Source organism: uncultured Plantibacter sp. (assembly GCF_963518075.1).
Lineage (GTDB): Bacteria > Actinomycetota > Actinomycetes > Actinomycetales > Microbacteriaceae > Plantibacter > Plantibacter flavus_A.
This window is the reverse complement of sequence record NZ_CAUQHZ010000013.1, coordinates 56,877-104,352: the sequence shown is the minus strand read 5'-3', so window position 1 is coordinate 104,352 and position 47,476 is coordinate 56,877. Positions and strand designations below refer to the sequence as shown.

The window sequence follows — 47,476 nt, the reverse complement described above, 5'->3', positions numbered from 1 at the left end:
TCCCCGGTCCCTGAGCAACCCTCCCCGGTCCCTGAGCAACCCTCCCCGGTCCCTGAGCTTGTCGAAGGGCACACGGGAGAACCCCACGAATCCGGCGCCCTTCCTCCGCTCCCTGAGCCTGTCGAGGGGCCCACGAGGACACTTCCACAACCGGTGCGACTCGGCATCTGGAATGTCAGTGGTCCATGATGGACTGGTTCCATGACCGAGACCAGCACCACCGCGATCCGCGCGAGCGACGAATACGCCGCGCGCCTCGCGGAGTTCTCGGACCAGTACGCGGACATCCAGCGGCGTCGCGCCAAGCTGGACGCCGAGGAGGCCCGACTGCTCGCCCGCTCTGCCGCTTACGCGGACGCCTTCGCAGACGTCGCGGTTCCGGCGATCTTCCCGCCGGCTGAACGTCAGGCCCTCTCCCGCCGGTCGACCTGTGCGGCGCTCGCGATGGCGACACGGACGCCGGAACGGACGGTTCAGCGTGCGACCAACGATGCCGAACTGCTCGTCAACGAAGCGCCGACTGTGCTTGCCTCACTTGAGGCCGGTCGTATCTCCGCCCGTCATGCGCAGACCATCACGGACCAGCTCGGCGACGTGCCGACCGCAGGGCGAACGGTGTTCCTCGCTGAGGTCCTGCCGGTTGCGGAAGAGTCGACCAACGCGAACCTCCGCAGACGCGCCCGCATCCTGCGCGAGCGACTGCACCCCGAGTCGATCACCGCCCGCGCCCGGCGGTCCGAGGCGGACCGTCGGGTGGAGTTCGAGCCCGCAGCGGACGGCATGGCCTGGGTGCATCTGTTCACCACGGCGCCCATCGCCCAGGGCATCATCGAGCGCGTCGAGGCCGCCGCAGCGGAGTCACGCTCAGCCGGCGACACCCGCACGTGCGCACAACTGCAGGCCGACGCCCTCGCGGCGCTCGCGCTCACCGGAGTCACGCCCGACGACGTCATGACGAGCCCGGTCCTGCCGCACCCGGTCGAAGTGCAGGAGCACATCAAGCCGACCGTGCAGGTCACGGTGCCGGCGCTCACGATGGCCGGCGTGAGCGATGCCCCGGCGACGCTCGACGGCTACGGGCCCATCGACCCTGAGACCGCAGCACGTATCGCCGTGAACGCCCCCAGCTTCACCCGGATCCTCGTCCAACCGGAAACCGGCGCAGTCCTTTCCGTCGGGCGGGGCCAGTACCGCGTTCCGGCCGATCTGCAACGGGCGGTGCGCCTCCGGGACGGCACTTGTCGGGCACCGGGCTGCGGCAGACGGGCCAGAGCGTGTGACCTCGATCATTCGGTCGCGTGGGAAGACGGCGGGACGACAGATGTCGGCAATCTCGCGTGCCTGTGTCGACATCACCACCGGATGAAACACCTTCCCGGGTGGAATCTCGACCATGGGCCCGGCGGGGTGCTCGAGTGGACGACACCCGACGGCAGACACCACCGGACCGAACCCGATCCCGCGCCGTTCTGACCCCGCCGACGAAGGGGTTCCTCGTGGGCACGTCGACAGGCTCAGTGACCGGGAGAGGTATGGCCGTAACGATTCGGTCCTCGTCGGCGTTTCGACAGGCAGCCGGGCGTCCACCACCGGGCGCTTGCCCGGGCCGACGTCCACGGTTACGATTGGTCCAACCAATCCACCGGAGGACGCCATGGCATCGACGCCACTGCCCGCACACACCATCACCTTCGTCGGCATCGGCGCGATCGGCCTGCCGATGGCCACCCAGCTCGCCGCGGCCGGCCACCGGGTCACGGGCGTCGATCCCTTCCCCGCCGCACGGGAACGCGCGGCCGCCGCCGGGATCAGCGCGGTCGAATCCATCACCGAGGCACCGCAGGCCGACACCGTCGTGGTCATGGTCGCGACGCCCGACCAGCTCGCCGAACTCGTCACCCTCGCCATCGCCGACACCCACCCCGCCGGCCAGACCTGGATCATCATGAGCACCGTCGGCCCCGCCTCCGTGGTCGAGCAGGCCGACCGTCTCGAAGCCGCGGGCGCAGCGGTCGTCGACGCCCCGGTCACCGGCGGCGTGGCACGCGCAAGCACCGGCGAGCTCACCATGTTCGTTTCCGGATCCCCGAGCGCGACCGCCGCCGCATCCGAACCACTCGCCGCCCTCGGCACCGCCAGGATCGTCGGCGAAGCCATCGGGGACGGCCAGTCGATCAAGGTCGTCAACCAGCACCTCTGCGCCGTGCACATCGCCGCAGCCGCCGAGGCCCTCGCCCTCGCGTCCTCACTCGGACTCGACCCGGCGGCGGTCCTCCCCCTCGTCGAGTCCGGTGCAGCCGCGTCCTGGATGCTGTCGGACCGCGGACCCCGCATGCTGCAGGACACCGACGCCCCGGTGATGAGCCGTGTCGACATCTTCGTGAAGGACACGGGCCTCGTCGCCGATGCGGCGAGCGCCGCCGGAGCCGCGACCCCAGTCCTGGACGCAGCGCGCGAACGCTTCCTCGCCGCTGCAGCGTCGGGCCTCGGCGCACGCGACGACTCCCGCGTGATCGAGACCTACCAGGAGACCCACGCATGAAGACCCTCATCCTCGACGACGACACGTCGCATGGCCCAGGAACGCCGCGCAGGGCGCCCGGGATCGTCCGAGCTGACCGCGAACCCCGCCAGGAGACCCCCGCATGAAGACGATCATCCTCGACGACGACCCCACCGGCACGCAGTCGGCGTCCGGCGTCGACGTCCTCCTCGAATGGGACGCCGATCTCATCGAGCAGGCTCTCGACGGAGCCGACGCGGTCTACCTGCTCACGAACACCCGCGCCGTCCCCGAGGGGGAGGCAGTGGCGCTCCTCGAACGCACTCGAGCCGAGGCGGAGGAGGCGGGACGCCGTCTCGGCGAACGGGTGCACGTCGTCCTCCGAGGCGACTCGACCCTGCGCGGGCACGTGTTCCCCGAGACCGCCGTCTTCACCGCGGACCGCAGCGTCATCGTCTTCGTCCCGGCCTTCCCGGAGGGCGGGCGCACGACGATCGACGGCACCCACTACGTCCGCATCGGCGACGAGACGCTGCCGGCCCACGAGACGGAGTACGCCCAGGACCCCGTGTTCCCGTTCCGCTCGGGACACCTGCCGGACTACGTGCGCGAGCAGTCCGGTCGGGAGGCCGCCCGCTTCGGCCTGGCGGGTCTCCGCGACGGCGCCGCCGAGTTCCGTGCAGCTCTCCGTGATGCCGTTCCCGGAACGGTGCTCCTTCCGGACGCGGAGACCGGAGACGACGTGCGGATCATCGCGCAGGCCATCACGGCGGCGTGGGCCGACGGAGCCGACGTGGTCGTCCGGTCCGCGTCACCCCTCGCTGCAGCCATCGCGGGCGTCGAGAGCGACGGCCTCCTGCCCTCGCCGCTCGTCGCGGAGCCGGTCGCCGCGCTCCTCGTCTGCGGCTCCCATACCATCGGTGCGACGCGACAGCTCGCGCCCGTCGAGGCGGCGTTCGGTCCCGCCGAGATCGTCCCCACGAGCGACGCCCTCCAGGATGCCGTCGCCACCGGGCGGGCCGTGGCCGAGGCCGCTCGAGCGAGACTCACCGCGACGGGGTTCGCCGCGATCTCGTCCGAGCGGGAACGGGACGCCTCGCACAACACGCTCGACCACGGTGAGCGGGTGATGATCGCACTGACGTCGGCGACCGCTGCGCTCCGACGATCGGTTGAGGTCGTCGTGTCGAAGGGCGGCATCACCTCCGCCGAGGTCGCCCGGGTCGGACTCGGTGCACGGCGCGCTCGCGTCCTCGGACAGGTGCTGCCCGGGGTCTCGGTGTGGAGTGTGGTGACACCCGAGCACGAGGAGAAGCTCTACGTGGTCGTCCCGGGCAACGTCGGCGACCCGTCGACACTCGTCGACGTCCTCACCGCGCTCGGCCGGACCGCCTAGCGCCCGAGGATCTCCGACGCGTTGTGGTCGATCCACGCCATCAAGGGCATCAGGTGCTCGTTGAGGTCGCGACCGCGGTCACTCAGGCTGTACTCGACACGGGGCGGGATCTCGGGGTGCGCGACGCGGACGACGAGGCCGTCCTCCTCGAGCGTCCGGAGCGTCTGGGCCAGCATCTTCTCGCTGATGCCCTGGACCACCCGTCGCAGCTCACCCCAGCGATGGGTGCCGTCGGACAGCGCCAGGAGGACGAGGACGCCCCACTTGCTGGTCACGTGGTCGAGCACCGTGCGAGAGGGGCAGGCGGCCGGCAGGATGCCGTCGGTGAATCCGGGGCGTCTTCCCAGCTGCGCGTCCACGCTCGTCATGACTCATTCCTTACTCGTCGGACAGTAGCTTACCTCAAAGTGGGTACTGCAGATCGGGAAGTAATGTGATCGGAAGCGGGTTCCTCCTCAGCGAACCCCATCGAAAGGACCCTCACATGTCTCTCGTCGTCACCGGAGCCACCGGCCACCTCGGCCACCTCGTCGTCGAGCACCTGCTCGCCCGCGGCACCGACCCCGCCACCATCGTCGCCACCGGCCGCCGGACCGAGGCACTGGCCGATCTCGCCGCACAGGGCGTCCGTACCGCGAAGGTCGACTTCACCGACCCGGCCACCCTCGACGCCGCGCTCGAGGCCGGCGACACCCTGCTGCTCGTCTCCGGGAGCGAGGTCGGCCAGCGCGTCGCCCAGCACGCCGCCGTCATCGACGCCGCCAAGCGTGCCGGCGTCGCCCGCTTCGTCTACACGAGCGCGCTCCGGGCCGACACCTCCCCGCTGATCCTCGCCCCCGAGCACAAGGCGACCGAGGAGCTCATCCACGCGTCCGGCCTCCCCTTCACCATCCTCCGCAACGGCTGGTACACCGAGAACTACGGCCAGTCCGTCGACCAGGCCAAGGCGACCGGATCGTTCGTCGGGAGCGTCGGCGACGGGCTCGTGTCGAGCGCGTCTCGCACCGACTACGCGGAGGCGGCCGCCGTCGTCCTCACCACCGACGGCCACGAGGGCAAGGCCTACGAGCTCGCCGGCGACGTCGCGTGGTCGCACCCCGAGCTGGCGCAGGCGATCGGCGAGGTCGTCGGCCGAGAGGTCGTCTACCAGGACCTCTCGCCCGAGGACCACATGAAGGCCTTGCTGGCGGCCGGTCTCGACGAGGGCACCGCGGGCTTCGTCGTCGCGCTCGACGGCAACACCCGCGACGGCCTCCTCGCCGAGACGAGCGGCGACCTCGGTCGGTTGATCGGCCACCCCACGACGCCGCTGGTCGAGGGCTTGCGCACGCTCGTCGCCTGAGCCGCGTCGACATCTCCTGCAATCAGCCGGGCCCGGAGCGCACGCTCCGGGCCCGTTCGCGTGCGCTGACACTCCGGCTGAAGGATTCCGTTGCAGAAACGCGATCCGACGCACGAATCCGTCACCTCGATCCGGGTTATGCTCTCGATACCGCTAGCGCGCCGAGGGTGACGCGCCGGCCAGACGGCACCACCGACGCTTCGAGCAGGTGATATGACGAGCAACGCGGACACGGTCTTCACCGGAGGCACCGTCTTCCGGAACGCCCTGCTCACGCCGCAGAACGGTGCCGTCGCCATCTCCGACGGCCGGATCGTCGCCCTCGACGCTGACGCACACGCGGCGATCGGTCCCGACACCGAGATCGTGGACCTCCGAGGCGGTCTCCTGCTCCCCGGCTTCGTGGACGCGCACGTCCACCCGATCGAGGCCGGACTCGAACAGCTCGCGTGCGATCTGTCGGGCGAGCGCACCCCCGAGGGATACCTCGCCACGATCGCCGCTTACGCCGAGGCCCACCCCGAGCGCCCGTGGATCGTCGGCGGCGGCTGGCAACAGGCCGCCTTCCCCGGCGGCACCCCGCTCGCCGCGGAGCTCGACCGAGTGGTGCCGGACCGGCCCGTCTTCCTCCAGAATCGCGATCACCACGGAGCCTGGGTGAACACCGAGGCGCTCCGCCTCGCCGGCGTCGACCACACCACACCGGACCCCGCCGACGGCCGGATCGAACGGGACGCGGACGGCACCCCGAACGGCATGCTCCACGAGGGTGCCCGCTCGCTCGTGTCCCGGTTCGTCCCCGTCGACACCGACGAGGACGTCGCGGCCGCCCTCGTCGCAGCCCAGCAGACCCTCCACGGCTTCGGCGTCACCGGCTGGCAGGACGCGATCGTCGGCGACTACGGCAGCCACACCGATACGAGCGACGCCTACCTGCAGGCGATGGCGGACGGGTTGCTCATGAGCGACGTCGTGGGGGCGCTCTGGTGGGACCGGGATCGTGGACTCGAGCAGATCGACGAACTCATCGCTCGCCGCGACGCGATCGCACGCCGCGCCGCGGCCCTCGGGACGACGACCGGGCGCTTCACCGCGGGCACCGTCAAGATCATGCAGGACGGCATCCCCGAGAACCGGACCGCCGCGATGATCGACCCCTACCTGCGCACCTGTCACTGCGGAGACACCGCGCCCGAACGCGGCATCTCCTTCCTGGAGCCCGCGATCCTCGTCGAGGCGGTCACGAGGCTGGACGCCGCGGGGTTCCAGGTCCACTTCCACGCGATCGGCGACCGGGCGGTCCGCGAGTGCCTCGACGCCCTCGAGGCCGCGCGGGAGCGCAACGGCGAGAGCGACAACCGGCACCACATCGCGCACGCGCAGATCGTCCATCCCGACGACCTGCCGCGGTTCGCCCGACTCGGCGTCACGATGAACATGCAGGCGCTCTGGGCCACGTGGGAGCCCCAGATGGTCGAGCTGAACCTGCCGCTACTCGGCGACGAACGCGCCTCCTGGCAGTATCCGTTCGGCGATGCGGCACGACTCGGCACCCTGCTCTGTGCCGGATCGGACTGGCCCGTCACGACCCCCGACCCGTGGCAGGCCCTGCATGTGGCGGTCAACCGCACGCTGCCGGCCGACGATCCCGACCACCACCCCGAACCGCTCAACCCAGGACAGTCGCTGACGCTCGGAGCGGCGATCGCCGCGTACACGCACGGGTCCAACCGGATCGACCACCGCGACGACACCGGCGTGATCGAGGTCGGCGCCGTCGCAGACCTCGTCCTCGTCGACCGTGACCCGTTCGCCGGCCCCACCACCGAGATCGCGCACACCAGGACCGTCGGGACCTGGATCGCCGGACGCCGCGTCTTCACCTCCACCACCACATCAACCGAGCAAGGAACCTGACATGAAGAACCGATACCTGCTCCCGGCCGCACTCACGGCCGCCGCCGCGCTGCTGCTCACCGGCTGCGTCAACAACGAGGTCGCCACGCCCGACGCCACCGGCTCCACCGCCGCGGTGACCGTCGACAAGGCCGCCGAGGCGCTCCTCCCCGACGACATCCGTCAGGCCGGCAAGCTCATCCTCGGCACCGACGCGACCTACGCGCCCAATGAGTTCAAGGACGCGAACGGCGACCCGATCGGTTGGGAGATCGAGCTCGCCGACGCGATGGCCGGCAAGCTCGGCCTCACCACCGACTACCAGGTGGCGAAGTTCGACAACATCATCCCGAGCATCACCGGTGGCAAGTACGACGTCGGGCTGTCGTCGTTCTTCGACACCAAGGAGCGTCAGCAGCAGGTCGACATGATCGACTACTTCACGGCCGGGATCCAGTGGGCGACCCTGGCGGGCAAGTCCGTCGACCCCGACAACGCCTGCGGGCTGAAGGTCGCCGTCCAGAACGGCACGACGGAGGCCCTCGACGACGTCCCCGCCAAGTCGCAGGCCTGCACCGACGCCGGTAAGCCGGCGATCGAGGCCCTCGGCTACGACACGCAGGACGAGGCCACGGCTGCAGTCACACTCGGCCGCGCCGACGCGATGACCGCCGACTCCCCGGTCGTGCAGTACGCCGTCCAGCAGAGCGACGGCAAGCTCGAACTCTCCGGTGACGTCTACTCCACGTTCCTCTACGGCATGCCGATCGCGAAGGACCGTGGCGACCTCGGCAAGGCCCTCCAGGCCGCCCTGCAGTCCCTCATGGACGACGGCACCTACGGCTCGATCCTGAGCAAGTGGGGCGTCGAGTCCGGCGCCCTCGACAAGATCGACATCAACGGCGCGACGAGCTGACCGTGAGCGACTCCAGAATCACCGGGACGGCGTCCGCGCCCCCGGTGCCGTTGAAGGTCGTCAAGCTCCGCCATCCCTGGCGGAACGTGTTCGCCGTCATCATCGTGCTGTTGCTCGTCGCGTTCGTGGTCGACGCGGCGACGCGGCCGGCGTACGACTGGCCGGCCGTCGGCAAGTACGTCTTCGACCGGCGGATCACCATGGCAGCGCTCATCACGCTGCAGCTGACGGTGTACTCGATGATCGGCGCCATCGTCCTCGGCGTCGTGCTCGCGATCATGCGGCTGTCGCCGAACCCGGTGCTCAAGGCCATCGCGTGGGGCTTCGTCTGGCTGTTCCGCGGGACGCCGGTCTACGTGCAGCTGGTCTTCTGGGGCCTGCTCGCGACGATCTATCCGACGCTCAACATCGGACTGCCCTTCCTCCCGCCGATCGCGCAGCTGCCGACCGATGCCGCGCTGAACACGTTCTGGATCGCCGTCATCGGGCTGGCACTCAACGAGGCCGCCTACATGTCGGAGATCGTGCGCGCCGGTCTGCTGTCGGTGGACCGCGGACAGGAGGAGGCGTCGACGGCGCTCGGGATGAGCTGGGCGCAGACGATGCGGCGGGTCATCCTGCCGCAGTCGATGCGGATCATCATCCCGCCGACCGGCAACGAGGTGATCTCGATGCTCAAGACCACGTCGCTCGTGACGGCCGTCCCGTTCACGCAGGAGCTCTACACGAGATCGCGGGACATCTCGTCCGAGACGTTCAACCCGATCCCGTTGCTCATCGTCGCGTCGCTCTGGTACCTGCTGTTCACCTCGATCCTGATGGTGGGGCAGTACTTCCTGGAGAAGCGGTTCGCGCGCGGCCTCACCCGGATCGACGCGGGGGCACCCGTCACGACCGAGGCCATCCAGGTCCAGGAGGCGGAGGCGCGCGCCAAGCAGAGCCCAACCGACGGCGAGAGCGGAGAACGACGATGACGATCACGGACACGATCGACATGGTCCGCGCGGAGGGCGTGGTGAAGTCCTTCGGCTCGAACACGGTCCTCAAGGACATCTCCCTGACGGTACGACGCGGCGAGGTCATGTGCCTGGTCGGGCCGTCGGGCTCCGGCAAGTCGACCTTCCTGCGCTGCATCAACCACCTGGAGCGGGTCGACGGCGGACGGTTGCTCGTCGAGGGGGACCTCATCGGCTACCGCGAGCGAGGCGACACGCTCTACGAGTTGAAGCCCAAGGAGGCGGCGAAGCAGCGGCGCGACATCGGTATGGTGTTCCAGCGGTTCAACCTGTTCCCGCATATGACGGCGCTCGAGAACATCATCGAGGCGCCCATGCAGGTGAAGGGTCAACGGCGAGCGGTCGCCGAGCAGCGCGGCCGGGAACTCCTGGACCGGGTCGGTCTGAGCGACAAGGCGGCTGCATACCCCGGTCACCTGTCGGGCGGTCAGCAGCAGCGGGTCGCGATCGCGCGGGCCCTCGCGATGGATCCGAAGCTCATGCTGTTCGACGAGCCGACCTCGGCACTCGATCCGGAGCTGGTCGGCGAGGTCCTCGACGTCATGAAGGGGCTCGCGAAGGACGGCATGACGATGATCGTCGTGACGCACGAGATGGGGTTCGCCCGAGAGGTGGCCGACTCGCTCGTGTTCATGGACGGCGGCGTGGTCGTGGAGACGGGAGCGCCCCGCGAGGTGCTCGCCAATCCGCAGCACGCCAGGACACGCGCGTTCCTGTCGAAAGTGTTGTGAGCACGAACGCCGCCCGCTCTCCCAGACTGGGGCGAGCGGGCGGCGTTCTGCCCGAGGACGGACGGGCGAAGGGGCTCAGTGGAGCTTCTTCTGGACTTCCTTCTGGGCCTTCGCCGTGGCCTTCTTCGAGTTCTTCACGGCCTTCTTGCGCGCCTTCTCGACGCGAGGGTCGTTCCAGAACTCTTCTGCGGCGTGCTTGATCTCGCGGTACCGGGTGCGTCCGGCCTTCGCGCCGAGCGTGTAGGCACCGAAGGCGATGAGGCCGACGATGATGAGGAGGATCTTCTTACCCATGATGTTGCTCCCTCTCCCACGGATCGCCGTGGGGCGTTGATGTGTCCCGATGGTTCATCCCGCGACACTGGCATTCTGCGACGCGCGGCTGCGGATCAGCCGATTCGGACGGGGGCTTGCAATTGCACCGGCATGTCCGGATCAGTGACGGTCACTGGAGGACGCGCTTCGGCTTGGCGGCGCGGAAGCCGCCACCGACCTCGACGAGGACGGGGAGTTCGACGCCGAGCAGGCGGTCGAGCGACTCCACCGCCGTGCTGACGGTCTCCACCGCCGTGCGGGGTGAGACGCCACGCCGGCAGGTGACGGCGACCTTGAGCGCCTGCGCCCGGTTCACGTCCCAGGCGGAGACGCGGACGGACGAGAACGCCTCGGTGTCGTCGAGGGCATCGCCGAGCGCGTTGGCCGCGACGTCCGTCTCGAGCACGATGTCGCCGTGCTCGACGGTCGCGCGATGCACGACGCCGGAACGGCCACGACCCTGACGCAGGACGAACGAGATGAGCAGGGCGGCGACGACCACGAGCAGCACGATCCCGGCGATCGGGACGAGGACCGGGGCCGTCTGACCGGCGTCCGCGCTGGACACCGCTGCGAACGGGTTCCAGGCGAACCAGCCGTCGACCGTGTCGAGCACGGCGGCCCGATTGTCGCGCCACCAGTCGGCGACGACGGGCACGGTGACGACGGCGAGCGCCGCCGCCCCGATCACGACGAACACGAGTCCGATGAGGAGGATGAGCAGACGGTTCAGTCCGCGGTTGGTGGAGTTCACTGTCCGACCTTCCCGTTCGACGAGATGGAGGTGGTCGCCCGGAGCGGCGGCTGCAGGCCGAACGCGTCGAGGTCTGCGGCGACGGCGCGGTCGACTTCGGACCGGTCGACGCGCATGCCGCTGGCCGGGGTGATCCGGATCGCTGCGGTCCGCCGCCCGACGGCCACGGAGGTGCCGTCGGGATGCGTGGCCGCCGTCGTCGAAGCGCGCTGCGCGAGGGCCGACGCGATGACCTCGTCATCGACGACCGCGAGTACGCGCCCGGTCGACAACAGGTGGCGGTGACGACGTCCCGGTCCGAGCGCGATCCCGATGAGGACCGCTCCGAGCAGGAGCACGAGTGCCCCCGCGACACCGAGGATGACCGGTTGTGTCGACGGCAGGCTCGCCGCGGCTCCCGGGATCTCACCCGGGGCGACGAGGAGCGGGCGGACGCCGATGAGGGCGAGCACCGTCTCCACGGCGGTCCAGAGCGCGACGAGCACGAGCAGGACCGCGAGGAGGATCGCGGCGGTCGAGCGCGGCGAGTGCAGTTCGCGGCGAGCCAGGCGCCGGAGCACCCTCGTCGGGCCGGCGGCCGGGGTCGTGGCTGCGGTGGCGGTCATGAGACGCGTCCTTCCTGGTCGATCTCGAGTCCGCTCACGCGGATGGAGACGCGCGAGACGCTCGAACCGGACAGCTGCTCGACGCGAGCGGCGATGGCACCGGTGGCGGCCGAGACGCGCTCGACGATGGAGCCCCCTGAGCGCTGGAGCGCGTCGGGGGTGGCCGAGACGCGCGACAGTGGGATCGCACGCATCGGCGAGGTGACGATGAGCGCGAGCGCGCCCTGGTCGTCGGCGAGCTCGACCTTCACACGTCCCGCCGGGACCCCGAGCGACTCGGCCGCGATGTTCACGGCGACGTGCTCGAGGGCCTTCGCGGTGATCCGCGTCCGGCCCGGCCCGCCGTGCGGGTGCACGACGGGCGCTTCGGCGACCGAGGGGACTCCCCGGTCGAGGACGGCGGTGGTCATGACGAGACGCGCTTCCCGCGGACGGCGTCGACGATCGCGTTCAGGTCGGTCTGGCCGGTGACGATGCGGGCCACGAGGGCGCCGATCCCCATCGCGACCGCGACGAACACGAACGCCCAGAACCCGAAGGCGACCCAGCTGAGTGCGAGGACGGCTCCGATCAGGATGCCGGTGTTGGTGGCGGTCACTGGACTCGCGCCTCGGCGTTCTGGTCCTCGTCGTCGGACGGGATGAAGACGTCGCTGACGGTCACGTTGACCTCGGTGACCTCCATGCCGACGAACTGCTCGATCGCGCGGATGATCGAGGCGCGGACCTCGCTCGCGACGGCCTGCAGGTCCACCGGGTAGTCGGCGACGATCACGACGTCGACGGCGACCTGGGTCTCGCCGACCTCGACGCGGATGCCCTGCGACAGGTCGGAGGAGCCGATGGCGTCGCGGATGGCACCGAAGGCACGGGCTGCGCCACCACCGAGGGCGTGCACGCCGCGGACCTCGCGGGCTGCGATGCCGGCGATCTTCGCTACCACGCCGTTGTCGATGACCGTCTTGCCGTGGGTGTTCGTCTGCGTGGCGGCGTTGTTCTCGCCGACGACACCCTTCGTGACGGTGGGCTTCGGGGAGTTGGTGGTGTTCGACATGGTGTTGCCCTTCCTGGTTCGTCTCGAGCGAGCGGTTGATCGCTTCGTTGGTGATAGGACGCAACCATCGCACCGATCGTCACGGTCGATCTCGAAGCTCGTGAAGAGACCTCGAATCCTGCACCGCACCGTGACGAATCGGCGTCGACCTCCGACGCCCATCCGAGGATCTGTTCGTCGCTGCACGCCGCTAAGATTGGTGGGTCCGGCATCCCACCACTTCCTTTGGAGTCCTGCCCTCGTGACGACCACCACCCCCACCAGCTCCGCCGTCGCCGACACCGTCGAGAACGCCGTCGCGACACCGGACCGCGAGCAGCCCTACGGCGCCCTCGGCTTGAAGGCCGACGAGTACGCGAAGATCCGCGAGATCCTCGGCCGTCGTCCCACGAGCGGCGAGCTCGCCATGTACTCGGTCATGTGGAGCGAGCACTGCTCCTACAAGTCCAGCAAGATCTACCTGCGCCAGTTCGGCCAGAAGGTCACCGACGAGATGAAGAAGAACCTCATGGTCGGCATGGGCGAGAACGCCGGCGTCATCGACGTCGGTGAGGGCTGGGCCGTGACCTTCAAGGTCGAGAGCCACAACCACCCCTCCTACATCGAGCCCTTCCAGGGTGCGGCCACGGGCGTCGGCGGCATCGTCCGCGACATCATCTCGATGGGTGCCCGACCGGTCGCCGTCATGGACCAGCTCCGTTTCGGCGACATCGACCACCCCGACACCGCACGCGTCGTGCACGGCGTCACCGCCGGCATCTCCTCCTACGGCAACTGCCTGGGCCTGCCGAACATCGGTGGCGAGACCTACTTCGACAAGGTGTACCAGGGCAACCCGCTGGTCAACGCCCTGTCGGTCGGCGTCCTGCGTCACGAGGACCTCCGCCTCGCCAACGCCTCGGGTGTCGGCAACAAGATCGTCCTCTTCGGTGCCCGCACCGGTGGCGACGGCATCGGCGGCGCCTCCATCCTCGCGTCCGACTCCTTCGACGCGAACGGCCCGACGAAGCGTCCGGCCGTCCAGGTCGGCGACCCGTTCGCCGAGAAGGTGCTCATCGAGTGCTGCCTCGAGCTCTACCGCGACAGCCTCGTCGAGGGCATCCAGGACCTCGGTGCCGCCGGCATCTCCTGCGCCACGAGCGAGCTCGCGGCCAACGGCGACGGCGGCATGTTCGTCGAGCTGTCGCACGTGCTGCTGCGCGACCCCTCGCTGACGCCTGAGGAGATCCTCATGTCGGAGTCGCAGGAGCGCATGATGGCCGTCGTCGAGCCGGGCAAGCTCGACGCGTTCCTCGCCGTCACCGACAAGTGGGACGTCGAGACCTCGGTGCTCGGTGAGGTCACCGACACCGGCCGCCTCGTCATCAACTGGCACGGCGAGGAGATCGTCAACGTCGACCCCTCGACCGTCGCGGTCGACGGCCCGGTCTACGAGCGCCCGGTCGCCTACCCCACCTGGATCGACGCACTGCAGGCCGACTCCGCCTCGGCCCTCCCCCGCACCGACGCCCCTGCCGAGCTGGAGCAGCAGTTCCGCTCCCTCCTCGGATCGGCGAACCTCGCGGACAAGAGCTGGATCACCAACCAGTACGACTACTACGTGATGGGCAACACCGCGCTGTCCTTCCCCGACGACGGCGGCATGATCCGCGTCGACGAGGAGTCCGGCCTCGGCTTCGCCATCGCGACCGACGCGAACGGCCGCTACTGCCAGCTCGACCCGCGCCAGGGTGCACAGCTCGCGCTCGCGGAGGCCTACCGCAACGTCGCCGTCACCGGTGCCGTCCCGGCCGCCGTCACCGACTGCCTGAACTTCGGCTCGCCGGAGAACCCCGAGGTCATGTGGCAGTTCTCCGAGGCCGTCGCCGGCCTGTCGGACGCCTGCCTCGAGCTCGGCGTGCCCGTCACCGGCGGCAACGTGTCGTTCTACAACCAGACGGGCGACGTCCCGATCTTCCCGACGCCCGTCGTCGGCGTCCTCGGCGTGATCGACGACGTCGCGCGCCGCATCCCGAGCGGCTGGCAGGACGAGGGCGACAACCTCTACCTCCTCGGCACCACGTCACTCGAGCTCGACGGCTCCGCCTGGGCCGGGACGATCCACGACCACCTGGGTGGTCTGCCACCGAAGGTCGACCTCGCCGGCGAGAAGACGCTGGCCGAGCTGCTGCACGCCGCGGCCAAGGAGGGCCTCGTGTCCTCCGCCCACGACCTCTCCGACGGCGGTCTCGCTCAGGCGCTCGCGGAGAGCGTCATGCGCTTCGGTGTCGGTGCCCGGGTCTTCCTCGGTGAGCTGCTCGCGCGCGACGGCGTCGACCTCACGACGGCGCTCTTCTCCGAGTCCACCGGACGCGTCATCGTCTCGGTGCCGCGCGAGGACGACGTCAAGTTCCAGGGCCTGTGCGAGGGCCGCGGCTACCCGGTGCTCCGCATCGGCGTGACCGACGCCTCGGCCGTCGGCGACGCGACCGAGCCCGCCCTCGAGATCCAGGACGTCCTGACCATCCCGGTCTCCGAACTGCGTCGGGTCTCGAAGAGCGTGCTCCCCGAGCGGTTCGGCCCGGTCATCGGCTGAGCGACCCGACTCCACACAGCCCCTGCGCCCGACGGCGTGGGGGCTGTGTCGTTCTCGGGGCTGCGTCGTCGCTGGATGGACCTCGAGACGCCGGGTGGGCGGATACCCGAAACCCACCCACCCGACTCACCACCGGGCGCTCGAGCCAGGAACCCGAATGTCCTGACCGGCGTCTCCGGCAGTGGTGTCGCAAGCGACACCTTCAGCATATCAGCATTTGGAATGCTTCACGGAAGCGTGGCGGCCATGCCCCACAGTCGCTCGACGGCCAGCTCCGCGGCGATCGCGTCCCCCTCCGCGACCGCGTCCCGGAGGATCGGGAAGTCCACCGCCAGCGACGGCCAATCGAGCCAGTCGGTGTCGGCGGTGACCTCCAGTTGCGGCGACAGGAGCGCGAGTGCGTCGCGAGCGGTCGTGACCAGGATGCGATTCGGACAGAGGGCGACGAGATGGTCCATGAGCGGCCATGAGAGCTCGGCGTAGGCGACCGGGTCCTGCAGGCCGATCACTCGCGACACCTCGTCCAGCTCGGCGACGAGCGCCGCTCGGTCGGTGTCCTCGAGGACGGGCACGGTCACGCGCGTCACGCCACCCAGCAGCGCCCCGAGCGTCTGGAACAGATGGATCCGCCGATGGCGGGGTCTGCTGGCCGCCGAATCCGCCGACATGCGTCCCACCTTCCTGCCGTTCCAGGTCAACCCGTGCGCGTCAGGATAGCAAGGCTCAGCGCGCCCGACGACACCTGTGCATCCGGCATGTTCTACAACACATGAGGCACAAAACTATCCAACACACCTTGGATATCGGTATTCTGAAGTGGTCATATCCCAGCTCGACGATCGGAGTCCCATGCCTGTTCCCAAAACCGTCGAGACGAGCCCTCGGAAGCTCCTGCGCGACATCGTCTTCGAGCAGCTCCTGACCGCCATCGAGGACGGCACCCTCGAGCCCGGGGAACGCCTCAATGACGAGGAGCTCGAGAAGTGGCTCGGTGTCTCGAGGACCCCGATCCGCGAAGCGATCAGCAAGCTCGCCGACATCGGACTGGTCGAGACCGCCCCGCAGCGGTACACCCGCGTCGCGAAGCCCACCGCCGAGCAGTACGCGGAAGCACTGCGCCTCCTGAACGGATTCCACGAGCTCAGCGCGCGGTGGAGCATCCCGCAGTTCACCGACGAGGACGTCGCGGCGTTCCGCGAGCTCGGCGACGCGGTGCTCGCGGACATCGAAGCGCGTGACAAGCACGTCCTCCGGTCGTCCTCCGCCTTCGCCGACTTCATGGTCGAGCGCTCGGGCAACTCGCTGCTGCAGCAGGTCGCCCGTCAGATGAACACCCGGGTGACCTACACCTCACTGCCGACGATCGACTTCTTCCAGTGGGACATCTTCGCCGCGTACGTCACCGGACTGGTCGCGGCCGCCGAGGCACGCAGCGCCGAGGACGCCGAGCGCGTCATGCGCAAGCAGGCCGAGGCCACCGACGCCTTCCTCGAGCAGGTCATCGCCGCCGGTGGAGCATTGCCCGCCGAGAGCTAGCCGGCGAACGCTGTCGAACAGCGGACCGTCACAGAGCCGCCTCCCGATCGGGAGGCGGCTCTGCACGTTGTACGGTGGACCGTCGGTCGCGTGACCGCGCATCATCTGGCCACGGACCCGATCGGAGCACTGCAGTGGGGATCCTCCTCTGGCTCTTCGACGCGACGTTCAGGGTCGGCGACCAGGTGGTCCTCTGGCGGGAGGTCGTCGGCAACCTGTTCGGCCTGGCGAGCGCCCTCGGTGGCATGCGTCGCCGCGCCTGGGCCTGGCCCGTCGGCATCATCGGGAACGCGCTCCTCCTGACCGTCTTCCTCGGCGCGGTCTTCCACACGCCGAACCCGACCAACCTCCTGGGACAGGCGGGCCGCCAGCTCATGTTCATCGTCGTGTCGATCTACGGCTGGGTGCAGTGGCGACGGGTCGAACGGGTCGAGGCGACGACCGGTCCGGTCGCCGTGATCCGGCCCCGCTGGGCAGGCTGGCGGGTGCGGCTCGTCCTCGTCGGCCTCCTGCTCGGCGGCACGCTGCTCCTGATCCCCGTGTTCCGGGCACTCGGTTCCTACGAGCCGGTCTGGGCCGACGCCTGGATCTTCATGGGATCCCTCCTCGCCACCTGGGGGATGGCGAAACGTTGGGTGGAGTTCTGGCTCATCTGGGTCGCGGTCGACCTGGTCGGCGTGCCGCTCCTGTTCGGCGCCGGGTACTGGGTCTCGGCGTCGATGTACCTGTTCTACGGGGCGTTCACCCTCGCCGGCTTCTTCGTGTGGGCCCGCGGCGAGCGCGTCGTCACGGCGCGCTGAGCTGACGCCGCCGCATCCATGTCCGGGCGGTGCGGCGGGAACGTGACCGTCACCACCAGCCCTCCCTCCGACCGCGCGGTGAGCTCGAGCGCAGCCCCGTGCACCTCGGCGATGCTCTCCACGATGGCGAGTCCGAGCCCGCGTGACCGCTCCGGACCGCGCGCGACCCGGCCGCCGGCGCGGTAGAACGGCTCGGTGAGCCTCGCGACCACGTCCGCCGGGATCGACTCGCCGGAGTTCTCGACCCGGAGGACGACCGCGCCGCCCGCCGGCCCGCCCGACCGGCGCACCGAGACCCGCACGAAACCACCGTCGACGTTGTGCCGGACGGCGTTCTGCAGGAGGTTCCCGCACAGCTGATGCAGCATGGCCTCGTCGCCCCAGACCGCGAGATCCTGTACCTCGGCCGTGCAGTCGATCCCGCGCGCTCGAGCCGCTGAGGCCGCGGCGACGCAGGCGTCGGAGGCCAGCTCTCCGAGTGCCACGGTCTCACCCCGCAGCTCCGAGTGCTCGAGGTCGGCGAGGTCGAGGACGGCCTCGACGGTCTGGATGCTGCGCGTGTTCGTCTCACGGAGTCGGGCGATGAGTCCCCTGACGGTCTGTTCGTCCAGGTCGTCGCTGGTCGCCGCGACGTCGAGCATCGCCTGGGTCGTCGCGAGCGGGGTCCGCAGCTCATGCGAGGCGTTCGCCGCGAACCGTTGGTGGGCGCGGAACGACCGGTCGAGCCGTTCGAGCATGTGGTCGAAGGTGTCGGAGAGGTCGGTGATCTCGTCCCGCGGGCCCGCGAGGGCGACCCGATGGTCGAAGGATCCGGTCGCCGCCCGCTGCGCGGCCACGTTGATCTCGTGCAACGGACGCAGCAGCCGGCCCGACAGGATCCATCCGCCCCACGCGCTCGCCGCCGCGAGGACGACGAGCACGATGAGCGACCAGACGAGCAGCGTGTTCAGGATGTCGCTCTGGTCCGAGACGACGAGTGCCGCTGCACCGTTCGCCGAGGTCAGCCCCTCCACCGGCTGATAGGTGGCCGCCCCGGCGGCCTCGGTCGGCACGGTCGCCTGCAGCCAGGTCGCGCCGTCCATGGCCGCATCGGCCCGCACCGCGGTGATCGCGTACGTCGGGACGTACCGCATGAAGGCGTAGATGAGCGCGAGCATGATCGAGCCGGCGACCGTGAACAGCAACGCGTACGTCAGCGTCAAACGCGTGCGCACCGTCAAGCGGTTCGGGCGGCTGAGCAACCCCGCGGCGTCGGAACGGGGCATCAGTCGCCCTCGATCCGGTAGCCCGCGCCCGGGACGGTCGTGATCACCCACGGCGAGCCGAGGCGTCGGCGGAGGTTCGAGATGGTCACGCGGATGGTGTTCGTGAACGGGTCGACGTTCTCGTCCCAGGCCTTCTCGAGGAGGGTCTCGGCGCTCACGACCCCGCCGTCGGCGAGCAGCAGCTGCTCGAGGACCGCGAACTCCTTCCGTGACAGCTTCACGTACACGCCGTCGCGGGAGACCTCCCGCCGGAACGGGTCGAGTCGCACTCCCGCGCGCTCGAGGACCGGAGGGCGCGACTCCGCCGTGCGCCGGGCGAGCGCGCGGAGCCTGGCCACGAGCTCCGGGAACTCGAACGGCTTCACCAGGTAGTCGTCGGCGCCGAGGCCGAGGCCGGACACGGTGTCGTCGAGTCGACGTGCCGCCGTCAGCATCATGACGCGCACACCGGGATGCTCGGCGACCACCGTTCGGCACACGTCATCGCCGTGGGTGCCCGGCAGGTCCCGATCGAGGAGCAGGACGTCGTAGTCGTTGATCGTGAGCGCCTCGAGCGCTGCGTCGCCGTCGTGGACGACGTCCGCGGCGATCGCCTCCTGCCGGAGGCCGGCTCGGACCGCCTCGGCCAGGTAGACCTCGTCCTCGGCAACCAGGACGCGCATGATGTTCCTCTCGATTGGGTGTGGTGACTCCGGGATCGTACGGACGCCGATCGAGCAACCCCCGAGTGTCGGTTATCTATCGTGCCGTTCGGGACGTTCAGAGAACGTCAACGTTTTCCTTGACGCCCGGACAACGCGCCGCCGAGTGGACTGGTAGTCACCAGTCAGCCCCACCCACTGAGGAGTGCAGATGTCCGACATCACCATCACCCGTTCCGTCCGCCGTCCGGCCGGCAGACTCGCCGCCCTCATCGCGATCCCGTTGCTCATCGGATCGTTGGCCGCGTGCGCATCGGGCTCACCCGGATCCGAGCCGGGCTCGAAGACGCCGTCCACGGTTCAGAGCTTCGAGGACTGGCAGCTCGCCTTCGCCTCCTGCATGCGCGACGAGGGCGTGGACATGCCCGACCCCGGCAAGGACGGCTCCGGCGCCGCGATCAGTCTCGGCGATGCGGACGCGGAAGCCTTCACCGCTGCTTCCAAGACGTGCACCGACAAGCTCGGAGCCCCGCCCGCACCGGCGGGCGGCGACGTGCCCGTCTCGGACCGGTTCGAAGAACAGCTCCAGATGGCCGAGTGCTTCCGCGAGAACGGCATCGACGTCCCCGACCCGGTGAAGGGTGAGGCGATGAACATTCCGAGCGACGTGCCTGAAGACGTGCTCGACGCCTGCGGCCTCGACATGAGCAACGGCAGCTCACTCGGCTCGACGGACCGATGACCGACCGCCGCCGGATCATCGCAGCCCTCTGCGTCGGCGCCGTCCTGATCTCGGGCGGCGCCGTCGCGAGCATCGCCGTGCTCTCCTCGGCCGGGGCGACCAGTCAGGAAGAGCCCTCGAACACCGTCCGAACGGGCACCGCGCCGATCACCGCCGGCGACCTCGCCGGCACGACCCAGGCGACGGGCACGCTCGACTACGCCGACCAGCGGACCATCGGCGGCGGGGCCGGCATCGTCACGGCGGTGCCGGCCCCCGGCAGCACGGTGTCGCTCGGCGGAACCCTGTACGCCGTCGACAACGTCCCGGTCTCGCTTCTGCACGGACCGTTGCCCGCCTGGCGGTCGTTCGAGTCCGGGATGAGCGACGGACCGGACGTGCGGCAACTCGAGACCAGCCTCGCCGCCCTCGGGTACTTCGACCGCGAGCCGGACGACGAGTTCGCGTCCTCGACCGCGCGCGCCATCGAACGGTGGCAGGAGGCGCTCGGGCTCGAGGAGACCGGACGCCTGGAACTCGGATCGGTGGTCTTCATGCCCGGCGACGTCCGGATCGCCTCGATCGACGCCGCGGTCGGCACCGCCGCGTCCGACAAGATCGTCACCGTATCGTCCCTGAACAAGCGCATCGACGTCCCGCTGAAGCTCGCGGATCAGCGTCTCGGTGTCGTCGGGACCAAGGTCGACGTCAACCTTCCCGGCGGGCAGACCACCACCGGCACGGTGACCGATGTCGGCGTCCCCACCGAGTCGGATGCCGACGGACAGAAGAAGGTCACGATCCCGGTCGGCATCACGCTCGACGATCCGGCGGCCGCGGCCGATCTGCAACGCGCGACCGTGACGGTCGGCTTCCCGACGGAACGACGCGAGAACGTCCTCTCCGTCCCGGTGGAGGCGCTCATCGCGATCGACGACAAGACGTTCGGCGTCGAGGTCGTCGAGGGGAAGGGGAAGCACCGTCAGGTCCCGGTCACGACCGGTCTGTTCGCCGATGGTCGGGTCGAGGTCTCGGGTGACGGGATCCGTGAGGGTCTCGACGTCGTGGTGCCGGTGTCATGACCGACACCATGACGGCCTCGTCCGCCGCAGCCGAGCGGCCGGCCGGCCCACCGATCATCCACCTCGAGGGCGTCACCCGCGAATACGGTGAGCCGCCCACGCTCGCGCTCGCGGGTGTCGACCTGACGATCGAGGAGGGCGAGTTCGTCGCCATCGTCGGACCGAGCGGCTCCGGGAAGTCGACGATGCTCAACCTCATCGGGACGCTCGACCGACCGACCAGTGGGACCGCCCGCATCGCGGGTTCGGACGTCGGACACCTCGCCGACGCGAAGCTGTCGGCCCTGCGCGCCTACCGCATCGGCTTCGTCTTCCAGCAGTTCCACCTCGCCGACGGCTCGACCACGGTCGACAACGTCGCCGACGGCCTCATCTACACCGGGGTCCCCCGGGCCGAGCGCCGTCGTCGCGCGGTCGTCGCCCTGGAACGCGTCGGCCTCGGCCATCGTCTCGGCCACCGCCCGACGCAGCTCTCCGGCGGTGAGCGCCAGCGGGTCGCGATCGCACGCGCCGTGGTCGGCGACCCGCCGTTGCTCCTCGCCGACGAACCCACCGGCAACCTGGACTCCGTGTCCGGCGCGAGCATCGTCGAACTGCTGCACGAACTCCACGAGGCCGGCACGACCATCGTCGTGATCACGCACGACGCCGAACTCGCTGCGCGACTCCCCCGCCAGGTGGCGATCCGCGACGGCAGGATCGTGAGCGATTCGGGGCGGGCGGCATGAAGGAGCAGGGTATGCACCCCGACCACGACCGACGGTCACGGCTCCTCGGCCGCGACATCCTCCGGCTCGGGACGACCGGTCTCCGGGCTCGGCCGACGCGTGCGGTCCTCTCCGCGCTGGGGATCGCGATCGGCATCGCGGCGATGATCGCCGTCGTCGGTATCTCCTCGTCCAGTCAGGCGAAACTGCAGGCGCAGCTCTCGGCCCTCGGGACGAACCTCCTCACCGTCCAGCCGGGCCAGAACCTGTTCGGCGAGGCGGCCACTCTCCCCGAGAACACCGTCGGCAAGGTCGGGCTGATCGACGGCGTCGAACAGGCCGGCTCAGCAGCGTCGTTGCAGGACGTACTCGTCTACCGCAACAGCCTGATCGACCGCGCGTCGAGCGGCGGGCTCGGCGCGGTGGCGGTCACGGAGAGCCTGCTCGACGTCGTCGGTGGGAGGCTCGCCTCCGGCGAGTGGCTGAACCGGGCGACGGGAAGCTATCCAGCCGTCGTCCTGGGGTCGAAAGCCGCCGAACGTCTCGGCATCACGACGGTCGGCACGAAGATCCAGCTCGGCGAGCAGTACTTCACCGTGGTGGGCGTCCTGGATCCCCTGGAACTCGCCCCGGAACTCGACACCACCGCGATGATCGGCGAGACGGCTGCCGCCGAGCTGTTCGGGTACGACGGCAAACCGACCACGGTGTACGAGCGGTCCGCCGATGATCGCGTTGAGGCGGTCCGCGAGCTCCTCCCCCGCACCGTGAACCCCGCGGCACCCGAGGAGGTGGAGGTGTCCAGGCCGTCCGACGCCCTTGCCGCGAAGCAGGCCGCAGATCAAGCCTTCACCGGGCTCCTCCTCGGACTCGGTTCCGTCGCCCTGCTCGTCGGGGGCATCGGCGTCGCGAACACGATGGTCATCTCGGTCCTGGAGCGCCGGCGCGAGATCGGCCTCCGTCGCGCCCTCGGGGCCACGCGGGGCCACATCCGGTCCCAGTTCCTCACCGAGGCCCTCCTGCTCTCCGCCCTCGGCGGGGTCGCCGGCGCCGCGCTCGGCACCGGCGTCACGAGTGTCGTCGCCGCGGTGAACGACTGGCCGACGGCGGTGCCGCCGGAGGTGCTGCTCGCGGGCGTCGGCGCGACCCTGGCGATCGGTGCGATCGCCGGCCTCTACCCGGCGATCCGCGCGGCCAGGACGCCACCGACCTCGGCCCTCAGCGGCTGAGTCGGGCCGGCGGACGAACCGCTCCGACGCGGGCCCGTTCCAGGAGACCCTGGATCGGGCCCGCGCGGCCGGGTAGCGTGCAGCCCATGGACATCAGACTCGAGAACGTCGGGATCGCGGTCCGCGACCTCGAGGCGACGATCGCATTCTTCACGGACCTCGGCCTCACCGTGGTCGGCCGGGACACGGTGAGCGGCGAGTGGGCCGACACGGCCGTGGGCCTCGACGGCAACCACGCCAGGATCGCCATGCTCCAGACCCCGGACGGTCACGGTCGCCTCGAACTCTTCGAGTACCTCCACCCGGACGCGATCGAGACCGAGCCGACCCTGCCGAACGAGATCGGCATGCACCGCGTCGCATTCGCCGTCGACGACATCGACGAGGCGCTCGCCATCGCCGCGAAACACGGCTGCCACCCGCTCCGCGGCGTGGCGGACTATCAGGGCGTCTACAAGCTCAGCTATGTGCGCGGGCCGAGCGGCATCATCGTCATGCTGGCCCAGGCGCTGCAGCCGGATCGGCCCGGCGAGTCGGCCTGAGGTCAGTCGGCGGTGGACTCGGTGAGGGCGCGGACGATGGCCGGGAGCGTGCGCATCGCGAGCTCGCGCGGTGAGCCCTCGTCGCCGTCCGGGTCCATGAGCACGGCCGTCTGGATGGCCGACTCGTAGAGGGCGACGACGATGTTCGCGATGTCGGGCGTCGGGATCGTGAACCGGACGTGCGCGAGTCCGGCCGCCTGGTCGAGCCACGCGGCGAGCTGCCGGCCCGCGCTCTCCTGGTGCTGGAGGTAGCGGGCGGCGACGTCGGCGTCGCGCATCGCCAGCATCCGGAACTCCGACTGGACGAGGCACCAGCGGCGGTCATCGGGCTGGAGCTCGAGGAAGGCACGGATCAGGGCCTCGAGCGAGCCCTCGGTGTAGCGGCCCGCTGCGTCGAGGAGCGACGGGCTGACCGCCTGCAGTCCAGCCTCCAGGCGGTCGAGTCGGAGCTGGTTCTCGCGTGACTCGAGGGCGAAGAACAGCTCCTCCTTCGAGTCGAAGTTGGAGTAGAAGGCGCCGCGGGTGAAGCCTGCGCGCTCGCTGATCTGCTCGACGGAGGCGGCGTGCACGCCGAACTCGGCGAAGACCTCGTAGGCGGCGTCGACGAGCCGCTCGCGCGTCCGCTGCCGACGCGCGGACTCGACCGGCGCTTCGTCGCCCGGGGATTCGACCGCTTCGTGCACGCGCATCCTGACACCTTACTGACAGCTCGACCGACTTCTTGCCGATACACCACTGTATCCAATACAGTCGTGTATCGGATACACCGCTGTATCGATCCTGTCCGAACCTCTCCGTCGGCTCGCCTGCAAGCAGCGCCGACCTCCCTAGGAGCGACGCGTGTCCTCACTGCTCTACACCCTCGGCCGCTGGGCGTTCGGCGCCCGCAGGCTCGTGCTGATCCTCTGGATCGCCGTGCTCGCCCTCGCGGGTGGCGGCGCGCTGCTCTTCAACCAGGGAACCGACAACGCCTTCTCCATCCCCGGCACGGAGTCTCAGGAGGCGCTCGATTCGCTCGACCACACCTTCCCGCAGGTGGCCGGTGCCTCGGCGCAGATCATCGTCGTCGCACCGGAGGGCGACACCGTCGAGGACGCCGGGGTCCGATCGACGATCGACGACGCCGTCACCGCCCTGGGCGATATCGGGCAGGTGGAGCAGGCGGTCTCCCCCTTCGACGAGAACGTGACGGGGGCGGTCTCGGAGGATCAGCGGGCGGCGCTCATCTCGATCCAGTTCGACGGGGCGCAGACCGACATCACCGCCGCCACCATCAGCGACGTCGAGGACGCGGAGGCGAGCCTCGCGAAAGCGCTCCCGGCCGGAGCGGAGGCCTCCCTCGGCGGGCAGCTGTTCAGCAACAGCCTCCCGACGTTGAGTGTCATCGAGCTCGTCGGCGTGGTCGTCGCGCTCGTCGTCCTCATCCTCACCTTCGGATCCTTCCTCGCCGCGGGCATGCCGCTCATCACCGCCCTGCTCGGGGTCGGCATCTCGATGGCGCTCATCTTCGTGGCGACGGTCTTCGGGCCGATCTCCTCCACGACGCCGATGCTCGCGCTCATGCTCGGCCTGGCCGTCGGTATCGACTACGCGCTGTTCATCATCTCAAGACACCAGGACGGCCTGCGCAGCGGGCTCGACCCGGCCGAGTCGGCCGCCCGCGCGACCGCGACGGCCGGTTCCGCCGTCATCTTCGCGGGCCTCACGGTCATCATCGCCCTCCTCGGGCTCGCGGTCGCGAACATCCCGTTCCTCACGACGATGGGTGTCGCCGCGGCGGTCGGCGTCGCGATCGCGGTCGTCATCTCGCTCAGCCTCATCCCGGCCATGCTCGGCTTCGCCGGCGAGCGCCTCCGGCCGAAGGCCAGGCGGGCCGGCAAGCGCGCGGCGGCCCGGGGCGCCGCCGAGGCGGCCGACGGCCCACAGACCGCGGTCCCTGAGCCCCACAACGCAGTCCCTGAGCACCACAACGCGGTCCCTGAGCCTGTCGAAGGGCACCCCAACCGCTTCTTCCTCGGCTGGGTGCGAGGCGTCACGCGACTCCCCATCGTCACGATCGTCGCCGTCGTCGCCGTCCTGGGCGCCCTCGCCATCCCCGCCCTGTCGCTCCGACTCGCGCTCCCCGACGCCGGTTCGCTGCCGGAGGGCGACGGAGCCCGCACGACGTACGACCTCGTCTCCGAGCACTTCGGTGAGGGCTTCAACGGGCCGCTCATCGTCACCGGCGGCATCGTCGGCAGTACTGACCCGCTCGAACTCATGGCCGACCTCAAGCAGGAGATCGAGGGACTCGACGGCGTCGCCGCCGTCCCGCTCGCCACCCCGAACGCGACGGCCGACACCGGCATCATCCAGGTCATCCCGAGCGGCAGTCCCGACTCCCAGGCGACGAAGGACCTCGTCGCCGAGATCCGGGGACTGCACCAGTACTTCCAGGACGAGTACGGCGTCGACCTCCAGGTCACCGGGTTCACGGCCATCGGCATCGACATCTCCGACCGCCTCGGCGGCGCCCTCCTCCCCTTCGGCCTCATCGTCGTGGGCCTCTCGCTCGTGCTCCTGACGATGGTCTTCCGCTCCATCTGGGTCCCGATCAAGGCGACCCTCGGCTACCTGCTGTCGGTCGCCGCGTCGTTCGGCGTCGTGGCCCTCGTCTTCGAGCACGGCGTGTTCGCCGAGGCCCTCCACGTCGCGAGGACCGGTCCGGTGATCAGCTTCATGCCGATCATCCTCATGGGTGTCCTGTTCGGGCTCGCGATGGACTACGAGGTCTTCCTCGTCTCCCGGATGCGCGAGGACTTCGTCCATTCAGGACTCGCGAAGCGATCCGTCGAGACCGGCTTCCTCGGCTCGGCGAAGGTCGTCACCGCCGCGGCCGTCATCATGTTCGCGGTCTTCGCCGCCTTCGTGCCCGAGGGCGACACGAACATCAAGCCCATCGCCCTCGGGCTCGCGGTCGGCGTCTTCGTCGACGCGTTCATCGTGCGCATGACCCTCGTGCCGGCGGTGCTCGCGCTCCTCGGCGACCACGCCTGGTACCTGCCGAAGTGGCTCGACCGCATCCTGCCGTCCTTCGACGTCGAGGGCGAGGGGCTGCAGCGCGAACTCGAGCTGCGCGAGTGGCGCAACGGTGACGAGGTCGCCATCGCCGCCGCGGGAGTCACCCTGGCCGGTGCGGACGGACCGCTGTACGAGGACGTCGACACGACCGTCGCCGTCGGCGGCGTGCTCGCGGTGCAGGGCACGCGCCCGGTCTCGGTCACCGCCCTCCTGCTGACACTGGCCGGTCGCCTCGAACCCGACCACGGCCGCCTCAAGGTCGCCGGTCTGGTCCTGCCGGTCCGCGCCGGGGCGGTGCGGTCCCGCGTCGCGTACGTCCGTCTCGACCACGGCGAACCCGTCGGGACACTCGCCACGGCGCTGGCCGAACGCCCCGCCGTCATCGTCCTCGACGGGGTCGACACCGTGCCGGACGACGACACGAGACGCGGACTGTACGAGCGCCTCCTGACGGCGACCAGGGCCGCGGAGCGCACGCGCCGGCCGCTCACGATCGTCGTCGGCACCGCTGACGCGTCCTCGCTCGCCGACGTCCTGCCGACCACGACGGCCGAGGTGCTCGACCTCGACCGCACCGCCTCCACCACCACGTCCACTCCCACCGCCATCGCTGAATCGAAGGTCGACGCATGAGCACCATCCTGAACCGCCTCGAACGGGCCCGCTCCGGCAAGGGCATCACGGTCGTCTCGATCATCGGCCTCATCCTCGTGCCGCTCGTCATCGCGGGTGGACTCGTCTGGGCCCTGTGGAACCCGACGGAACGACTCGGTCAGGTGACCGCCGCCATCGTGAACGACGACAAGCCGGTCACCGTCGACGGCCAGACCGTGCCGCTCGGACGCCAGCTCTCCGCGGGCCTCGTCGACGGCGACCAGAAGACCAACTACACCTGGGTCATCACCGACGCGTCCGACGCGAAGGCCGGCCTCGCCGACGGTTCGTACACGGCGGTCGTGACGATCCCGGAGAACTTCTCGAAGGCCGCGACCTCGTTCTCCGGCGACGCCGCCGACGCCGAGCGCGCCCGCCTCGACGTCACGACGAGCGACCGCAGCAAGCTCGTCGACGACGCCATCTCCCAGACGATCACGCAGACCGCGGCTTCGCTCCTCGGTCGGCAGCTCACCACCACCTACCTCGAGAACGTCTACGTCGGGTTCAACACCCTCCACGACCAGCTCGGTGAGGCCGCCGACGGTGCGAAGCAACTCTCGACGGGCGGACTCTCGCTCGCGCAGGGTGCGCAGCAACTCGCGAACGGCACCACGCAGCTGGCCACGGGCGCGACGCAGTTGTCGTCGGGTGCGACGCAGCTGAGCGACGGGGTGGATGCGCTGGCCGACGGCGCCACGCAGCTCTCGTCCGGTGCGTCGCAACTGAGCGGCGGCGCGAGCCAGCTCGCCAGCGGAGCGGCGACGCTGTACGCCGGGACGCAGGGTGACGGGAGCGCGGACAACCCGGGGCTGGTCGGTGGGGCCAATGGGCTCGCCGAGGCGGCGACCGGAACCTCCCGCGTCGCCGACGCGACGAAGGCTGCGGCGACGTCCGTGGCGGCTCGCTGCCTGGACCCGGTGAAGGCGGCAGCGCTGACGGCGATCGACCCGACGCTGTGCAAGGACATCCTCACGACCGTCGGCACCGCCACCGCCCTCACCGACGGCGACGTCTCGACCGGGTATCCCGGCACCACATCGCTGGCGACGACGACCAAGCAGTTCTCCTCCGGCATGCCCGCACTCGTCGACGGCATCGCCAAGATCAACACCGCGGCGGCGCAGATCGCGGCCGGAGCGGCAGGCCTCGCCGATGGTGCGTCCAAAGCCGCCTCCGGGACGACGCAACTGCAGACGGGGGCGTCCGCACTCGCCGACGGCGCGGCGCAGTCGGCGACCGGTACGACCCAGCTCGCCGACGCGTCGAACCAGCTCGCTTCGGGCGCCGGCACCCTGTCCGGCGGAATCACCTCGCTCGCGTCCGGTCTGCAGAGCGCGGTCGACAGCCTGCCGACCTACACGAGCTCCGACCGACAGACGCTCGCGGACGTCGTCGCCGACCCGGTCTCGGCCGGCGATTCGGCGACGGTGTCCTTTGGCACGAACAGCGCTCCCTTCTACGCCGTCCTCGCCCTCTGGCTGGGTGCGCTCGCGAGCTTCCTCGTGCTGCGGCCGGTGCCCGTGCGGGCGTTCGGATCCACCCGCTCATCGCTGCGGCTCGCGCTCGGGGCCTTCGTCCCGGCCGGAGCGATCGGGATGCTGCAGGGCCTGCTCGTCGCCGTCATCACCGCACCGCTGCTGGACCTCGACGCGGGCGGCTGGCTCGGCTTCGCCGGGGTCGCCGTCCTCGCAGGGCTCGTCTTCGCCGCCGCCAACCAGGCACTGAACGCCCTGTTCGGTGGTGCAGGTCGGTTCATCTCGATGATCGTCGCGCTCGTCGGTCTGGCGACCGGGATCATCGCGACCGCTCCGCAGGTGCTGAACCAGATCCTCGCGTTCCTGCCGATCGCACCGGCTCTCGGTGGTCTGCAGGCGATCGCGATCGGTGACGCGGGAGCAGCGGCCGGCGTCGTCGGCCTCGTCCTCTGGCTCCTCGGATCGCTCGCCGCCACGACGTTCGCGATCGCCCGGGCGAGGACCACGTCGGTGAAGGCCCTCGTCCCGGCCGTCGCCTGATGCCCGGTGAGCACCCCGCCGGTAGGCTGGGGTGATGAGCAGCAGCGAAGACCGGGAACTGGCCGAATGGGGCGAGCAGCGCAAGCGTCGTCAGCGGCTCATCGCCTGGGTCCTCGTCGTCGCGCTCGTCCTCGGTGGAGGCGGCGCGACCGTCCTCGGCTTCATCTTCACCTAGCCGACCGCCCTTCCTTTCCGGTCGCCAGCGCGGTGCGCTGACGCGAGCGCGCCCCACACGCGCGAGCGCGGGTCTCCGGAGGGTCGCGCTCATGCGCGAGACCCGCGCCCAGGCCGGAACCGTGCATCTCGGTTCAGCGCACCGCGCTGGCGCCGGAACCCGACGTCTCGGGCCAGCGCACCGCGCTGACCGTCGTCAGGGCCTGGCGTCGTGCAGGTCTCGCTGTTTGACGATGCGCTCCGGGTTCGCCGGACGCATGCCGACGATGATCTTGCCCCGCGCGTGCAACCGCTCGAGATCCTCGAACGCGTCGATGATCAGGTCGAACGGGTAGAACGCCGAGACGACGACCTTCAACGCGTGGTCGGCGGCGTAGTCCGCGAGGCGTTGCAGCTGCTTCGTGGCGTGCGCCGAGAACTCCTCGTCCGGCTCGAGTGCGGCGAGCTCGATGGCCTTCCGATCCTCGCTCGACCGGTACTTCTCCGGCGGGACACCGAGTTCGAACGCGAGCTCCTGACCGTCCTGACCGAAGTTGTCGATGAACGCCGTCACGCCCTCTGGCGCGAGCGTGCGGATCCGATCAGCCATGCCCTCGCCGTAGACGACCGGTTTGACGCCCTGTTCACGGAGGAAGTCGTGATTGCGCTCACCGCAGGTGCCGATGACCCGCACGCCCGCGAACTTCGCCAGTTGCGCCTCGATGTTCCCGACGCCACCGGCCGCAGCCGAGATGACGAGCGTGTCGCCCTGCTTGAGGTGCAGCCCGTCGAGCGTGTCGAGCGCCGTCAGTCCGGCGAGGTAGAGCCCGCCGGCCTCCTCCCAGCTCACGCGCTTCGGCTTGCGGACCAGGGATGACGCCGGGACGACGACCTGGGTGGCGTGCGCGCCACGGACGGCGTGACCGATCACCTCGTCGCCCCGCTTCCAGCCCTCGACCCCGGTTCCGACCTCGCGGACCAAACCGGCGAAGTCGCTCCCCTGCCCCGTCGGCAGCTCGATCGGCACCGTCTCGGCGAGGTGCCCCTCGCGGACGAACGCCTCGATGTGGTTGATGCCGCTCGCGAGGACGTCGACCACGACCTCGCCCCATCTGGGATGCGGCATCTCGGACTCGATGAACTCGAGTACGTCGGGCCCGCCGTAGCGGGCGTAGCGGAGTGACCTCGTCGTCTGCTTCGAACCGAACATGGTTCATCTTCCACCTGCAGGTCGCTAGAGCGTCAAACTATCAGCGGGCTTCCAGATTCACCGAGGGCCGCCCGTGACGACGCCCGCTCGCCCAGGAATGGGTGAACGGGCGTCGGTTCGCCCACCTTCGGGCGGATGAGCGGGGTCAGCCCTTCACCGCTCCCGCGGTCAGGCCCTGCACGATGTACCGGCTCGCGAACGCGAACAGCACCATCGTCGGGATGATCGTCAGCACGGCGGCCGCCGACATGGAGCCCCAGTCGATGTTGTAGCTCGTGATGAAGCCGTTGAGCGCCGTCGGGATCGTCTTGTTCGCATCGCTGTTGATGAGCGTCACCGAGAGGAACAGCTCGTTCCAACAGTTCACGAAGTTGAAGATGAACGCCGCGACGATCCCGGGTTTCAGCACCGGGACGAGCACCCGGAAGAGCGCACCGAACCGCGAGCAGCCGTCGATCATGGCCGCCTCCTCGAGGGCGTCGGGGATGTTCTCGAAGAACCCTCGGAGCATCACGGTGCAGAACGGGATGCACACCGCGATGTAGATGAGGATGAGCCCGAACCGGTTGTCGACGAGCTTGAGCTGCGTCATCAGCAGGTAGAGCGGGCCGAGTGCGATGAACGACGGGATCATCTGCGTGGCGAGGAACGCCAGCAGGATCGCCCCCTTGCTCCGGAACTCGAACCGCGCCAACACGTACGCCGACAGCATGGAGATGAAGGTCGCCACGAGGGCAGCGATCGTCGCCACGATGAGGCTGTTGACGACGTAGGTGCCGAACTGCGCCTTGCTGAACAGACCGAGATAGTTCTCGATCGAGAACACCTCCGGCCAGTACGTCAGCGGGTAGGAGAAGATCGCGCCCGGCTTCTTGAACGAGGTGACGACGATCCAGTACAGCGGGAACACCGTGATGACGAGCCAGAGCCCGAGGAAGAGGAATTTGACGACCTTCGCCGTCCGGGTCTCCTGGTCGATCATGCCTTCACCTTCTTCTCACGCATGGACAGCAGGTAGAACGCGGTGAACACCAGCAGGATCGCGACGACGATGAGTCCGATCGCGGAGGCCCGGCCGTAGTCGCCGCGCTGGGTGGTCGCGATCATCCAGGTGGTGAGGATGTGGGTCTGATTCGCCGGACCACCGCCCGTCATGCCGTAGATGATGTCGGGGAAGTTGAAGATCCAGATGACCCGGAGCAGCACCGTGAGGGCGAGCGTCGTACGGATGTACGGGATCGTGATCTGGAAGAGCATGCGCGCCTTGCCCGCGCCGTCGAGCGCTGCGGCCTCGAAGAGGTCCTCCGGCACCGACTGCAGCGCGGCGAGGATCATGATCGCGAAGAACGTGACGCCGTACCAGACGTTCGCGACGATGACGGCGAACATCGCGGTGTTCGGGTCGGCCAACCACGGGATCGGGGTGTCGATCAACCCGACCTTCTGGAGCAGGTCGTTGATCACGCCGAACTCGCTGTTGAACATCCAGCGGAACAGGATGCCGATGAGGAAGCCCGAGATGGCCCACGGGAAGAAGATCATCGCCTGGTAGAGGCCGCGGAAACGGAACTTCCGTCGCAGCCACAGGGCGATGCCGAAGCCGATGACGAACTGCGGGACGATCGAGGCCACCACCCAGAGCACGGTGTTCGCCACGACCTTGCCGAAGGCGGGATCGGCGAAGACGGCCAGGAAGTTGGCGAAGCCCACCCACGAGGTGTCGGTGAGGTTGGCGAGGTTCCAGTTGCGGAACGCCATCTGGGAGCCGGCGATCATCGGGTAGTAGATGAAGATCGCCACGAAGATGAACGCGGGGGCGAGGAAGGCGAGGAGGCCGAAGCCGCGGCGCACCGTGAAGGTGCGCCGCCGACGCCCACCGGCGGTCCGCGAGGGACCGGCCGGGGGTGTCGGGGTCGCACGCTGCTGCGTGCGACCCGCTTCGTCAGTGGTGGTCGTCATGGACGGTTACTCGCTCTTCCACTTCTCGGTCCAGTACTCGTCCCAGCCCGCGAGGAGCTTCTCCGGCGTCAGCTGGCCGATGAGGACCTGCTGGATCTCCGAGTCGGACTTCTGGATCCACTCGGTCCACCAGGAGGAGCCGCGCGGCTGCGTGACGCTCAGGTAGGTGTCCGGGTTCTCGTTCATCGTGACGTAGCTGGCCCACGGGCCGGTCTTGTAGAAGTCGCTGTCCGCCGCGCTCTTGACGATCGGGACGAGGCTGTTCTCCTGGGCGAAGGTGGTGGCCTGCTTGTCCTCGGAGAGGAACTCGATGAGCTTCGCGGCCTCGGCCTTGTGCTCGCTCGACGCCGCCGTGCCCCAGCCCGCGGTCGCCATGGGCTGCGCGGCCTTGCCGGTCGGACCGGTCAACAGCGGAGCGGTGCTCCACTGATCGGCCGTGATCGCCTCGGACTGCTCGACGGTCGCGATGACCTCGGGGTCCTGCAGGAGGAACGCGGTCGAACCGTTCGAGAAGCCTTCGACCATCTCGGGGTAGCCCCACGCGACGGACGACGGCGGCGAGGCCTCCTTGAAGAGGTCGAAGTAGGTGTTGACGGCGTCGAGCGCCTCCGGTGCGGAGAAGATCGTGTCGCCGTTGGTCAGCTTGAACGCGTTCTCGGTGTCGAGGTCGTCGGCGACGTAGGCCTCGATGGCCGCGACGACGTTGCTGTTCGCATTGGTGCCGCCACGGAAGGCGTAGCCGAACTGGTTCTTCGAGGGGTCCTGGATCGCCGAGGCCTGCTCGAGGAGGTCGTCCCAGCTCGTCGGGGGTCCGTCGAAGCCGGCCTCCTTGATGAGGTCGGTGCGGTAGAACAGGCTCAGACCGTAGAAGCCGTAGGGCACGTAGTAGACCTTGCCGTCCTCGCCCTTCGCGTACTTCGTCGCGTTGTCGGTGAGGTCGTCCCAGCCCTTCCAGTCCTCGAGCTCGCCGCTCATGTCGTCGAGCCAGCCGTTGGTGGAAAACGGGCCGACGGTGATGTCGCGGACCTCGAGCACGTCGACGCCGGAGCCGGACTGCAGCATCTGGGTGATCTTCTGGTCGGCCTGGTCGGTCGGCGGCGAGATGAGCTCGACCTTGATCTTCGGGTTGTCGGCCTCGAAGTCCGCGATGAGCGACTTCAGGACCTCGGTCCGGGCGGGGTTGGTCAGGCTCTCGACCATCTGCAGGGTGACGGTGCCGTCGCTCGCGCCGCCGGCACAGGCCGACAGGGCGAGGCCGGTGACGACGGACAGGCCGATGGCGGCCGTTGCGCGTGACTTCCTCATGCTCGCTTCTCCTTTGAGTGGTGCTGGTGGGGGTGCTGCGGGGGGGGTGGATGCTGTGGTGCCGGTGCGGTGGTGCGGGTGTGGTGATGTCGGGTCGGGCGGGTCCGCGCTCAGCTCGTGGCAGCGCGTTCCTCCTCGGCCCATCGCGCGAGCACCGGGACGGCGTGCTCGGCGAAGTGTTCGAAGTCCTCGGGGGTGTTGTAGACGTGGGTGGAGAGTCGGACGTAGCCGATCCCGTCGAGGCTCGTGAACGCGCCCTCGACACCGAGCTCGGCGGAGACGCGGTCGCGGAGCCCGTCCGCGGTCGCGTGGGTCGTCGCGAGGCCGGTCGGGAGCTTGACGAGCCGGAGGGCGTTGACGGGCATGCCCACGTCGACGTGGCTGTCCTCGCCGGTGATGGCGGTCACGGCGTCGGCGACCACCTCGACCGCGTAGTCGGCGAGCTCGGTCATGTAGTCCCTGGCGGCCGACCAGCCCCAGAGGTCCTCGATGAACCCGAGCGAGGTCGCCGCGGCGAGGTAGCTCGTGACGTCGACCGTGCCCTGGGTGTCGAAGCGCTGCGGGAACGGGTACGGGGAGCCCCAGGAGTCGATGAGCGGGTAAAGCTCCTGCGCGAGCGGGCTGCGGGCGACGAGGACGGCGGCACCGCGCGGGGCGCACCCGAACTTATGCAGGTTGCCGACCCAGAAGTCGCAGTCGAGGTCGCGCATGGGATCGGCGTAGAGGCCGGGGACGTGGGCGGCGTCGACGAGCGTGGGGATGCCGGCGGCACGGGCGGTGGCGGCGATCTGCTGGACCGGCAGGAGTCGGGCGGTCGGCGAGGTGATCTGGTCCATCACGATGAGGGCCGTGCGGTCGCTGAACTCGGCGACGACGGCGTCGTGGGCGGTCTGCGCGTCGGCGTCGAGCGGGATACGGGCGGTCCGGACGGTGCCGCCCCAGCGTCGCGCGAGGCGCTCCGCTCCCATCGTGACGGCGCCGTAGCCGTGGTCGGTGACGATGATCTCGAGGCCGCGCTGCACGGGGAGGCTGGAGAACACGACGCTCGCCCCGGCGCTCGCGTTCGGAACCATGGCGAGCTGGTCGACCGACGCCCCGAGGAAGTCGGCGACCCCGACACGGGCGGCGCCGACCTTGGCGGGGAGGGCCGGGAACCAGGTGAGGGGTGCGGCCTCCATCTCGCGGCGGAGGGCCTGCTGGTGCTCCTGCGCGACGATCGGCACCGCCCCGAAGGATCCGTGGTTGATGTGGCGCTTGGTCGGATCCAGCGTCCACCCGGCCGTTGCCGGTCGGCCGTCGCCGAGCGTGAGCGGCGCTGGCCGTGCGATGGTGCGAGTGTCCACAGTGACGTTCCTCCGAGTCGATTATGCAGTGGATTGTCCGATAACCATAGGGGCAACGTTTGATGACTTGGGTTTCTGTCGTGTTACAAGTGATCGCTCAGGTCGTTTCCGGATCGACTCATCGGATGACTTGGTCTTCGAAGGTGGAGTCATCGGATGTCTCATGGTCCGCGGCGGCTCGCGGATCACCGGTGACGGGCCGCTACGATGGCGGGACGACCCCTGAGGAGGAGCCGCATGTCCGCAGTCGACACCGCGTTCCACGGCCTGCGACACATGATCGCGTCGGGACGACTCGTGGCGGGGCAGCGGTTCCCGGCCGAGAACGAGCTCTGCGACGAACTCGGCGTGTCACGCGGGTCCCTCCGTGAGGCCGTCCGCATGCTGGCCGCCCTCGGGATCATCGAGTCGCGGCACGGCTCGGGCACCTACGTGTCGATGCTCCGGCCCGAGGAGATCATCGGCAGCCTGTCGCTCACGGTCGATCTCCTCCCCCTCGACGGTCTCCTGCAGATGTACGAGCTGCGGCGGGTACTCGAGACCCATGCCACCTCGCAGGCCGCTGCCCGCGCGAGCGACGAGGTGCGCGCCGAACTCGCCGAGCTCGTGGAGGCGATGGAACGCACGACCGATCCCGCCGAGTCGAGCGAGCTTGACCACCGGTTCCACGAACTCATCGCACGGACGGCCGGGAACGCCACGCTGACAGCTCTGCTCCAGGTCTTCCGGTCGCGATCACGTGCCTACGACGTCTTCAGCCTGCCCGCCGGCGACGAGCTGCGTCGGGTCAGCAACCGCGGTCACCGGGCGATGACCGAGGCGATCATCTCGCGCGACCCCGTCGGGGCCGCCGGGGCGGCATCAGCGCATGTCGCCCAGACCGAGGAGTGGTTGCGCGTCCTCCAACCGCCGGCCACCCCCGCCGACTGAGCTCTGGTTGCGCCAGCGCGGTGCGCTGACGTCAGCGCGGGTCTGTGGCGCGAGCGCGGGTCTCCGGAGGGGTGCGCTCGGCGCCATGGCCCGCAGTCACGCCGGTTGAGGCGCCGTCACGCGAGCGCACCGCGCTGGGGCCGATTCCCCCGCGCTCGTGCCGGCGCGGTGCGCTGACGGCGGCGGTTACGAGGTCGGGAGGATGGGCGTGCCGATGAGCCGCTCGAGGTCGGTCCAGAGCGCCGACGCGACGTCTCGATCGGTCGTGATCGCTGCCGGCGTCTGTCGGACGGCGTCGCCCTTCGTCAACCACCGGGGACCGTAGAACCAACCACCGTCGGCCGCCTCATCGGTGACCGCTCGGAGCGTCGGCTCGGCACCCCGCTGCTTGCTCTGCGCATAGACGGACTGCAGGGTGTCGGAGAAGCGGCGCTTACGGGTCGGCTCGTTGACGCCGGGGACGCGACGGTCGAGTCCGTTGACCGAGTAGCCGGGGTGTGCGACGAGGGCCCGGACGGTGCTGTGCGACGCCTCGAGCCGACGGTCGAGCTCGAAGCCGAGCGACGAGAGGGCGATCTTGGACTGGGCGTACGCCTGCCAGCCGCTGTACCCGTCGCGGAGCTGCAGGTCGTCGCCATGGAACCGGACGAGCAGGGTGGAGAGGCTTCCGAGGAGCACGACGCGCGGCGCGGAATCGTGGGCGTCCGCCGTGCGCTGCAACACCGGCAGGGCTTCGGCGAGCAGGGCGGCGTGGCCGACGACGTTCGTCGCGAAGACCAGCTCGATGCCGTCGGCCGTCTCCTGCCGCTCCTTCGGCATGTGCACCATCCCGGCGTTCGCGACGAGGGCGTCGAGACGGTCGAGGTCCGCGAGTCGCTCGCCCGCCGCGCGCGCCGAGGCGAGCGAGGAGGTGTCGAAGGGGAGGTGGCTGAGCCGGGCGTCGGGCACCTTCACCCGGATCGCGCGCATCGCCGTCTGGGTCTTGGTCGCACTCCGCGACGCGAGCACGACCTCCGCGCCCGCTCGTGCGAGCCCGAGACTCGTCCAGAAGCCGAGGCCGGCGTTCGCTCCGGTGACGAGGACGACGCGTCCGGTCTGATCGGGCAGGGAGTCGGCGTTCCAGGTCATGGACTCATGATGGCGCAGGACGCTGGACACCGCCCGAAGAAGCGTCACCCCTTGCCCTGGCTCACCCGAGGTGCCAGCGCGGTGCGCCGACGCGACCGCGAGCGAATCGGGCCGAGTGTGGGCGGACGGGCCTGATCGCACGCGAACGGGCTTCACCGCGGGCCACGCGCGTGGGCGCGACCCTCCGGAGACCCGCGCTCACGCCACAGACCCGCGCTCGCGTCAGCGCACCGCGCTGGCCGAAGGGAACACGCGGGATCAGTGCTGGTTGGCGAGACGCTCGTGGTGGTGGATGACCTCGGCGACGACGAAGTTGAACCACTTCTCGGCGAAGGCCGGGTCGAGGTGCGACTCTTCGGCGAGCGCCCGGAGACGGGTGATCTGCCGCTGTTCGCGCGCCGGATCGCTCGCGGGCATGTCGTGCTCGGCCTTCAGACGACCGACCTCCTGGGTGCACTTGAACCGCTCGGCCAGCAGGTGGACGAGCGCCGCGTCGATGTTGTCGATGCTGCTCCGCAGGCGACCCAATCGCTCGGTGGCCGCCTGGTCGTCCGCCGCAGCGGCGCCGGTCGTGGGTTCGGGTTGCTGCTCGGCCTGGCTCATGCGAAAACTCTAGCAACGCGCCCGGGGCGGTAGACGGGTCGCCGGGCGATCCCCAGCCGGTTCACCGCGGAGCCTCGACGAGACAGCCGGCCTCGAGATGCAGCCGCGCGTCGGCCTCGGCGACCGCGACCGGATCGTGGCTCACCTCCACCACCGTCGCGCCACGGTCGGCCTCCGCCCGGAGCACCTCGCGGATCGCCAGCCCAGCCGCACGATCGAGACCGACGGTCGGTTCGTCGAGCAGCAGGAGGTCGGCCTCACGCGCGAGCGCCTGCGCGACGAGGACCCGCTGGCGCTGTCCACCCGACAGCTCACCGAAGGAGCGTCCGGCGAGGTGCAGGACGTCGAGGCGGGCGAGGCTCTCGTCGACGATGCGGCGGTCCCTCGCCCCGAGTCGACCCCACCAGCGACGCAGCGTCGGCCAGCGTCCCATCGATGCGACATCGCGCACCGTGACCGGGAAGCGCTCGGGCACGGCACTGCGTTGCGGGACGTAGGCGGCGGACCGACCGTCGAGGCCGTCGACGCCGCCCGAGCTCGGTCGGTGCAGGCCCGCGATCACCGCGAGCAGCGTCGACTTCCCCGCCCCGTTCGCCCCGGTGACGACGGTGATGGCGGCCACGCCGACCTCGACCGAGATCCCGTGCAGGACGCGCGCGCCGTCGTACTCGGCCGTCACGTCGCGGAGTCGGATGCCGGACACGACGGGTCGACCTGCCGTCGGAGGGCGAGGGGTGCTCGTCGTGGATCGCATGCCACGACCCTATCAATATTGAGAATCGTTTTCATGTAGAGTGCTCGACCATGACCTGGATCACCGAGCCGTTCACCGCGGCCTTCCTCCTGCGCGCCCTCGTCGGCGGTCTGCTGGTGGCGGCCGTCTGCGGTGTCGTGGGCACCTGGGTCGTCCTCCGCGGCCTCGCGTTCCTCGGGGAGGCGATGGCCCACGGCATGCTGCCCGGCGTCGCCACCGCCGCGCTCCTCGGCCTGCCGCCGGTCGCCGGCGCGGCCGTCAGCGCAGTCGTCATGACCGCCGGCGTCAGCCTCGTCTCGCGGCGCGGCAGGCTGTCCCACGACACCTCGATCGGTCTCCTCTTCGTCGGCATGCTGGCCCTCGGGGTCATCATCGTGTCGTCGAGCAGATCGTTCGCCACGGACCTCACGGCGATCCTCTTCGGCGACATCCTCGCCATCCGGCCCGCGGACCTGGCGGGCCTCGCCATCGCCCTTCTCGTCACCGTGGGCGTCGCGGTCGCCTTCCACCGCCCGTTCGTCGCGCTCGCCTTCGACCGCCGGGTCGCGCAGACCATGGGCCTCCGGCCGAGACTCGCCCACGCGATGCTCGTCGGCCTCGTGACCCTCGCGGTCGTCGCCTCCTACAGTGCCGTCGGCACGCTGCTCGTCGTGGCCCTCCTCCTCGGGCCGGCCGTCGCCGCGGCCCATTGGGCGCGTCGCATCCCGCTCATCATGCTGCTCGCCTCGGGCTTCGGCGGCCTCGCCGTGCTGCTCGGACTGCTCCTCTCCTGGTACGGCGACACCGCGGCCGGAGCGTCCATCGCCGCCTGCTCGATCCTGCTCGCCACGGTGTCCTGGGGCGCGCGGGCGCTCGTCGGACGGCTCCGGCGGCCCACCGACCGACACCTCGACCACCCCGACGACCACCTCTCCGAACCGACCCACCTGGAAAGCGCACCGTGCACCGACTCCTCCGACCGACCATCCGACCAGGCGGCTCCCGCCCGACCAACGACCGGCTCCCCCGCGTCACACGCACCGCGCTCACTCTCGGCGCCCTCGCACTGACCCTCACCGCCTGCGCGCCGCAGGGGTCGGCATCACCCACCGCGTCGGCCTCGGACGAACCGCGCGGACACGGCTACGTCGAGGGCGCGAGTGAGCTCCCCGAGCCGCAACTGCACCTCGCGACCGCCGACGTCGACGGCACCGTCGAGCTGACCGACCTGCTCGGCGAGGAGCGCACGACGCTCGCCGAGCTCGGCCCGATCTCGGCGCTCACGGGCGACGGTCGGTTCGTCGCCGCGCAGTCCGAGCCCGCCGGCACCGTGACGATCATCGACACCGGTGTGTGGACGGTCGATCATGAGGACCACCAGCACTACTACCGCGCCGAGGCGCGGGTCGTCGGCGAGATCGAGGGCGACGGACCAGCGACGATCACCGCGGGTTCGACGACCACCGCCGTGCGGTTCGCCGGTTCGGGCGAGACACTCCTGCTCGACACCGCCGCACTCGGCAGGGGCGACATCACGCAGTCCGGTCGGATCCGGACCTCGCCCGGTACTCCCGGGCTCACCGTGCCGATCGGCGAGACCGTCGTCGCGACCGACGGGAGCGGGAGGCTGCATCTCCATGGCGTCGACGGCGACCTCCTCGACCCTTCGTCGGCGTCCGTGACCGCTGCCGACGCGGTGCTCGCCGGGTGCACCGATCCGGCCGGCAGCATCACGACGAACGTCGGCGTCGTCATCGGCTGCGCGGAGGGCGCGCTCCTCGCCGTCGTCGACCGCAGCTCGAGCGAGGCCGACCCGGTCCCCACGTTCGAGGCGATCCCCTATCCTCAGGCTGTCGCCGCCGACGACCGCGCGATGTCCTTCCATTCGCGCCCCGGTCGTCCGACGGTCGCCGCCGTCGCCGGCACCTCCGGCGCCTGGCTGCTCGACACCCGCGAACGTAGCTGGGCCCTGCTGCCGACCTTCACGCCGCTCCAGCTCGTCACCGCCGTCGACGACCGCGACCAGCACGTCGTGGGCCTCACGACGACCGGCGACCTCCTCGTCCTCGACGGTGCCACCGGCGCCGTGACGGGGACCGCGGCCGCACTCGTCGGTGGAGCCGACCTCGCCACGGGCGTCCAACTGGAGGTCGACCAGAACCGCGCCTACCTGAACACCCCGGGCACGCGCACCGTCTCCGAGATCGACTACGGCGACGCCGCGCGGATCGCCCGCACCTTCACCTTCGACACGGCACCGGCGTTCCTCGCCGAGACGGGACGCTGACCATGCGAGCGACCATCCCCCGGACGACCGCCCTCCTGCGCACGACCGCCGTCCTCGCGGCCGGCCTCGTGCTCGGAACCGGCCTGACGAGCTGTGCGGCGAGCGCCGATGACCGCCCACTCGTCGTCGTGACCACGAACATCCTCGGCGACGTCGTCGGTGAACTCGTCGGTGACCAGGCCGAGGTCATGACCCTCATGCCGCCCGACGCCGATCCGCACTCCTTCGAGATCTCCGCACGGCAGGCGGCACGCATCACCGGTGCGCAGCTGCTCGTGTCGAACGGCCTGGGACTCGAGGAGGGACTCACCCGGCACCTGGAGACCGCGGCCGACGAGGGGGTGCCGATCGTCGAGGCCGGCTCGCTCGTCGACGTCCTCGAGACCGAGTCGGGCGCGACCGATCCGCACTTCTGGACCGACCCGACGCAGATGACGTCGGTCGTGGACGGGGTCACCGAGGCGTTGCTCGAGGATATCCCCACGCTCGACGCGGCCGAGCTGCAGGCGAACGCCGCCACGTACACGGCCGGGCTCGAGGCGCTCGACGCCGAGATGGCCGAGGCGTTCGCCGCCATCCCGGCCGAGCAGCGGAAGCTCGTCACCAACCATCACGTGTTCGGGTATCTCGCCGCCCGCTACGACTTCCAGGTCATCGGCGCCGTGATCCCGAGCGGCACCACGCTCGCGGCCCCCAGCGCCTCGGACCTCGACGAACTGTCGACCGCGATCGAGGAGGCCGGCGTCCGGACGATCTTCGCCGACTCCTCGCAACCCGACCGGCTCGTGCAGGTGCTCGCCGACGAGGCGGACGTCGACGTCGACGTCGTCCCGTTGTTCACCGAGTCGTTGACCGCCGAGTCGGGCGACGCCCCCACCTACCTCACCATGATGCGCGCGAACACCGAGCGCATCGCCACCGGACTCTCGCCCTGAGCGGGCGTCCACGAACCGATAGGAAACCATGCAGCAGCAGCACCGCAGTCCCCGGGCATCGCGCCTGAAGCGCGGCCGGGTCCCGTTCCTCGCCGTCGGCACCGCCGCGGCCCTCCTCCTCACCGGTTGCTCGACCGCGAGCGGCTCCGCGCCCGACCCGAGTGCGTCGACCTCCGCCGACCCGCAGCGTCGGATCACCCTCACCTACGACGGCGGCCTCCTCGTCCTCGACGCCGCATCCCTCGAGGTGGTCGGCGACCTCCCCCTCGACGGGTTCAACCGGGTGAACGCCGCCGGCGACGGGCGGCACGTGCTCGTCACCACGACGAAGGGCTTCCAGGTCCTCGACACCGGGACGTGGACGGACGAGGACGGCACCTCGAAGCAGGCCGACCCGGTCCTGACCGACCTCGTCTTCCCCGCCGACACCGCAGGCCACGTCGTCCGTCACGCCGACAAGACCATCCTGTTCGCCGACGGCTCCGGCGACACGACGATCTTCGACAGCGCCGACCTCCTCGAGGCCACCGACGAGCTGCCTGAGACCGAGACCATCCCGTCGGAGGCCGCGCACCACGGTGTGGCCATCGAGCTCGAGGACGGCACCGTGCTGTCCACGATCGGCACCCCGGACGCCCGGACCGGTGTCCGCGTGCTCGACGACTCGCGCACCGAGATCGCCCGCAACGAGCAGTGCCCGTCGGTGCACGGTGAAGGCACCGTCAAGGACGAGGTCGTCGTGTTCGGCTGCAGCGACGGCGTGCTCGTCTACGACAGCGGCGTCTTCACGAAGATCCAGGCGCCGGACGCCTACGGGCGCACGGGCAACCAGTACGTCAGCGAGACGTCCTCCATCGCGGTCGGCGACTACAACAGCGACCCGGACGCCGAGGGCTACGACCTCCGCCAGCTCGCGTTCACCGACACGGTCGCGAAGACGACGAAGATCGTCGACCTGCCGGAGGGCGTCGGCTACACCTGGCGCGACGTCGCCCGAGGGCCGAACGACGAGGTCATCGTGCTCGGCAACGACGGTTCGCTGCACATCCTCGACGAGCAGACGGGTGCCGTCACCGACACCATCGAGGTCATCGACGCCTGGGAGCCGCCGGCCGAGTGGCAGGACGCCCACCCGGCGCTCGTCGTTCAGGACGGTGTCGCCTACGTGACCGACCCGGCGACGAAGTCGATCCACGCCGTGGACCTCGCGTCCGGCGACATCACGACGGGTGAGCTGCCCGGCGTCCCGAACGAGATCGCGGTCGTCACGGGCTGACCCGACCTCACCGCGAGCGCCCGTTCCGTCCTCCCCGCGTCATGCAGGGGACGGAACGGGCGCTCTCGTCGTGCGGGCCGGGCGGTCAGACGCGCTCGGGAGCTCGGAGCACCCCGGAGACGACCGGACGGGTCGCGCGAAGGGCAGCCCACACGAGCCCGATGCCACCGGCGAAGCACCCGACGATGACGAGGACCGACAGCGGGGCGAGGATGACACTGATGCTGGCCATCGGCAGGACGAGCAGGACGCCCAGTCCGGCCGAGCCCAGCGCGACCACCCGCAGGGGCAGCATGACCGCGCGACCGCGAGCCCGTTCCATCACGTCCCGCGGCACCCCCAGGCGGTCGAGGCTGACGTAGAGGTCGCGGCGGTCGAGGACCGCCGAGGCCTGGTTCACCCCGACGGAGCACGCGACCATGAGGAACGACGCGACGAGCGTGATGATCACGCCGGTGCGGATGTCGTCGATGAGGATGGCGCTCTCGCGGTCGAGGTCGGAACCGCCGGCGGCATCCATGAGCGCCACACCGGTCCCCGCGACGACGGCGACGAAACTCGTCATCGCCACGCCGCTGACCTGACGCCACGCCGCCTTCGGCGACTCCAGGATCGTGCGTGCAGCGAGGAGCCGCTCAGGTGTCTTGGCACGCTTGGCCGACCCACGGCCGATCATCCCGACCACCCAGGGGCCGATCAATCCGAGCACGCCCACACCGGCTGCGAACCCGACGCCCAGCACGGCGATGATGGCGGCTACCTCCTGCAACCCCGTCACGACGGAGAGCATGCCGTAGGCGACGATCACGACGACGCCCCCGACGACGATGCGCAGCCAGTGCACGGTCGGCGCCTGCTGCTTCGTGCGGACGCCGAGCGGACTCACGTTCACGGCGCGGAGACCGATGGCGGCGCTCGCTGCTGCGAGCAGCACGACCCCGAGGACCACCGCGGCGATGATCGGGACACCGACCCAGACGCCCTCGACCCCGATCGGGGAACCACCGAACGGAATGAGCCCGACGAGCGGCAGCATGCCGAGGTACAGCAGGATCCCGGCGAACGCACCGAGCAGGGCGACCCCGGCCGACTCGAGGACGGTCATCGCTGTGACCGTGCCGGGTGTCGCGCCGAGGAGTCGGAGGGTGGCGAGTCGGTCGTCGCGGCGCCGTGCGGAGAGCCGCGCGGCGGCCCCGCCGAGCGAGCCGAGCGGGACGAGCAGCAGGGCCAGCGCAAGCACGCTGAGCACCTGGTAGACGAAGGCCGTCTCACCGGTCCACCGCCAGAACATCATCGCGCCGCCGAGCACCGTGAGGACGAGTGCGGTGGTCACGGCGAACGCGACCGCCGGGAGCACGATCGTCGCAGGGCTCTGCGCGCCGGGGCGAGCGAGCATCCAGGTGAGACGGACGACGGGACTCCGACCGCTGCCGGCGGGGACCGGGATCCGGGTCGGTGCGACCCCGAGTGCGGCGGTCACGGTCGGGCTCCGTTCGGGACGACACCGGTCGCCTGACCCGGGTAGGTCTGCGGCGGGTACGGCTGCGCAGCGGGCTGAGGGTACGGCTGCGCAGCGGGCTGGGGGTATGGCTGCTGCGGGAACGGCTGCCCGGCGGGCTGCTGCTGGTACGGGGGCTGCTGCGGCGGGTACGGCTGCTGCTCCTGCTGCGCCACGGGTGCCTGCCCGCTCGCGAACCGCTGCGCCGGGGTCGGTGCGCCGACCCCGCCCGGCTGCCCGACGATCCGACCGTCGGCGAGGCGGATGATCCGAGAGCACCGCGCGGCGACCGTCTCGTCGTGCGTCACGAGGACGAGCGTGCGTCCCTGCCCGGTGGTCGCGTGGAGCAGCGCCCCCATGACGTCGGCGGAGGTCCGGGAGTCGAGCGCGCCGGTCGGCTCGTCGGCGAAGACGATCGGCGCACCGGTCACCTGAGCGCGGGCGATCGCGACGCGCTGCGCCTGACCACCGCTCAGTTCGCCGATCCGGCGGGTCTCCATGCCGGCCAGTCCCAGAGCGGCGAGCCACGCGGCCGCACTCGACTCGGCGGCGATCCGCGGTGTCCCGCCGAGCATCAGGGCGATCGCGACGTTCTCGACGGCGGTCAGCTCGGGGATGAGCAGGCCCTGCTGGAAGACGAAGCCGAAGGACTCGCGCCGCAGCTGCGAGCGGTGGCGTTCGTCGAGCTGGTCGACGCGGACGACGCCCGTCGGGGTGCTGAAGGCGATCGAGCCGGTGTCGGGGGTGACGATCCCGGCGAGCGCATGCATGAGCGTCGTCTTGCCGGAGCCGGAGGCACCCATGATGGCGACCGACTCACCGGGGAGGATGTCGAGGTCGACGCCGGCGAGGGCGACGGTCGGCCCGTACTGTTTCGTGAGTCCGCGAGCGGAGAGGATCGAAGTGTTCATGCTCCCATCGTCGGCGGCGGGTGTCCCGCAGCGCGTCGGCCGGGCGATGCAAGCTCCGCCGCCCGGGTCATCCGCGAGGTGGACCCGGCGTGGACCTCGCGGTCAGTTGCCGCGGCGGCGGTACTGGGCGAAGACCGCCGCGTCGGCTGCCCAGCCTGCGCCGAGGAAGCGGAGACCTGTTCCGGCGTCGGTCCCGCCGGCTGCGGCCGCGGGCGTCTGGGTCGGCTCGACCGAGGTGGTGAGGTCGACCCCGGCAGCGCCCGCGGCGACGTGCGCAGTAGCGCTGACGCGCTCGGCGACCACTCCCTGCTCCGCGGCCTCGTCGCGCAGGCCCGGCATCGGCTCCGTCAGCGGGACCGCCCGCAGCGGTGCGGTGACCCGGGTGTGGACGGCGTGCGAGCGGGTGATCGATGACATGTCCCCATCGTCCTGAACCCGAGCACCCGGCACATCCCGCAGTCGGGTGATCCTGCGTGCCCCGGTCTCATCCTCCGGTACCACGACAGCTGTCGGGCAAACGGGCGGTGGGCAATACGCTTGCGGCATGACGAGTGCACCCCATCGCCACCAACCGCTGCGTCCGGCGGCGCGTCAGCAGCGGGTCCGGTTCCGCGCCCACCGCCCGGCCGAGGTGACGACCACCGTCAGGACGACGCTCCAGCGCCCCTTCGCGATCGGCTTCGTCGGAGCACTCGGTGCCCTCGCGGCCATCCTGCTTATCCTCACCCTCGGCTCACTGTCGACCATCCTCGTCTCCATCGCGGTCGGACTCTTCATCGCCCTCGGCCTCGACCCGGTCGTCGTCCGACTCGAGGCACGAGGCATCAAGCGCCCGTTCGCCATCGCGATCGTCTTCGCCGCCTTCGCCGTCCTGCTCGCGCTCCTCCTGGCCCTCGTCATCCCCGTCGTCACCCGGCAGGCCGTCGAGCTGGTGAGCAACGCCCCCGCCTTCCTCACCGGCATCCAGGACCAGGAGTGGTTCCGGTCCCTGAGCGACTACCTCGGTCCGGGCGTCGATCTCCAGGGCGCGCTCGATTGGCTCTACGGGGTGGCCGCCGACCCGAAGACGTGGGTGGTCCTGGCCGGCGGCGCGCTCAACCTCGGCGTCGGCATCGCGAACGGCTTCTTCGGCGGCTTCATCGCCCTCGTCCTCGCGCTCTACTTCCTCGCGTCCATGCAGGCGATGAAGAACGCGTTCTATTCGCTCGTGCCCCGTCGCTCCCGGCCGCGCGTCGTGTCGATCACCGACCAGATCACCGCCTCGATCGGCGGGTACGTGAGCGGCATGGTGGTGCTGGCCGGGATCAACGCCGTCCTCGGGCTCATCATGATGCTCATCGTCGGGGTGCCGTACGCCGGGATCCTCGCCGTCGTCATCTTCTTCGTGACGCTCATCCCGCTCGTCGGCTCCATCATCGCCACGGTCGTCGTCGCGACCGTCGGGCTGTTCGACTCACCGACGACCGCCCTCGTCGTCATCGTCTACTACCTGGTCTACATGCAGATCGAGTCGTACGTGCTGACGCCGCGGGTCATGAACAAGGCGGTCGCGGTGCCCGGCGCCCTCGTCGTCATCGGCGCGATGGTGGGCGGTTCGCTCATCGGACTGCTCGGCGCCCTCGTCTCCATCCCGGTGACGGCGTCGATCCTGCTGATCATCAAGCAGGTCGTCGTGCCACGGCAGAACGCGAAGGCGTAGCCCTTCGACAGGCTCAGGGACCGGTGGTGGGCTCAGGGACCGGTGCTCAGGCCGTCTGCACCGGGACGGGACGACCGGCGAAGCGGATGCGGACGGACTCCCCCGCCTCCAGTCGTTCCGTCGCGCCGTGCTGCACCGCGACCAGCGTG

Annotated in this window: 47 protein-coding genes and 1 pseudogene (1 of these 48 running past the window's edge); 25 read left to right on the top strand and 23 right to left on the bottom strand. The window is 70.1% G+C overall.

Translation table 11 applies throughout. From position 1 onward, the window contains the following. Positions 1-201 precede the first annotated feature (201 nt). The 3 genes from RWN05_RS15030 to RWN05_RS15020 all read left to right on the top strand — a co-directional run bounded on the left by RWN05_RS15030 (position 202) and on the right by RWN05_RS15020 (position 3,899). Positions 202-1,473 carry a DUF222 domain-containing protein gene (locus tag RWN05_RS15030; RefSeq protein WP_314140141.1) on the top strand — a complete coding sequence of 424 codons (1,272 nt, stop codon included), beginning with the start codon at positions 202-204 and terminating at the stop codon, positions 1,471-1,473. Positions 1,474-1,654: 181 nt separating this feature from the next. Beyond that, positions 1,655-2,542 carry an NAD(P)-dependent oxidoreductase gene (locus RWN05_RS15025; RefSeq protein ID WP_314140140.1) on the top strand — a complete coding sequence of 296 codons (888 nt, stop codon included), beginning with the start codon at positions 1,655-1,657 and terminating at the stop codon, positions 2,540-2,542. Positions 2,543-2,645: 103 nt separating this feature from the next. Beyond that, complete coding sequence (locus RWN05_RS15020; RefSeq protein WP_314140139.1) at positions 2,646-3,899, top strand: four-carbon acid sugar kinase family protein; 1,254 nt, start codon at positions 2,646-2,648, stop codon at positions 3,897-3,899. Here RWN05_RS15020 and RWN05_RS15015 read toward each other — a convergent pair. Continuing rightward, positions 3,896-4,267 (bottom strand): helix-turn-helix domain-containing protein, encoded by a 372-nt coding sequence (locus RWN05_RS15015; protein WP_314140137.1) that lies wholly within the window; start codon positions 4,265-4,267, stop codon positions 3,896-3,898. The two genes, RWN05_RS15020 and RWN05_RS15015, sit on opposite strands and share 4 nt — an antisense overlap. Before the next feature lie 116 nt (positions 4,268-4,383). Between RWN05_RS15015 and RWN05_RS15010 the strand changes: the two genes are divergently transcribed. The 5 genes from RWN05_RS15010 (at position 4,384) to RWN05_RS14990 (ending at position 9,800) form a co-directional block, all read left to right on the top strand. Next, positions 4,384-5,241, top strand: coding sequence for an SDR family oxidoreductase (locus RWN05_RS15010; protein WP_314140136.1), 858 nt, complete (start codon positions 4,384-4,386; stop codon positions 5,239-5,241). Between the two features lie 213 nt (positions 5,242-5,454). Further along, positions 5,455-7,158, top strand: coding sequence for an amidohydrolase (locus RWN05_RS15005; protein ID WP_314140135.1), 1,704 nt, complete (start codon positions 5,455-5,457; stop codon positions 7,156-7,158). 1 nt (position 7,159) lies between these two features. Beyond that, entirely contained in the window at positions 7,160-8,053 is an 894-nt protein-coding gene (locus tag RWN05_RS15000) for an ABC transporter substrate-binding protein (protein WP_175484425.1), read from the top strand. Between the two features lie 2 nt (positions 8,054-8,055). Continuing rightward, positions 8,056-9,027, top strand: a complete 972-nt coding sequence (locus RWN05_RS14995) for an amino acid ABC transporter permease (RefSeq protein ID WP_231884275.1) — start codon at positions 8,056-8,058, stop codon at positions 9,025-9,027. Then, positions 9,024-9,800 (top strand): amino acid ABC transporter ATP-binding protein, encoded by a 777-nt coding sequence (locus tag RWN05_RS14990; protein ID WP_314140133.1) that lies wholly within the window; start codon positions 9,024-9,026, stop codon positions 9,798-9,800. The genes RWN05_RS14995 and RWN05_RS14990 overlap by 4 nt, the downstream gene beginning before the upstream one ends. A 75-nt stretch (positions 9,801-9,875) precedes the next feature. On the opposite strand, the gene RWN05_RS14985 is transcribed toward RWN05_RS14990, so the two are convergent. From RWN05_RS14985 to RWN05_RS14960, 6 genes are all read right to left on the bottom strand, one after another. Next, a complete protein-coding gene (locus RWN05_RS14985; protein WP_314140132.1) occupies positions 9,876-10,094 on the bottom strand; it encodes a hypothetical protein in 219 nt (72 codons plus the stop codon). A 151-nt stretch (positions 10,095-10,245) separates the two neighbouring features. Then, a complete protein-coding gene (locus tag RWN05_RS14980) occupies positions 10,246-10,869 on the bottom strand; it encodes a hypothetical protein (RefSeq protein ID WP_314140131.1) in 624 nt (207 codons plus the stop codon). After that, positions 10,866-11,474 (bottom strand): DUF6286 domain-containing protein, encoded by a 609-nt coding sequence (locus RWN05_RS14975; protein WP_314140130.1) that lies wholly within the window; start codon positions 11,472-11,474, stop codon positions 10,866-10,868. Before RWN05_RS14975 ends, RWN05_RS14980 begins: the two co-directional genes overlap by 4 nt. Further along, positions 11,471-11,884: a hypothetical protein gene (locus RWN05_RS14970; RefSeq protein WP_158596590.1), complete on the bottom strand. Its 414-nt coding sequence runs from the start codon at positions 11,882-11,884 to the stop codon at positions 11,471-11,473. The genes RWN05_RS14975 and RWN05_RS14970 overlap by 4 nt, the downstream gene beginning before the upstream one ends. After that, entirely contained in the window at positions 11,881-12,072 is a 192-nt protein-coding gene (locus tag RWN05_RS14965; RefSeq protein WP_056008790.1) for a DUF2273 domain-containing protein, read from the bottom strand. Before RWN05_RS14965 ends, RWN05_RS14970 begins: the two co-directional genes overlap by 4 nt. Then, on the bottom strand, positions 12,069-12,527 hold the full coding sequence (locus RWN05_RS14960) for an Asp23/Gls24 family envelope stress response protein (protein ID WP_079001390.1): 459 nt from the start codon (positions 12,525-12,527) through the stop codon (positions 12,069-12,071). Before RWN05_RS14960 ends, RWN05_RS14965 begins: the two co-directional genes overlap by 4 nt. A 241-nt stretch (positions 12,528-12,768) precedes the next feature. Between RWN05_RS14960 and purL the strand changes: the two genes are divergently transcribed. Then, positions 12,769-15,102 (top strand): phosphoribosylformylglycinamidine synthase subunit PurL, encoded by a 2,334-nt coding sequence (gene purL / locus RWN05_RS14955; protein WP_064294167.1) that lies wholly within the window; start codon positions 12,769-12,771, stop codon positions 15,100-15,102. Positions 15,103-15,329: 227 nt separating this feature from the next. Here purL and RWN05_RS14950 read toward each other — a convergent pair whose 3' ends face one another. Further along, entirely contained in the window at positions 15,330-15,770 is a 441-nt protein-coding gene (locus tag RWN05_RS14950) for a hypothetical protein (RefSeq protein WP_314140127.1), read from the bottom strand. 181 nt (positions 15,771-15,951) lie between these two features. Between RWN05_RS14950 and RWN05_RS14945 the strand changes: the two genes are divergently transcribed. Both RWN05_RS14945 and pnuC read left to right on the top strand, forming a co-directional pair. After that, a complete protein-coding gene (locus RWN05_RS14945; RefSeq protein WP_079001387.1) occupies positions 15,952-16,638 on the top strand; it encodes a GntR family transcriptional regulator in 687 nt (228 codons plus the stop codon). A 134-nt stretch (positions 16,639-16,772) separates the two neighbouring features. Further along, a complete protein-coding gene (gene pnuC, locus RWN05_RS14940) occupies positions 16,773-17,438 on the top strand; it encodes a nicotinamide riboside transporter PnuC (protein ID WP_064294164.1) in 666 nt (221 codons plus the stop codon). Here the strand turns inward: pnuC and RWN05_RS14935 are convergent. Continuing rightward, entirely contained in the window at positions 17,369-18,703 is a 1,335-nt protein-coding gene (locus tag RWN05_RS14935; protein ID WP_314140125.1) for a HAMP domain-containing sensor histidine kinase, read from the bottom strand. The genes pnuC and RWN05_RS14935 overlap by 70 nt on opposite strands. After that, positions 18,703-19,365: a response regulator transcription factor gene (locus RWN05_RS14930; protein ID WP_314140124.1), complete on the bottom strand. Its 663-nt coding sequence runs from the start codon at positions 19,363-19,365 to the stop codon at positions 18,703-18,705. Before RWN05_RS14930 ends, RWN05_RS14935 begins: the two co-directional genes overlap by 1 nt. Positions 19,366-19,555: 190 nt before the next feature. Between RWN05_RS14930 and RWN05_RS14925 the strand changes: the two genes are divergently transcribed. The 5 genes from RWN05_RS14925 (at position 19,556) to RWN05_RS14905 (ending at position 23,625) form a co-directional block, all read left to right on the top strand. Then, positions 19,556-20,086 (top strand): hypothetical protein, encoded by a 531-nt coding sequence (locus RWN05_RS14925; protein ID WP_314140123.1) that lies wholly within the window; start codon positions 19,556-19,558, stop codon positions 20,084-20,086. Next, on the top strand, positions 20,083-21,147 hold the full coding sequence (locus RWN05_RS14920; RefSeq protein WP_314140121.1) for a peptidoglycan-binding protein: 1,065 nt from the start codon (positions 20,083-20,085) through the stop codon (positions 21,145-21,147). Before RWN05_RS14925 ends, RWN05_RS14920 begins: the two co-directional genes overlap by 4 nt. After that, positions 21,144-21,875 carry an ABC transporter ATP-binding protein gene (locus RWN05_RS14915; protein WP_314140120.1) on the top strand — a complete coding sequence of 244 codons (732 nt, stop codon included), beginning with the start codon at positions 21,144-21,146 and terminating at the stop codon, positions 21,873-21,875. Before RWN05_RS14920 ends, RWN05_RS14915 begins: the two co-directional genes overlap by 4 nt. Positions 21,876-21,886: 11 nt before the next feature. Beyond that, positions 21,887-23,083: an ABC transporter permease gene (locus tag RWN05_RS14910; RefSeq protein ID WP_314140119.1), complete on the top strand. Its 1,197-nt coding sequence runs from the start codon at positions 21,887-21,889 to the stop codon at positions 23,081-23,083. A gap of 86 nt (positions 23,084-23,169) precedes the next feature. Further along, the gene (locus RWN05_RS14905; protein ID WP_175116418.1) at positions 23,170-23,625 is read left to right on the top strand and encodes a VOC family protein; all 456 of its coding nucleotides are present in this window, start codon (positions 23,170-23,172) and stop codon (positions 23,623-23,625) included. Positions 23,626-23,627: 2 nt separating this feature from the next. Here RWN05_RS14905 and RWN05_RS14900 read toward each other — a convergent pair whose 3' ends face one another. Next, complete coding sequence (locus RWN05_RS14900) at positions 23,628-24,314, bottom strand: TetR/AcrR family transcriptional regulator (RefSeq protein ID WP_079001376.1); 687 nt, start codon at positions 24,312-24,314, stop codon at positions 23,628-23,630. A gap of 151 nt (positions 24,315-24,465) precedes the next feature. Between RWN05_RS14900 and RWN05_RS14895 the strand changes: the two genes are divergently transcribed. From RWN05_RS14895 to RWN05_RS14885, 3 genes are read left to right on the top strand one after another with little or no spacing between them, the layout of a single operon-like run. Next, positions 24,466-27,318 carry an MMPL family transporter gene (locus RWN05_RS14895; RefSeq protein WP_314140117.1) on the top strand — a complete coding sequence of 951 codons (2,853 nt, stop codon included), beginning with the start codon at positions 24,466-24,468 and terminating at the stop codon, positions 27,316-27,318. Continuing rightward, positions 27,315-29,357, top strand: coding sequence for a YhgE/Pip domain-containing protein (locus tag RWN05_RS14890; protein WP_314140116.1), 2,043 nt, complete (start codon positions 27,315-27,317; stop codon positions 29,355-29,357). Before RWN05_RS14895 ends, RWN05_RS14890 begins: the two co-directional genes overlap by 4 nt. 34 nt (positions 29,358-29,391) lie before the next feature. Continuing rightward, complete coding sequence (locus tag RWN05_RS14885) at positions 29,392-29,532, top strand: hypothetical protein (protein WP_314140114.1); 141 nt, start codon at positions 29,392-29,394, stop codon at positions 29,530-29,532. A 195-nt stretch (positions 29,533-29,727) separates the two neighbouring features. On the opposite strand, the gene RWN05_RS14880 is transcribed toward RWN05_RS14885, so the two are convergent. The 5 genes from RWN05_RS14880 to RWN05_RS14860 all read right to left on the bottom strand — a co-directional run bounded on the left by RWN05_RS14880 (position 29,728) and on the right by RWN05_RS14860 (position 35,327). Beyond that, positions 29,728-30,720 (bottom strand): NADP-dependent oxidoreductase, encoded by a 993-nt coding sequence (locus RWN05_RS14880; protein WP_079001370.1) that lies wholly within the window; start codon positions 30,718-30,720, stop codon positions 29,728-29,730. A 145-nt stretch (positions 30,721-30,865) separates the two neighbouring features. Next, positions 30,866-31,702, bottom strand: a complete 837-nt coding sequence (locus tag RWN05_RS14875) for a carbohydrate ABC transporter permease (RefSeq protein WP_064294153.1) — start codon at positions 31,700-31,702, stop codon at positions 30,866-30,868. Then, positions 31,699-32,679 (bottom strand): carbohydrate ABC transporter permease, encoded by a 981-nt coding sequence (locus tag RWN05_RS14870; RefSeq protein WP_079705023.1) that lies wholly within the window; start codon positions 32,677-32,679, stop codon positions 31,699-31,701. Before RWN05_RS14870 ends, RWN05_RS14875 begins: the two co-directional genes overlap by 4 nt. Before the next feature lie 6 nt (positions 32,680-32,685). Beyond that, entirely contained in the window at positions 32,686-33,984 is a 1,299-nt protein-coding gene (locus RWN05_RS14865; protein ID WP_079001368.1) for a sugar ABC transporter substrate-binding protein, read from the bottom strand. Positions 33,985-34,094: 110 nt separating this feature from the next. After that, complete coding sequence (locus tag RWN05_RS14860; RefSeq protein WP_314140111.1) at positions 34,095-35,327, bottom strand: aminotransferase class V-fold PLP-dependent enzyme; 1,233 nt, start codon at positions 35,325-35,327, stop codon at positions 34,095-34,097. A gap of 237 nt (positions 35,328-35,564) precedes the next feature. Between RWN05_RS14860 and RWN05_RS14855 the strand changes: the two genes are divergently transcribed. Then, the gene (locus RWN05_RS14855; RefSeq protein ID WP_071262252.1) at positions 35,565-36,257 is read left to right on the top strand and encodes a FadR/GntR family transcriptional regulator; all 693 of its coding nucleotides are present in this window, start codon (positions 35,565-35,567) and stop codon (positions 36,255-36,257) included. A gap of 186 nt (positions 36,258-36,443) precedes the next feature. On the opposite strand, the gene RWN05_RS14850 is transcribed toward RWN05_RS14855, so the two are convergent. The 3 genes from RWN05_RS14850 to aztA form a co-directional block, all read right to left on the bottom strand. After that, positions 36,444-37,385 (bottom strand): SDR family NAD(P)-dependent oxidoreductase, encoded by a 942-nt coding sequence (locus RWN05_RS14850; RefSeq protein WP_314140110.1) that lies wholly within the window; start codon positions 37,383-37,385, stop codon positions 36,444-36,446. A gap of 258 nt (positions 37,386-37,643) precedes the next feature. After that, positions 37,644-37,988 carry a chorismate mutase gene (locus RWN05_RS14845; protein WP_079001361.1) on the bottom strand — a complete coding sequence of 115 codons (345 nt, stop codon included), beginning with the start codon at positions 37,986-37,988 and terminating at the stop codon, positions 37,644-37,646. 61 nt (positions 37,989-38,049) lie between these two features. Beyond that, positions 38,050-38,742 carry a zinc ABC transporter ATP-binding protein AztA gene (aztA, locus tag RWN05_RS14840; RefSeq protein ID WP_205847572.1) on the bottom strand — a complete coding sequence of 231 codons (693 nt, stop codon included), beginning with the start codon at positions 38,740-38,742 and terminating at the stop codon, positions 38,050-38,052. 50 nt (positions 38,743-38,792) lie between these two features. Here aztA and aztB point away from each other — a divergent pair, with 50 nt between their 5' ends. From aztB to aztD, 4 genes are read left to right on the top strand one after another with little or no spacing between them, the layout of a single operon-like run. Continuing rightward, positions 38,793-39,791 carry a zinc ABC transporter permease AztB gene (gene aztB / locus RWN05_RS14835; protein WP_064296110.1) on the top strand — a complete coding sequence of 333 codons (999 nt, stop codon included), beginning with the start codon at positions 38,793-38,795 and terminating at the stop codon, positions 39,789-39,791. Beyond that, positions 39,683-41,008 carry a hypothetical protein gene (locus tag RWN05_RS14830; protein ID WP_314140109.1) on the top strand — a complete coding sequence of 442 codons (1,326 nt, stop codon included), beginning with the start codon at positions 39,683-39,685 and terminating at the stop codon, positions 41,006-41,008. The genes aztB and RWN05_RS14830 overlap by 109 nt, the downstream gene beginning before the upstream one ends. A gap of 2 nt (positions 41,009-41,010) precedes the next feature. After that, on the top strand, positions 41,011-41,943 hold the full coding sequence (gene aztC, locus RWN05_RS14825) for a zinc ABC transporter substrate-binding protein AztC (protein ID WP_314140108.1): 933 nt from the start codon (positions 41,011-41,013) through the stop codon (positions 41,941-41,943). Positions 41,944-41,971: 28 nt separating this feature from the next. Continuing rightward, complete coding sequence (gene aztD / locus RWN05_RS14820) at positions 41,972-43,219, top strand: zinc metallochaperone AztD (protein WP_314140107.1); 1,248 nt, start codon at positions 41,972-41,974, stop codon at positions 43,217-43,219. 85 nt (positions 43,220-43,304) lie between these two features. On the opposite strand, the gene RWN05_RS14815 is transcribed toward aztD, so the two are convergent. The 3 genes and pseudogenes from RWN05_RS14815 to RWN05_RS14805 form a co-directional block, all read right to left on the bottom strand. Further along, positions 43,305-44,699, bottom strand: a complete 1,395-nt coding sequence (locus tag RWN05_RS14815; RefSeq protein WP_314140106.1) for an FtsX-like permease family protein — start codon at positions 44,697-44,699, stop codon at positions 43,305-43,307. Between the two features lie 251 nt (positions 44,700-44,950). After that, positions 44,951-45,628 (bottom strand): annotated as a pseudogene (locus tag RWN05_RS14810) (ABC transporter ATP-binding protein); the annotation flags it as partial. A 102-nt stretch (positions 45,629-45,730) separates the two neighbouring features. Continuing rightward, positions 45,731-46,045, bottom strand: coding sequence for a hypothetical protein (locus RWN05_RS14805; RefSeq protein WP_314140105.1), 315 nt, complete (start codon positions 46,043-46,045; stop codon positions 45,731-45,733). Between the two features lie 127 nt (positions 46,046-46,172). Between RWN05_RS14805 and RWN05_RS14800 the strand changes: the two genes are divergently transcribed. After that, entirely contained in the window at positions 46,173-47,327 is a 1,155-nt protein-coding gene (locus RWN05_RS14800) for an AI-2E family transporter (RefSeq protein ID WP_314140103.1), read from the top strand. A 46-nt stretch (positions 47,328-47,373) separates the two neighbouring features. Here the strand turns inward: RWN05_RS14800 and RWN05_RS14795 are convergent, their stop codons facing one another. Continuing rightward, positions 47,374-47,476: the 3' end of an ABC transporter ATP-binding protein gene (locus RWN05_RS14795; RefSeq protein ID WP_314140102.1), read on the bottom strand. The gene runs 995 nt beyond the window's last position; only the last 103 of its 1,098 coding nucleotides appear in the window; the start codon falls outside the window, past its right edge; its stop codon occupies positions 47,374-47,376.

Excerpts from the sequence above, each read along its gene's own strand:
- RWN05_RS14985 (WP_314140132.1), bottom strand. The coding sequence starts at position 10,094 with ATGGGTAAGAAGATCCTCCTCATCATCGTCGGCCTCATCGCCTTCGGT.
- RWN05_RS14850 (WP_314140110.1), bottom strand. The coding sequence starts at position 37,385 with ATGACCTGGAACGCCGACTCCCTGCCCGATCAGACCGGACGCGTCGTC.
- RWN05_RS14975 (WP_314140130.1), bottom strand. The coding sequence starts at position 11,474 with ATGACCGCCACCGCAGCCACGACCCCGGCCGCCGGCCCGACGAGGGTG.
- RWN05_RS14945 (WP_079001387.1), top strand. The coding sequence starts at position 15,952 with ATGCCTGTTCCCAAAACCGTCGAGACGAGCCCTCGGAAGCTCCTGCGC.
- aztA (WP_205847572.1), bottom strand. The coding sequence starts at position 38,742 with ATGCGATCCACGACGAGCACCCCTCGCCCTCCGACGGCAGGTCGACCC.
- RWN05_RS15005 (WP_314140135.1), top strand. The coding sequence starts at position 5,455 with ATGACGAGCAACGCGGACACGGTCTTCACCGGAGGCACCGTCTTCCGG.
- RWN05_RS14865 (WP_079001368.1), bottom strand. The coding sequence starts at position 33,984 with ATGAGGAAGTCACGCGCAACGGCCGCCATCGGCCTGTCCGTCGTCACC.
- RWN05_RS14970 (WP_158596590.1), bottom strand. The coding sequence starts at position 11,884 with ATGACCACCGCCGTCCTCGACCGGGGAGTCCCCTCGGTCGCCGAAGCG.
- RWN05_RS14915 (WP_314140120.1), top strand. The coding sequence starts at position 21,144 with ATGACCGACACCATGACGGCCTCGTCCGCCGCAGCCGAGCGGCCGGCC.
- RWN05_RS14870 (WP_079705023.1), bottom strand. The coding sequence starts at position 32,679 with ATGACGACCACCACTGACGAAGCGGGTCGCACGCAGCAGCGTGCGACC.
- RWN05_RS14910 (WP_314140119.1), top strand. The coding sequence starts at position 21,887 with ATGCACCCCGACCACGACCGACGGTCACGGCTCCTCGGCCGCGACATC.
- RWN05_RS14880 (WP_079001370.1), bottom strand. The coding sequence starts at position 30,720 with ATGTTCGGTTCGAAGCAGACGACGAGGTCACTCCGCTACGCCCGCTAC.
- RWN05_RS15030 (WP_314140141.1), top strand. The coding sequence starts at position 202 with ATGACCGAGACCAGCACCACCGCGATCCGCGCGAGCGACGAATACGCC.
- RWN05_RS14890 (WP_314140116.1), top strand. The coding sequence starts at position 27,315 with ATGAGCACCATCCTGAACCGCCTCGAACGGGCCCGCTCCGGCAAGGGC.
- RWN05_RS15025 (WP_314140140.1), top strand. The coding sequence starts at position 1,655 with ATGGCATCGACGCCACTGCCCGCACACACCATCACCTTCGTCGGCATC.
- RWN05_RS14930 (WP_314140124.1), bottom strand. The coding sequence starts at position 19,365 with ATGCGCGTCCTGGTTGCCGAGGACGAGGTCTACCTGGCCGAGGCGGTC.
- RWN05_RS14875 (WP_064294153.1), bottom strand. The coding sequence starts at position 31,702 with ATGATCGACCAGGAGACCCGGACGGCGAAGGTCGTCAAATTCCTCTTC.
- aztD (WP_314140107.1), top strand. The coding sequence starts at position 41,972 with ATGCAGCAGCAGCACCGCAGTCCCCGGGCATCGCGCCTGAAGCGCGGC.
- RWN05_RS14855 (WP_071262252.1), top strand. The coding sequence starts at position 35,565 with ATGTCCGCAGTCGACACCGCGTTCCACGGCCTGCGACACATGATCGCG.
- RWN05_RS14900 (WP_079001376.1), bottom strand. The coding sequence starts at position 24,314 with ATGCGCGTGCACGAAGCGGTCGAATCCCCGGGCGACGAAGCGCCGGTC.
- RWN05_RS14920 (WP_314140121.1), top strand. The coding sequence starts at position 20,083 with ATGACCGACCGCCGCCGGATCATCGCAGCCCTCTGCGTCGGCGCCGTC.
- RWN05_RS15010 (WP_314140136.1), top strand. The coding sequence starts at position 4,384 with ATGTCTCTCGTCGTCACCGGAGCCACCGGCCACCTCGGCCACCTCGTC.
- RWN05_RS14885 (WP_314140114.1), top strand. The coding sequence starts at position 29,392 with ATGAGCAGCAGCGAAGACCGGGAACTGGCCGAATGGGGCGAGCAGCGC.
- aztB (WP_064296110.1), top strand. The coding sequence starts at position 38,793 with ATGACCTGGATCACCGAGCCGTTCACCGCGGCCTTCCTCCTGCGCGCC.
- RWN05_RS15020 (WP_314140139.1), top strand. The coding sequence starts at position 2,646 with ATGAAGACGATCATCCTCGACGACGACCCCACCGGCACGCAGTCGGCG.
- RWN05_RS14990 (WP_314140133.1), top strand. The coding sequence starts at position 9,024 with ATGACGATCACGGACACGATCGACATGGTCCGCGCGGAGGGCGTGGTG.
- RWN05_RS14960 (WP_079001390.1), bottom strand. The coding sequence starts at position 12,527 with ATGTCGAACACCACCAACTCCCCGAAGCCCACCGTCACGAAGGGTGTC.
- RWN05_RS14925 (WP_314140123.1), top strand. The coding sequence starts at position 19,556 with ATGTCCGACATCACCATCACCCGTTCCGTCCGCCGTCCGGCCGGCAGA.
- RWN05_RS14950 (WP_314140127.1), bottom strand. The coding sequence starts at position 15,770 with ATGTCGGCGGATTCGGCGGCCAGCAGACCCCGCCATCGGCGGATCCAT.
- RWN05_RS14805 (WP_314140105.1), bottom strand. The coding sequence starts at position 46,045 with ATGTCATCGATCACCCGCTCGCACGCCGTCCACACCCGGGTCACCGCA.
- RWN05_RS14800 (WP_314140103.1), top strand. The coding sequence starts at position 46,173 with ATGACGAGTGCACCCCATCGCCACCAACCGCTGCGTCCGGCGGCGCGT.
- aztC (WP_314140108.1), top strand. The coding sequence starts at position 41,011 with ATGCGAGCGACCATCCCCCGGACGACCGCCCTCCTGCGCACGACCGCC.
- RWN05_RS15000 (WP_175484425.1), top strand. The coding sequence starts at position 7,160 with ATGAAGAACCGATACCTGCTCCCGGCCGCACTCACGGCCGCCGCCGCG.
- RWN05_RS14935 (WP_314140125.1), bottom strand. The coding sequence starts at position 18,703 with ATGCCCCGTTCCGACGCCGCGGGGTTGCTCAGCCGCCCGAACCGCTTG.
- RWN05_RS14845 (WP_079001361.1), bottom strand. The coding sequence starts at position 37,988 with ATGAGCCAGGCCGAGCAGCAACCCGAACCCACGACCGGCGCCGCTGCG.
- RWN05_RS15015 (WP_314140137.1), bottom strand. The coding sequence starts at position 4,267 with ATGACGAGCGTGGACGCGCAGCTGGGAAGACGCCCCGGATTCACCGAC.
- RWN05_RS14905 (WP_175116418.1), top strand. The coding sequence starts at position 23,170 with ATGGACATCAGACTCGAGAACGTCGGGATCGCGGTCCGCGACCTCGAG.